Below are 48,116 nucleotides of genomic sequence, written 5' to 3' on the forward strand. Positions count from 1 at the left end.
AGATCCGCGCCAGCGACCTCGAAGACGAACGGATCAAGGCCGATTTGGCGCGCAATACTCCGCATCGCATCCACGACGACAACCAGGAATCGCTGTTTTCCGCCATTTGAAAAGGAGGTGCATAATGAATCGGTCTTCGCTCTCGGCAGAAAGTCCTGGCTGTTCTGCGGTTCCGATCGCGGCGGACAGCGCGCGGCCGTTCTCTACAGCCTGATCGTCAGCGCCAAGATGAACGATGTCGACCCGCAGGCCTGGCTCGCCGACGTCCTCGCCCGACTGCCCGCCTATCCGGCCCATCGGATCGATGATTTGCTGCCGTGGAATTGGAGATCCGCAAAATTGCGGACCCAACCAGCGGCGGCCTGATCATGCAGCGCAATAAGGTGCATCACGTCTACACCGTCGATCGTGTCGCCAGGGACCTCGGCGTCAGCGAAGCGCTCATCCAGGACCTGACCCTCGGTCTCGAGCCCGAGGACGGCGTCATCTGGGTCTACGGCGCCAACGATGACGACGGGATCTTGGCCTTCACCGATGAAGGCATCGAGGAGGTCGAACTCCTCCTCGAAGAATATCATCGCGTCTCCCCATCAAAAACTTGACGCCGGCACCGCGGTGCTCAGGTCCTCATGGCCGCCGGATACACGTCTGCGGTCTTCACCGGATGGGTACGGCCTTAGCTCACTAGGCCCCTTAGCATCCTGACGAGGTTACCATGAATTGGCGGAGCGGTCCGATCGAGCAGCCGGATAGTCAGGAGATGTTCCGGCCGACGGAGATCGGGCGCAACCCCGACTGGTCTCGCGAAGAAACTGCGCTCCTGATGGATTTGTACTCGAGCGCGCCTACCGCGGGAAAGAGCCATCCGGAGGTTGTTGCGCTATCACTGTTATTGCGTACGGCTGCCAAGCGTCAGGGAAGATCCATATGGCCATCTTTCCGCAATCCTGCGGGCATTGCGATGCGTTTGCGCAATTTTGGCAAGTTCGATCCCGCTGCGCCTCCTAATCGAAACGCTGGTCTTCGTCCAGGCGGCGTCACAGACCGCCTCATGTGGAAGGAGTTCGGCACGGATAGGGCAGCATTGGCCTCGGCAGTGGAGAAGATCAGGAGGTCCATGGGGTTTGACGCCTGGACTCCGCCCAATCGTAGTTCGCGCGGCCCAGCACCCTACTACGGATCGCACGCTATTGTCACGGCAGACGGAAGCACCGGGGTATATTTGTTACTGATCGATGGACCACTTGACATCCTTGCGCCTCGGGCGACGGCCCAAGAAGGATATCAAGTTGTGAAGCTGGGTCGAACGGCTGACCTTGAACGTCGTCTCTTGGAATTGACTTGTGGTCTTCCGCCTACAAGTCATATCCGCTACCTGCCGATCGGACTTCGCACCTTCGCGAACGGAAATGATGCGCATCGGTTCGAGCGGCAGTTGCTCAACCTGTGTGACCGTGAGGGTTGGTCATTGGGGGGTGAATTCGCCTACGCACCACTGGCCACGCTAAGGACTGCGCTCTCAATGGCAGTCGAAATCTTCTGAACTTGCAGCCTAGTCTGACCGCAATTGGCGGCGTTGCCAAACCCCACCATGACCAGAAAACTAGGAAAAACCCTACCACTATTATGAATACTGAGCCTGTAGGGCCTGTACCACGTCCGCGATGAAGGCTTCGGAAGCAAATGGCACCTGCGCGTAGATAAGACTCTGTTCACCCTCCGCGCGAATGATCATATGACCCTTGCCAAGCAGCCGCTCGGCACCGCGCTCTCCGAGCGCAATCTCCGAGGTGCCTTCCGAATCCACCCGCAATATAAGCCGATTGCCAAGCTGAGATCGCAACTGCATCGGCATCACGTTAGCATCAGGTCGTTGTGCCGCGAAGATAAGGTGTATGCCGGCCGCTCGTGCCTTCACCCCCAACCTGCCCACTGTCGATGTCACTGCCGCTCGGTAATCTTCGGTCAACATCCATTCCGCGAACTCGTCGTGAATTACCCAATAGGTTGGCAATATGTCGGCCACATCGACCTTAGCATTGTATGAGGCGATATTGGGTGCGCGCGCTTCCTTGAAAAGCCTGTAGCGGTTGTCCATCTCCAGGACCAAACGCTCAAGCCGGTCAACAGCTATCTCCTGCTGGTCGATGATCCCCCCTTCGAGATGCGGCAGCGCATCAAAGGCAAAATAGTCGACGCCCTGCTTCGGATCGATGAGCACGATCTTTGCGTGGCGCGGGTCGTTGGTCGCCGCGATGCCCAGAATGATCGACTGCATCAGGACCGACTTCCCTGATCCGGTGCTGCCGGCGATCAAGGTGTGTGGCGCGTGCCGCTGGCTGGGCGACAAGAAGAAGAGCTCGTTGTTATCTTCGCGCACGCCTATCAGGATGTTCTGAGCGCCAGTGGGCGAAACTGAGGGTTTCCAGCGCTGCCACAGGCTCTGGATGTCCACGATCTGCCTCTCGGCACGCGCGACATAAATGGCGATCGCCCCTGGCTCCGGCCGAACGGAAATGATTTCCAGCTTGTGCGTCGTCAAGAGCTCCGAGCGCCGCTTCAATACCTGTTCGACCGTGATATTGGCACTGCCACTGAAGCGGAGGATAGCGGCGTTCGGAGTCAGCCTCTGATCGATTAGCTTTGCCTGAAAACCCAGCTGCTGCAACGCGCTCCGCATCATAAGGGCTGTGTTCGCCAACCATCTTTCATCCGGGACCGTTTCAGCGGGGCCAGTGTTGGCGTGTCGTTCGATGACGGACGCAAGGGTTCGGTCGACGGTGTCGGTAGGCGGAGCCGGCGCCTCCTTTTCCTCCTCAACCGACGCGACGCGGTCGGGAGCTACAGGCTTTTCCTTTCTGGGAGTAGGCGACTTGGGCGGCGCCGGTCGGATTGAGTTCGGCTTGCGCTCCATCGAACCGGCGCCCCCGTGTGGCGACGGCATCTTCCCGTATATCGGATCGATCGATGTAAGCAGATCTTCGGTGTTCCCGCTGGCCGCGTAGATGCCAAGCAAGGCCTTCAGCTCGGCTCGCCCAAACACCATTTGCCGGCTTGCGGGAACGCCGCCAACTTCGCTGAAGTCTGTCACCGAACCAGTATCAAGTGCGGTTGGAACGAAGACATGACTGAAACCCACGATCTCAATCTTGGCGACACCATCGCGCACGAGCCGGCGCCACTCCGTGAGAGGCACGCTGCTCGACGCCGGCACCTGGATCCCGTCCAGGAGGAGGTCTCCCAAACGCGATAGCCACGAATCTCGATCCAGACGGTTCGGCTCCGCCGTCGCATCAATGATGCGCCGAACTGTGTCCCGAAGCTGCTTCTCAGATTCCTTGCGCTTAGCAGCATAGGAAACGGCATCGACATACTTGGCCTCGGTCACGAGAATTCGAAGCACAAGCTGGCCGGCGTCATCGAGCGCTGGAGAGAGAGCCAGGATATCTGCCTGGGTCTCCTCACGCGCACCCAGCCAGCTGGCATAGTCGTCCAGGAAATACCAGCCGACCAGGCGGTCGGGTTCCAGCGCCTGGCGGGCTAGGAACCGGCTTAAAACGACACCGATGAGCTCGCCCGCGGCCTCACCGCGCTTGGCGGCGCGCAGAACAATGTCACCTGAAATGTCATTGGCATCTGTGATGAACTGCTCGGCCAGCGCATTAAGCTCGTCAGTCGTCAACGCCAACTGAAGCTCTTCAAGCCTGCGGCGGACCATTGCATGGAGAAGGTTGAGCGGCGCACGAGAGGAGATGACGATATTGCGGCCCTGCGTCGATGACTGTTTGTAGCGGATTACCCGGACGCTTTGGTTCTGCAGCTGCCGCCGATCGAGAAGCTCGTCGAAGTTCACTACCCAAGCTCCAAGATCGTGAGTTTCATCAAAAATCCGGGCCGTGCGTTCGTCGCGAAAGTCCAACTGCCGCACCGGCAAGAGCCGCTTGCCATCATGGTTCCCCTCATCACTCTTGAGGAATGACGTCAGCGCCGACAGATACGCCCAACCTTCCCGGCTTTGGACAGGTGAACATAAGTAGACGCACGATTTCAGATCATCCATCGCTCCCGGCCGCCGTCGAGACCACCGCGCGGGCAGCAATGTGGCAATATTGGCCGGATTCGCGGACTCCCGGTACCATTCCACCGAAGCATGCCTTGAGATCACATCCTGGCTGAAAACGATGTCATAAGGGCGCCCATCCCTGGCATCGGGTGGCGGTGCTTGATCAGCAATCACGCTGATGCGCAACCGGGCCATAAAGTCCTGTGTCACCTCGGAGGCCGCCAGCACCTCCGGCGAATTGCTCGCACTCGTGAGGATGGCCCTATAGATGTCCCTCAGACGCCCTCCATCAGTGTGTCGCAGCATAACCTGGCAACGCATATCCTCATCGTCGTTGAGGTCGCCAAGACCCTCGACAATCTGCTGTGGGAGACGCGCCGAGTCACAATTGTAGAGCACGAGCGACATATTAGCGCGTTCGTGCGGGTGCAGATTGAGATAGCGCTGAGTCAGATCCAGGAGGCAATTGCTGCCAGCGGTCGCGTCATCGTTGGTCTCGCCGCCGCCTGCTCCCTCCAGCACCGGCCTCTCGTGAAGGGAGTAGTCCCCCTGGGAGTCAACAAGCGCAAGAAGTTCTGGCTTGCGCCCCGTCCAGGACACGACCACTTCGGGATAGAAAACGTGACGCATGTCTTCCGCAAGATCGCGAAAGAAAAGTTTCGTATCCCCTTCAAGACCCCCGGGCAAATCGATGATGTTGCGCACAACCTGTCGAACGTGGTGTGCCTTCCTCCAGGTGGCCGCCAAGCGCAACGGGTGCCAAGGCGCGACGATGGCCGCAGCAGCGCCGTCGCCGACCGGCGCCTGACCCAATTCCAGAAGCGGGCGAAGCAACAGCTCCTTGTTCCGGTCGCCAGGCGCCAGCTTTCGGACCGCGTCAAGCAAATCGGCGTACCGGCTTGCCTGCTCGCGACATGCCGGGTTCGAGGCGCCCTCCTGCCGAAATCCGAAAATCGCCTCCTCATACCCCTCGCTGAATGCCTCAAAATGCGCCTTCAACTGTTCAGAGCCGTCCTCACTGATGAGATCTTGTTCGCGTGCAGTCTTGAGATTTGCCTTCCAGTTCAGCCGGAGGTCGCGCTCCCGCCGATAGCTGGGCACAAGCGATCCGCGATCACGATCATAACCCGGGACCAACGTCCTTACGTCGGACAGGTCGATAGACCCCGGCCGGCGTCCCGCAGTTCCGGGCTCTCGGCCACATCGAAGGGCTACAAAGGGGTGCTTGATCAAGCGCTCCCAATCATCCGCCAATTGACCGGAGATCACGTCGGGCCGGTATTTCCAGATGAGCTGGGCGGATGCGGTCGAGGTGCCACCATCAAAATCTGTGGTTTCCAGTTCGAGCTGGAACCGCAGCTGAAGCGCGGCCTTTGCGACGGACCTGTTGACCGGGGACTTATCCTTGCTGTCTCGCCACCCCTGCAGCACGGCGGTATAATCGATCAGCGAGCCAAACTCGATCGTCACCCCAGGCGCGAGCAGTTTTTGTAGGCCGGCATACCGAAGCGAAAAAAACAGGCCCGCTTCAGTGTTCAAGCTACGGAGATCTCTCTTGGTTACAGAGTCGCACCGGATTGTCAGATGCCGTTGCACCCCCGACATAGAGCGGGCATTCAGCGTTTCCATCATCAGGGCGAGCCCCGAAAGGAAGTCGTCCGTCTCCAAGGGGCGACCGTAAATGAATTTGTCCCACGAGGATTTGAGCTTGCGGTCGTCCCTGATTTCGTCGCGGTGACGTTCGTAGAAGGCTATGTCTTCCTCTTCGGGCGCGCTCGTCGTTTTTCGCTTAACCAGGAGTTCCAGGTACTCTTCATCTTCAGTCGACAGTAGGTCCGCCGGTCCCTCTGCATAAAATCGCTGAGTATCCTGACCGAGGTTAGCCTTCTCCCTTGCAAGGCCCTCAAACAGGGGTTTGATGTGTTCCCATTGGCAGTTGGCTAATGCCTCTGAGCTGGAGTTCCAGCCTGGCCGGCTTTCAATGAATAGATCGACCACCGGATGCACGAGCGCGGGGATGACATCGCGGGCCTTCTCGTAGGCATCGCGAAGTTCGCTCTCTGAAATGACGATCTGGTTTGGATTTTGCTTGAGAAGATAGGGGTGGCGCTTGCGCCGGAGCCCGACGAACTCCCGCCGCCACGCCGAAGGATGGCGTCGCGAGCGATCCTTGATACCAGCGAATGCGGCAGGGTCACGTGGCAGCTGAAGCGCTGGAAGCGCGTAGCCCAGCGCCTCGACGATCGGATATCCTTCGTCACCGACAGCCTCGCGCGTCGACACCACATAGCGGGCAAACCGCTCAAGCGCAGTGGATCCTACCTGAACAAGACCAGCCAGAGATTTTTCCCAACAGGCCCTTGCATCATCGGTCAGGGCCAGTCCGGCGCTGGCCACTGAAACCCATGCGGACAATCGTTCCATCAACTGCGCCGAGCCCACCGGTGTCACTTCATGAAGCGACATATCTTCGGCTTGTCCCTCGTCTGAAGTCGCATTTGTGATCAGGAAGGCGGACTTGTCGCAGTCAGCGCTGCGATAGAACGTGGCGTTTCGCTCGGTGAGTATGTCTTCCGGAAGGGCATGCTCTTCGAACAGTGCCTTGGGCAGCTTGATTTCAATGCGTTCGGCCAGGAAGAGGTCAGACAGTACCGCCCTGGTGACCGCCACAGTTTGCGCAACACTTAGCCCGTCTAGCAGAAAACGTGCCGTCCCGGCCTCGGGGGCGTGATCACTCAGTTCCTCCTTGAGGATCGAGCATGCAACTTTCCCGATTAGTTCGTGAATATCCATGAACGTCGTCACATTCTAAGGGAAAGAGGATTTTCAACATATGCGCAGGCGTCTGAGAGCCGTCGCAGCATGCCTAGGGTTCGCAGCCGCCGTTCCAGACGAGCCGAATTCAGCTGGAAGGACTTTCGGTCGAACTCATCGTCTGACAGCACCTGCACCGCTTCCCGCTCACCGATCACGAGACCGTACCGCCGATAAAGCAGGTCGAGGAACTCGCTGTAGTCCATGCGGGTCGGGACATTCGCCAGGATCAGGGATTTCAGCAGGGCGTCGGTCGGGGCGTACCGCAACTGGTTTGTCCCACGTCTGGATACCAGGCCACAGCCTGCGCCGTACGACCGGTGTACGGCCGCAACATGCTGACGGTGCCTTGCCTGAGCTGCGCGCTTGAGGTCGACAAGGAGAGCGTTCTCGTCCGGCGGGCCGTTGTAGTCGTCGTCAGCGGGCCAACGCACCGTGTCGACCAGCAGCCTCCTGCAGTCGGCGAAAGGCGTCTCACCTTGCTGGCGACGCTGCCATTCCTCGCCACGGCCGATTGCATTGATATAGGCGTCGACCGCTCGAGATGGGAGCGTATCGTTCATCTGAAAATTAGAGATCGAGAGCTCCCGTATGGGCGTGCGTCGTGGGGCCAGCACCTCACAGATGAAGTGCGGCTTGCTTGCGAAGCAATACTCTGCGGCAACCAGCAATTGATAGCGTAGCAGGTGCAGGCAGGTCAGTGCGGCCAAATGCGGATAAGTGTCGAACCGGGGAAGAGGACCGCGCAGAAGGGCCAACCAGTCGTCCGCTAGATCCTCGAACGCGTCGTGGCGAGCGTATGGAAGATAACTGTTTCCGCGAGTGGACTTGTCTTCCTCATAGTACGGTTCCAGAAGCCGCAATAGTCGATCGCAAGGATCGCCGTCCAGCATCTGGGTGATCTCCGGCGCAAGTTCAGCCGCGCGCCGGGAGCGGCAGAGCATCTGATAGGCCAGTTCACCCGGCAGGCCAAAATTGATGTACTCGCGCGAAGAAGAGTTGTTCTTGACGTTGAGGTCCTCATAGAGAGCGTGACGGCCGAACGGGAACACGAAACGGGACGACCATCGTTTGTTCGACCCGCTCTCGATCGTCGTGCCGCGGAGCATCGACACCATCGCAACGAAGTCGGAGAACGAACTGAAGCGCTTCCGCAGGTATGAAAAATCCCTCTCTGGGACGCCTTGCGCCCGCTCGGCCATCGCAGCCAGCCACTTCTCCCAGGCCGCACCATCTGCCAGGCCCTCGTCGGCAATGCGCAGAAGCGGTTCATTGTTGTAAAGAATGTTGCGCATATACATGCGCTGGGCGGGCTTGAAGGTAAGTGGATATGGTTTGCCGCGGTCGTCGAACAATGACTGATCGCGCTCCTTGGCCTCAGCGACCCCCAACAGCTCGAGGAAGATCAACCATGGATTGGTCGTGTCCCAAAGCCGATGGCCCCAGATCTGCTCGTCGATCCACATGTCATTGTTGGGATGGTCGTTTCGCGGGGGTGGGGGCAGGGTCTCAAGCACAGCTCACCTCTATCACGTCGTCGACCGGCTCACCTGCGCTGTTGAGGCTGAGGAGTCTAAAACTGAGATCGGTCGCTTCCACCGTGGGACGCGACCGCGCGAGTGCGGACAATATTGTGCTTTTGAAGGCAAGAATGTCTTCATGGCACTCCTTCGAGAAGCTGCCCGGCAAAGCGCCTCCGGCAACCCGCATAAGGAACTCATACCGCACGAGGTTGAGGTCGAGTCGCACCTCAACGCCACTGTCGATCTCCACGATCAGCGTCGGCAGGGCGCCAGCACGCAGTTCAACCCTCTCGTGACGACGGGGCGTCACGCTAATGCGCTCGACGAGAATCTGACTCAGCCCTGCCGCCGAGCCCGACAGACCGGCGGCAATAAGCAATTCCCGGTTAGTGGTCACCAGCATTCCCGTGAAGATGCGATTGAGACCATTGACGAGGCGGCCAAGGATGGCGCCGGCAACCCGGCCATTGTTTCGCAGAGGAGTGACGACTTCCCGCAGGAATTCGCCGGCGTGGCGGAACACCGTCAGATCCCAGAGTCGCAACTCCTCCGCCTGATCGTCTTGGATCTGGAAGAAGATTGCCCGCCGTTGTGCCTGCAGGCTGGCGAGGAAGGGATGCTCCCCCTCCTGGGTCGCGTCGGGCCGCTCAAGGTAGTCATTTCGCAGCGCGTACAACTCATCGAGTGCCTGCGGCGAAAACGCACTTTCGACGAGATTGACGTAGTAGGGTCTTAGCGTTTCGTCAGAAGGTCCAAAGACGAGAATGTTGTCGATCCTATTGGTCGTTTCGTCTCCTATGCCAAAGCGATTGAGAAACTCGAAAATCTCCAGACTCTCGCGACGGGCGTGAGACAGATTCGCACCAAACAGATTTTGGAAGATGTCGCCCGCATGAGCCTTTCCGGAGCGCAGCAACGGCCTGACATCGGCAGGTGACATCAATCTGTCTTTGGTCAGGGGGTGTCCCAACAGCATGTTCGAGATCAGTAGCAGCACGCGTCGGATTGGCGTGTGCAGCTCGTTGAGATCCATCAACTCGAACAGCTGTCGCAGCCGTGCTCTGAACTGCGAGGACGAAAGGATTTCGAAGTTGCGGCGTATGGGACAGGCTTCCGAGAAAAAGCCGTCAGCTTCAGCCTCTGCATAGGCGGCCTGCCAGCCAGGATGCGCGACGATCGCATCAAGCGTCAGGTCGAGGATAGTTGCGCATGAAACTGTGCTGAGGTTGAAAAATGCCACCTCTCCCTGACTCGCCGGTTTGGCCTCAACCAGACGGGTTTCCAACAAGGCGTAGCCTTCATTCGAGAGCGGTACATCAACCGCGCGGCGCCACGTATCCAGCAGCTGTCCATCATTGGCGGCTATGACGAAAATGTAGTTCGGGTCGGGTTCAAAGAAGCTACGGTTGATTGCCTCAAGAAGCGCCGACTTGCCCACCCAGATGCCGTAGGTCCCGTTCGTCGGCAATGCGGTCAGGTCACGGATAATGCCGACGGTGCGGGAGCGGCCTCCGACAACTGCCGAGATTTCCTGGTAGATTTCGTTCGCGGTCCACTCGCCGGCATCCCCGCCGAGCTCGGTCCAAAGACGCCCGCAGAGCCGGCTCTTTCCATCGCCCGCCGTCCCGGTGAGGATTATCGAGCGAGCCAAGGAAACGTCTCTCGACACTGCGGCGAAGAGATCGGCCTCGAGGGGATGGACAAAGTCCAAGGGCTCAACCTCGTAGCGCCGAGCAGAACGCCGGATCTGCTCGTCATACATATTGTCGTTTCTGGAGATCGGTCCATATTGCTTAATGAACCTGACCCAGCGGCTCCCCAGTCCATCCATGCGCTTCGCCCCCTGGAATATGCACGTAACTATCGCTTTGACGCCGCGGACCTTCGTTTCCGGTCTATATCGAGCATACGAGGCAGCCGTCGCGCAGGTGACTGTCGTCCTCGACCTCAAGGCCCCCCAGAGTTTCGACGAGAGACAGGGACTTGCGACTGGCTTTCTTGCGCGCCTGGGCTTTTTCCCAATCCGCCTTTATTCTCGCTACGCGTTCCGGTTTCGCCAGCTCGCGCAACGGCTCGTTCTGGCACCAGAAGAACTGCTCGCCGAACTGGACGGCCTTCTCCTCGTAAGCCTGGGCTAGCTCGAAGTAGAGGGGATGGGTTTCGAGGAGCCGTACCCACTCGATCTTTTGCTGATAGAAGCAGAAATAGCAGCCCGATCGGGAGCGGCCCCAATCCATGTAGGGCGGCAGACCCAAACCCGAATCTTCCAGGATGCGCATGATGTCGGACCGCACTAGCCCGTCGTCCTGGAATGGATACACCGCCAAGATGTTCGGCTTCGTGCTGATGTAGCCAGCCCGATTTTCATCTGCCCGAAGCCCCACATAATTGATGACCGGCCCGTCCCCGACGTAAGCCTCAAAGGGTTTTAGCTTCAGCATCTTGGTGCACCACCGCCGGTGGTTGGACGGCAGCATTCCCCTGTAGACCGTCAGCCAATGATCGAAGCTATCGACGGGCGTCGTCCGGACGATGGGTTTGCCCAAAATGGCCTCGAGCCGTCCGATGTAATCGTAGGTCTCGGGCAGCTCCTTGTCGGTGTCGTGGAAGATGTACTCGATATCGGGAACGCGGTCGCGCAGATAGATGGCAAGCGCCGCGCTGTCTTTGCCTCCCGAAAGGCTCAGAATGTGGCGCGGTGACTCCGCTCCAAAGGCGGTCGATATCTGATGTGCGTAGTCAGTGGTCATGAGGTAGCCTTATCTCGGTCGCGTTGGCAATGTTGTTTTCCTCGGGCGAAACTTGCCGAACGCGGTCCAATTCCTCCCACAGCAAGTTCGCAAGAATCTGGATTCGCTGTGTTTCGCCTTGCGGCAGTCGCTTCGCCAGAGCTTGCAGAGAGTCCTGATCACCCTCGTCGAGCGAGACCGGGTGAAGGACCCGCACCAAATCCCTGCCATCCCCTCTGGTCAGGTTCAGCCGGATTGCATCCACGGCGGGGCGATCCTCCGATGAAGAGAATATCGTGCTCTCGACCCTGGCGAATATCTCTGCCAAAGCGCCAATCTCTTCGGTGAACCGGACCTCGTCGCCGGGAAGCCAACGACTGGGCGGCTTGGCCACCACGAAACTTGCCAGGGACTCTGCCCATGCCTCGTCATGAAGAGCAGGGTCCCGCAGCCGAAGAGCGAAGGCCCGCAAGCGGGGTTCGCGCGCCGCCAGTGAAACCCGTGCCGCACGGGACGACAAGGTTACGCGATCAAAATGCTCCGGATCCTGACCAATCGCCTCGCTGGTCGCACTGACGATGCGCTTGATGAGTTGGTCATAGGTATTCTGCAACTCCGCTATGGCATCAGTGAAGCGCGCTATGAAATCATCGATCGAACCGCCATCCGCCTGATCGATCTGAAAATCAGCGAGTCCGCATGCGTGGGGAAGGTCGGCAAAGAGCAAACTTGCCGGTTCGCGGGCCGAAAGCAGTGCCTCGCGCACAGCGAGCGTAGTTGGAGAAAGAGCTTTGGCCCTACGGGTGTATTCGGGGAGCTTGGCCGCGAACTGACAAAGCTGCGTCACGACATCGAGCAAGACCGGCCGGCGCCCTTCAACGCCGGTAGCATAGAGACTGGCGAGCCGGACGAAGACGTCCGATCTCACGCCCTCAACGCTGCAATGCTGGATCTCAAATGTCTGCGGGGCCTTTGTGAGGCGGAGAAATTCCATTGCCCCGAACTTCGGGAGGAATGTTCCGTTCTCATACTGCGCGAGCTCGTGCCCGTGCTCTTTGATGACCAAGGCCAACAAGACCGGCGCTAGACCGCTACGCACGCCATAGGGCCGACCTGCCAGCCTGGCAAGGATGTCGGCGATTGGAACGCGGCAGCCCCGTCCCTTGCGCACCAATCTGAGGATTTCGGTCAGGCTGGGGCGCAGATGAAGCGGGTCCTGGGACGCCGGAGGGGTCTGGAGCACGAAGCCGCCGGCCTGCGCGACATGCAACCCTCCCCTTTGCAGGACTGACAAGTACATCGACTTTTCCGGCGGTGCCTTGCGCTCGTCAATTCCGAGAAGAGCCTTTCCCGACGAGTTGAACATGCCCTCGATCAGCCGCATGCGAGCTGACGCCGCCGCGCTGCTCAACACGTTGCGATTGACCAGCTCATTGGTCACGCGTGGCGCCAGGGGGTAGAGAGCCGAGCACAGTTGCGAAACGATCTTTGGAAGATTCCCCACCGTCTCGAGGGCCCGGCCCTTGTAAATCCACTCGACTCTTTCGCCCGGGCCAACCTTTGTCAGCTCCTCGAATTGGGCTCGCAGTGCCTGGCGAGAACGAGTGATCTGGCGTTGCACCTCGGCCGAAGCAAAATCATCATTGGCAAGGTCCGGAGTATTGCTCTCGACCCACTGCCATATGACGACGTCGCGCAAGTAGGCGGCAAGATGCCAAACAGGAGGAAGCAGACCGATCAGGATTGATGGCTCGCCGGCAACCTGCGGCGCAACGGCAGCTTCCCTGGCCTTCTTTTGTTGTTCCTTCTGATCGGCTAGGGACAAGATGATGAGGCCATCGGCTTCTGTCGGCCTGCTTGCGGCCGCAGCAACGTCCTCGGCAGCTGCGTAGCGAAGCTCGAAATAGCGCATCGTCCCGGTCTCGAGGTAGTGGCGTCGCGCTAACACCATTTCGCCGTCAAGAAGGCGGCCCAGTGCAGGGCCGACAGCCTCGATTGTCCCGACCGTTCGCTTGGCAGCTTCAACTGCCCCCTGGAGATTGATGCTCGATGTCGGCCAGAGCCGATAGGCTCCGGTGCCACCGCGCTCAAACAGCAGTCTCGAGCGACCGAGGCTCTCGATTGCCTCTTTGACCTTTCTGGAGCCGAACATCGACAAGCAGGAAACGACGCTCCTGCTCGTCGGGAGAAGGTCGTCAGCATCCAAGAGGTTCAAAATGCCGACCGTCTTCAGCACCTTCAGTTCGAGCGAACTCGCGTCGACGCAGCCGTCGATGGTGCCGACGATGCGGAGCCACTGATTTTGGTAGTTTGACGCCGACAGGCGATGTCCAAATGAACTGCGGACATAGTCGTAAAATTGGGAAACATCAAACCAGCCGGATCCTAGGGGCGTGGTTTCGGCGAAGGCCTGCAAAGCCATGGGTTCGCTGGACAGCAGGAAGCCGAAAAGTGAGCGCTCGCTTTGACCAAACTGGGAAAAGAATCGAACCATCACTGGCAGGAGAGACGGGTGCAGAGGGTAGAAGCTCGCTGGAGCGAGGGGCAGGCCATGCCCTCCCAGCCATCCGATCCGAACTGCACTCTCTAGTGCGTCCTTTGACCGCGCCCTCACATCATCAGAAAGCTTTTGCTGGTCGACCCCGAGCGCGCCGGCGATCAACGCGGCGGTATGAACCAGGGGCTGGTCGAAAACCACTTCCTCGAACCTGCCGGCCACCTTGTCCCATTCGTGACGGAGCGCCAAGGGCAGGCGCTCGGCGTACGCCTGAAAGCCCTGGTGCAAAATGCCAACGAGCAAGAAGGGCCGATCGCCGCTTCGGGATGCCATTTCGCCCAGGCGTTGGAGCGCGAAGACGTCTTCATGGTCCGGGTTCATCGCCGCGTACTCGAGCAACTTGCCAAGTTCGTCGATGACGAGAAGTACGCCATGACCACGGTCGGTCGTGTGCTTGACCAGTTGAGTGGTCAATTGCTCCAGCGCGCGCACCGAGCCCTCAGTTTCGCAGGCAACGATGCTTGCCTCCAAACGGGCGCTCATGACGTCGGGGCTACCCTGCTGCACTAGGCTTTCACGAACGCCGCGTGCGACTGCGCTAGGGATGCTTTCGCGACTGCCTGTCACCAGAATCGGAAGAAAGCGCTTGTGATCGTCTTCTCGATCCCAGCCGATGGCTTTCATTACCCGTTGAGCGTCTTTCGCGGCTGGGTCGCTGAGTATGCGTGCCAACACAAGCGCCAAGCTGGATTTTCCGACACCATAGTCGCCGGTGATACGCCAAGCACGCCGCTTGGATCCATCCTGGACGCTCTCCAAGATCCGGTGCAATGCGTCTGCCATCGGAGGAGTGACGATGTAGCCCTCCAAAGCCGCAACATCCAAGAAGTCCTTTTCCAACTGAACGGACCGCAGGAACCGGCCCGGCGCCGAGAAAACCTCGGCAATTCTCGTTTCGGGCTGGTCAACCATGGCGGATCGCCTCATGTTCATAGACTGCTTTCGCGTCCGCCTTGACCATCAACTCGCGTGTCAACAATCCCTGGATGGCGGAAGGGCGATAGCTGAAACCGTATCTCCGTTCGCGAGAGAGTGTTTCCAGGCGCGAGCGAATGTCGTCTTCGGGTAGTTTGAAGGACTGTCCTGGCGCGCCTGGCGCCGAAACAACAGTCCTAACCAGCATCGTCTTTTCTGCCGGAGCAACCCGATCCCAATAGTCCAGGAGTGCATAGGCGAAGAGATCGTCCGATATTTCCGGTTTGGGTTCTCTACGAAACGCATAGACCGGCTCCCAGCGTCCGGCATCGCTGCGACGCTCCCCTGTCTGCTGGAGAAGGCGCAGCTCCACGAAAGGGCCGTCAAGGGAGTCTTCAATACCGACGCGCGCGCTTCGCGCAGACTGGTAGGTATGAAGAAAGACATCCAGATGCTGGCTCAGCGTCACACTTGAATGGGTATAGCCGAGACGCTGGGACTGTCTGATGAACGCTGCTAGCGCCTCTGACCGGGAGAATTCGGGATATGGCCACGAGGCAAGCAGATAGTTCCAGGCAAACAAGGCAGGCGCGGCGGCCGAGGAAAGGGTCCAGTGCAACAGCCAAAGCGTCTTGGTTTCTTCAAGGAACGGGTCGGAGCCGTCCGCCCCGAAAATCGCATTTCCCAAATCTGTGAGGGCGTGTGTCCGGTCAGCAGATGGCCGTGCCACGCCCATGGCGTCTACCCAAAATCGCAGCGCACGGACCATGTTCTTGCCGATGCCCAGCTCGACCATTGCGGCGTCTTCATTGAAGAAAATATGGGGATTGGCCTGGATCGCGCGATAGGCCTTAGGAAGCCATGCATAGCGGCAGGCAAACGTCTCATGTCCAGAGAATCGGTAGCTCGTGTGTCCCTCGGACAGGGTTAGGTCAAACATGGTCTGCTCCAGAGAAACTCGCACGCACGACGTGCACCGCATCTGCGATCAATGTCGCCGCGACCTCGACGTCATCTAGGTCGGTTGATCGGCCAAGACCGATCCGCAGGCAGCTTTCCAGCAGCGCATCCGGCAGTCCCATCGCCTGCAAAACGTGGGACGGCTCTTGCGCGCCGGTGTTGCACGCTGAGCCCGTCGAGATCGAGAGTTTGCCCCGCAGCCTTGCGAGGATGACGTCATTGGGGACACCCGGGACGGAAAGGTGCAGATTGTGAGGAAGGCGATTGACTACATCGCCGTTGATCACCACGCCCGGCAGCAGGGCAACCAGGCGCTGCTGCAAGTGATTGCGCAGATGTTCGAGCCGAGCGCTCTCCTGGACACCCTCTAGGTCCATGATCTCGCAAGCTCGCCCCATCGCCACGATTCCAGCGACGTTGGGGGTCGGGCTGTGCGAACCCTGCAACCCGTAAGTCGTTGACCGATCAAAGTTGGGGGCGACGAGAGCACCAATCCCTTTCGGTCCGTAGACCTTGTGCCCGCTTAGGGCGATATAGTCGACAACCTCACTTCCAACATCGAACGCCATACGTCCGACCGCCTGTGTGGCGTCTACGAGAATGGCCGCTCCATGATCGTGGCACGCCCTAGTAATCCGCTGCACCGGGTAGATCGTCCCGACCTCGTTGTTGGCAGCCATGACGCAGACTAAGTCCACCCCTTGCGAGAGCGCCCCTTCCAGGCTTGACCAGTCCAGGCAAGCCTTGTCGTCGACGGATATCCAGGATTTCTGGACCAGGCCCATCCGTTCAGCCTGCAGGATGGTGTCGATCACAGCTTTATGCTCAACCCGCGACATCGCAACGCGCAGGGGCCGACTCTGCAGCGCAATCGCATGTGCGATGGCAAGCTGGATAGCCTCTGTGGAACCGGACGTGAAATGAACGTCATCGGATTCGGCGGATACAATCTTTGCGACGAAGGCTTTGGCTTGCGACACCGCATGGGCAGCCTGTTCCCCATGGGTGTTCTCTACGCCGTTTGCATTCCCGAACTCTTCAACCATCATCCGGACTGCTACGTCCAGTACCCGAGAGTCTACGGGGGTCGTCGCGTGGTGATCCATGTAGATCGGCCAGCGCTTCGTCGTTCGGGCAAATGCTTGTTGCGTGAGATGTTCATTCATGAAGGGTCGCCTTGATCGCGCCTGTCGTCAGAGCGTTCGGACACTGCACGGAGATCTCCACCTTGCAACCCAGCTGCACGAGCCACCGCAGAAGTTGATCGGTGCTCACGCTGTCACTTCGACCCGACAAGACCTTTGAGAGCGTTGGCTGATCGGTGAAGCAAACCTTTGCCGCTCGGGTTTGGCTAAGCCCTGCGTCGGCGACGACATGTCCGAAGATCACACGCAGATCCGAGCGTACCACTTGGGTGACGTCCGGAACATCGTTGGCGATCGCCGCGCGCAAGCCTGAATGTCCCACGATTGCCCCCAGTAGCGGTGATTCGGCGCGCCCACTATGGAAAATTTTCCATAGGCCCGACAAGGGGGACGTTTCCGTTGGCGCACAATAACCACAGAATATCGTGGCATGGCACTGTAGTATTTTTCGGAGCGATCTTAGAAGGACCTTGCCGATTTACATAATTCGCCGGCGTCGGTAAAACGGTCAGACCACGTTGACGCCGATGCGGCCAGCTAAGATCAGCAAGTCGGTAAAGAGCTCGCCACCGTCGAGTATGTTTCGCGTAGCAGCGGCGAGCGTGACGTCGCCCGCAGAAATGCGATCGCCGAACAGGACGACTGCCCGCGCTCGATCATCCTGGCGCGAAACCCAGCACAGGCCTTCAATCGTGGGGCACTGCTTGTGGATAGCCTCCGCCCACTTCCGCGTGCCAGGATACCGGTCCTTTTCGGTGTCGATAAGGTCGACCCGGCGCAGTCCAAGCGATCGCAGTGCCGTCGAGCTAAGATCGGCCAACACCAAGTCCCGTTGAGGCGTCACCGTCGAATAAACTTGCTCGGCAAGCTTGACCTGATCGAAGGTCTTCAGCCCGGGAGCGATCGGCACGTCGTGGAAGACCGTCTCCATTGCGGCGCAGTCGAAGCTCGTTCCGCCGTATAGCGTCGGAATACTATCGCCGGCCGCGTCCCGAATTGGACTGAACCTTGCATTTCCCTTTGTTCCAGGATTGAAAGCACAGCCGCCATAGAGCCTGAGGTGAATGCGGTGAATGACCCGGCCCGACGGCCAGGTCATTGTCTGGATCAGTGTGTTGAGGTCCTGTCGAGGCTCTGGCACACCTGTGCCCGCGATCGGCGGACGCTTCGTGCGCGATTTCCTGTCAGCCATGGAGGACGCCAGCCACCTCGTCTTCGGCAGCGGCAACGACGCGATCCGGCTCGCTCATGAGGAGATCCTGCGGCCTTTGTCCTCCCAGGAAGCTGTTGACCGAGGCAAACCAGTAGGCAAGACCCCAGTCGTCCTTCTTTCCCCTGAATGTGCTGAGTACCTTCGCCAAAGCCTTCATCGGCCGAAAGTCCGTCGATGGATCCAGGGCGTAACCCGGAAAGTAGTCGACGCCCCGATGCCGCACGGCAAAGACCTGCCGCTCCTTTTTCCATTTATTTGGCTGGGCGCTTGGATTGCTGGCGCTGAAGCCGGCTACTTTGGCCACTTCGGCGGCCGTCAGCCAGTCACCACTTTCTAGCACCGCCTTGCGCGCCTCTGCCACCATGCGCGCCTCCAGGAGCTTATGATGTGGAGGAGGGACGTCCGGCACCAAGGCTTCGATAATGGAATTGAAGGCCTCATCCTGGCGGCGCTTGAGAATGGCACTGACGAAGGGAGCGAGACCAGCGACCGTCTCGGCGAAAGCCTTGGCGGCGGACGCGCTGCCGCGTTCAATCGTCAACGCAACAACCTGCTCAGCCTTCAGGTGGCTAAGCCCGCTTCGGACTTGCTCCGGCGTTCCCGTGAGCGTCCCGACGCGGGAGAATTCGTCGGTCTTATAGGCAGCGACCATGTAGCCCGCCTCCGTTCGGTTATCATGGTTATCAATATAGCATTGTAATCGAAATCATCAAGGGTTGGCGATCCATTGGGGCCTTCAGGCTCGGGCCGCGAAACCCAAACGCGAGGTGCGAGGTAATGACGCGCCATAAAAAATCAAATAGCAGACGGAGCGAAAACGCGGCAGTGACTGCAACGAGACCGCAAGGAGGACGACTTGGCCATCAACAAACGCGGGTATCTTCGAGGAGCCAAGCCCCGTGTGGTTGGTACGTGCGATCTTGCTGCTTCGCCTGGCCAGTCGTTTCAATGAGGAAAGAGAGGGCATGAGGTTCAAACGCTCGGAAGGTTTGACGCCGTCCGAGAAGATCCTTGCCGACCTTTGCGACAGTTCATTTCTGAAGCTTTGGACCTATCCCAATCTTTATCATAAGCCGGCCAAGGAATTCGCAGATCTGGTCGTCGTGTTCGGCGATGATGTGCTAATCTTTTCAGACAAGTCGTGTGCGTTCCCAGACAGCGGGGATTTGGCCGTCGACTGGCAACGTTGGTATCGCAAATCAATCGCGGCGTCCGCCAAGCAGATCGGCGGTGCAGAGCGCTGGCTCCGTGAGAATCCGGATAGGGTCTTTCTCGACATTGCGTGTACCACGCCAATCCCGATCACAATCAACGACGCAGGAACTCTCCGCATTCATCGCATTTGTGTAGCGCTCGGCTCAGCCGAACGCGCTGAGGCCGAGATTGGGCGACGCAGCCTCACCATTTCAGCCACAGCGCAATGCGGCGCCAAATCCTTTACCGTTGGGCGCATCGCGGAAGCGAAAGGCTGGGTGCATGTTTTCGATGACGAAAGCCTGAAGGTAGTGCTTCGCGAGCTGTCAACTGTGGCGGACTTCGTCAACTACCTAAATGCAAAGGTTGCCCTTTTCGACGAGGGTAGTTTTCAGTTTGCCGATTCCGAACTCGACATCATGGCCTACTACCTTTGGAACAATCGAACCTTCCCGTCTATGAACAAACTCTATCGGCTAGATCCGAACCTATGGCCTCAGGTTGAAGCGAACGAAGCCTTTCTACGGAGCCGCGCTGAAAACGAGATCAGCGTTTTCTGGGATCGACTGATCGAACACCTTACTGGGCACTATCTGGCCGAAACATTGGAGTTCGGAAACGATCTGGCAATGTCGGACTACGAGCGCATTGTACGTATCATGGCAGGTGAGACTCGATTCGTCCGTCGAATTCTTTCCAACCATATATTGGACAGGGCGAAGCGTGCTCGTCAGCACGCGATTGGCAGCCTGCTGGAGTCAGGTCAGCCCGAAGTGAACTACGCACTCTATATTGGGAAGGGAGCGCCAAAAGCGGAATACAAGGCCTATCGCGAGGATCGGGGTCTTATCTTGCGCAGCCGCTGCATTGCAGCCAAGGCTGTAAAGCCCGACAAACGCTACATCGTCGGCATTGCGCTGGATGCCCAAGGAGTGGAGGGGTCGTCAGAAGATTTCCTTCTGATAGACACACTCGGCTGGTCCGCCGAGGCGATCACCAAAGCTGATAAGCTGCGACACGAGCTCGGCTATTTCATCCCTGGTCGAGTGATCGAAAACCCCGAGCATGTTGATGAGTATCCTGGCAAGTGAGGGCTTCTGGCTTCCTCGCCCAGTGCGTTCATCATCGCGGGTCGCGCATGTGATGCGCAAGCTCGCCACGGACGGCTTCAGCAAAGCGGATTCTAAGGCCTCTGTTGGCTACGAGCCGGTCTCGCAACGTCTTCGGAATTTCCAGCTGAACGCCTTCCTTGCGACAGCCTCGATTGCAAATGTTATTCGGATCCTCTCCCCGAAGACCCCTTGCTGATATCGCAGCTTCGAAGCCAGCCGCCCCCAGGGCGGCGGCTATTGCGTCGCGGAGGGCTACGTCGCCGCGGCCTCCCGCATTTGACCGCTTCGCGCAATAATATTCTCCTGTGCGGCGACTTTCCGAATTGGCTTGACTTCCAAATCTCTGGCTTCGGCTGCATTGCAGACTGCGGAAGTTCCGACAATCGCCCCGCGGTTTACCATGGCCTTTCGCCCCTTTGTTCCGATCCTTGCCGGTGCGACGCTGCGCGAGCGGTTGTTCGTGCAGCGTTGCGTGGCCTTGGCCTCTCGGTCGAGGAATACAGGTAGCCTTCTGTCGCTCTCTAGCGACGCGGACCGAGAGAGCGCAGATGTGAACTCAATCGCATTTGCCAAGCTCGAGGACAGCGACCGGAAGATCGAGGAACTCTCGGGTCTGCGGAAGATGCTGTGGAGATATTCGACGGCCTCGCCGGGCCTGGCTACGGCGTCACGACGATGGCCACCGAAAAGCCCGTCGCGCTGACGATGGGCGAACCAGCAGGGATCGGAACGGAGATAACGCTGAAGGCCTGGCTCAGGCTGCGCCAGACCGGCTGCGCGTTCTTTGTTCTGCACGATCCGGATCACGTGGCCGAGGCGGCTAGTGTCCTTTCCCTGGACGTTCCCGTCAGGCCGATCCTCACGGCCGACGAGGCGGTGCGGAGTTTCAGGGACGCGATCCCAGTGATGCCCGTGAGGCTGGCTGCCCCGGTGCGAATGGGCTTTCCCGACACCCGGAACGCGTCCGCGGTCGTCGAGGCCATCCGCATTGCCGGCCGTCTGGCGGAGTCCGGCGAGGTGGCCAAATAGAGCAGGGATTCGTGTTGAACTGCCGGCTGGTATTGGTCTTCGGCACGGAATGCCCTGATATCTGCCGAAGGCGCGCCTATGCAAAGTAAGCCAGTGCGCGGACGTCGCGCGCGTTTCGCCGCCGTTTTTGATCAGTGGCTAACCGTCGCTTGCGATAACGGGTGCTGCTCTCAGACCACGGCCTCTGGCGTTTCGTGCCTGAATGGCGCGATGCGCATCAGTGCATCCTTGAGCCGGTCTAGAGTCGGCGGTGCACCCAAGCACAGACGGACGCCGGCGCGATCTCCGGGTCCCACTACGGTTGCCGTTGGCGGCGTAATGCGGATCCCCTTGTCAAGACAGCGGCGCGCCATCCGCTCGGCGCTAACGAGAGGCATCGGGATCCAAACGTGGAACGATAGCTCATCGCTCGCGGGTAGATCGAGAAGGTCTTGCGCCAGCGCGAGCCGTTCCGCAGTTCGGTGCCGCAGACGTTCCGCGAACACCACGTCGGCGCGCTCATCGAAGATCCTGGCCATAATCGCGGAAGTTAAAGGCGCCACCGACCATACGGTTGCAACAAGGATTCCAAGTGTCGATTGGAAGCGTTGCCGAGGGGGAATCGTGACGCCGCTGGTAAAAAGGGGCGAGAAAGATTTTGCGGTGCTCGTCACATAGAAAACGTTGTCTGGCATCAGACTCTTAAGCGACGTAATCCCCGCCTTGCGCAGTGGTACGCACGCGTCGTCCTCGACAACCAATATGCCGTGCTTCATGCATATCTCTGCGATCTGCTCGCGGCGCGGCAACGGCATATGCACTCCTAATGGACTGTGCGCGGTGGGCATCGAATAATAGGCCCCAGCCCTATGAACCGTGATGGCACGAAGAAGTTCGTCTGGTCGGGTGCCGTCTTCATCAGTCGCCATAGGCACTAACTGAAAACCTCGCAGACGCGCTGCGGCTGACGCGCCCGGATACGTTGCGGAATCGACCGCGAGCACTTTGGTCTGCGAGGCGATATCCGAAAAGGCCATATCAACCGCGTGCTGAGCGTTGACGGTCAGCATTAGCGCCGACGGATCGACGACTGTGCCCATCCGACCGATCCAGTCTGCGTAGGCTGCACGGTGATGGAGCATTCCGGACGGCTCGCCATAGCCTCCGTTTCCTTCCGACGCCAGTTGCCTCACGGCTTCGCTCACTCGATTGTCCAACTCGTCGACCTCGAAAATCGGAGGGGGAACGTTCCGGCTTAGGTCGTCGGACCAAGCGGAAGGTGATGAAGCGGCAATCCGCCGCCAAATGAACGTGCCCCGTCCCACCTCTGCTCGAACGAGCCCCCGAGAGGTCAAGCTTTCTATGGCCTTAGTAATTGTCCCGATTGCTACTCCGAGGTCTGTGGCAAGCGTTCGCTGGGATGGGAGCCGATCGCCGTGGTTCAGCCGCCCTTCTGAGATAGCGGTCTCAAATGCCAGCGCTATCTGCTCATGGAGCGGCTGGCTTGAGTCAGAACCAAGATGTCTAGCCAGATTGTGGGCGAACGATTCAGCCATTGTCCTAATACACCGTTGTGCTGCCTATCTGTAGAGCACTGAATACCATTTCTAGCAAGCGGGCGCCTCTGCACCCCTTCTTCTGGCTCATCCCCCGCTAAAAGACGTTCGCTCAACCGAAGCGCCCGCATAAAATAGCGACATTTCCGATATTGACATACCCATCATCCTAGTACATTTTCGAATTGTATCTAGTACGCCGTTTGCTGAGGCCTCGTCTGGAGGAGAGCATGAATATTCGCTTGGCTGCCATCGGTGCAGGGCGCCTTTCATCGCGCCGCATCTATCCGAATTTGCATCTCTTGCCATTGGAGCTATTGGCCGTCTGCGACTTAGATCGAGGTCTGGCTTCAAGCATGGCCTCGCGGTTTGGCGCCAAGGCCGTCTACACCGATCACAAGCGCATGCTCGAGGAGATGAGACCCGACGCGGTGATCATCTGCACGGGGCCGGAGGGGCACGAAAAGCTCGCCATAGATGCTATGGAAGCGGGCGCCCACGCCTACACCGAAAAGCCACCTGCTGTGACCTATGCCGGTGCCAAAGCGGTCCAGGAGACTGCGCGTCGGACAGGCCTGATCTGCATGACCGGGTTCAAGAAGCGGTTCGCGCCGGCCTACGTGAAAAGCAAGGCTGCGATCGACTCAGCGGAGTTCGGCAAGTTGAACCTGTTGAGCATCGATTATGCGGCCGGCCCCACTTATGACAACGACCCAACCAATCCCACCAAGCAGTTCCTGCTCGACTTCTGCGTCCACATTCTCGATCTGTCACGCTATCTGGCCGGCGAAGTGGCCTCGGTGTACGCCATTACGACCGATCATCTGAACTACGCAGTAAATCTTCGGTTCGAGGGCGGCGCTATAGGAACGGTCGCCCTGTCGTCCAATCGTGACTGGGCCGTATCGACTGAGAAGGTCGAGATTACCGGGGGGCCTGGCCAGTTCATCAGCGTCGAGAACTCGATCAGCATGGTGCGTCATTCCGGCGCGATAATTGCGGACTGGCACAGCCCAAACCACTCCATTTCAGCAGGCGACTCCATGGTCGAAACCGGGTTCGCGGGAGAGTTGGAAGAATTCTGCAATGCGATCAATGAGAAGCGGACGCCCCGGTCGTCCATCTCGGAGTCGATGGGCACCCTCAAGCTCTACGAAATGATCATGGCCTCGACCAAGTCTGGCCAAGTGATCGATGCGAAGTCCTTCGCGTAGCCGGAGTTTTCGATCCAAATGAAACTAGCTTTCTCCACCATAACTTGCCCTGCCTACGGTCCAGTCGAGGTTGCAGAAACCGCACGGCGATACGGATACGAAGGGGTGGAACTCTACGCCCTGAATGGCGACAAACTCCTTCCCTATATGCTCAGCGAGCGTATGGACGAGGTGAAAGGCGCGTTCCAGGGCGTGCCCATCGTTGGGATCAATAGCTGGGGCGTTATTGTAAACCCGGACAAAGACGCCCGCCGCGCCCAGGTCGCCCAGGTGACGCTCGGATTTGAACTGGCGCATGAGCTCAACTGCCCTGTCGTCAAGACCTTTGGCGGCGAGTTCCCGCCTGACCGCCCGGTTGAACAGTCCCTCGAGGAGGCCGCCGAGAGCCTCCGCATCCTATCCGAGCGAGCCAAAGCCAATGGTGTCACGCTCGTAGTGGAAACCCATGACGGCTTCTGCAGGGGTGAGGTGCTGGGGCGTCTGCTCGACATGGTCGACAGCCCGCATGTCGGCGCGCTGTGGGATGTATTCCACCCGCACCGCAAGGGCGAGGCGGCGGTCGATACCGACAAGCACATCGGCAAGCGCGTGCGCCACGTTCACGTAAAGGACGCTGTGCGCGAAGGCGACTGCTGGCGGTTCGTGCTCTGCGGTGAGGGTGAGCTTCCGATTGCTGAGGCGATCGAATTGCTCAACGGGCGCGGTTACGACGGTGCGGTTGCGCTCGATTGGGAGTTCATGTGGGACCCTAACATCGCGGGTCCCGACCTCGCGCTGCCGAGCTTCGCATCTGGCGTGCGCAGTATCTTCGACAAGCTCAGCAAATCGCGCTGAGGACGAGGGGAGCGATATGAACAAGACCACCGCAGTCATCGCCGCCCAGGATACCAAGGGCGTCGAAGCCCGGTTCGCCGCCAGTCGCATTGCCACCCGCGGTCACGGGCGCTGACCATCGACATCGGTACGCTCGGCGAAGAGGGACGGAAAGTCGCCGTCGCCGCTCGCGATATCGTCGCTTCAGCCGGTGGTGATTTCGCCGATCTTCGCCGTGCTGGCGACAAAGGCATGGCTGCTATGGCCAAGGGCGCCGCCGCGACTGCCCAGTAACTTTTCGCCGAAGGACGCTTCGATGCGACCATCGGCTGGGCGGTTCCGCTGGCACGGCCATAGCCACCAGTGACATGCGCCACGGGAGCATGAGGAATCGTGGGGCGCTCACTACGCTTGCTCCATTGCATCTGCTGCTTCTTGGCGAAACGCTTGCTGATGACGGCATTGACCGTCGCCTCGACGAAGGCTGAGGATATCCGCTCACCGGAACGATAGCGCTCCCCATAGTTGATCATGCTGACGCTGTTGGCCGCGATGTAGGCCTGGAATTCTCGGATCGCTGTCAGGAACTTGCGCATGTTCTGGTAATTCGTCTGCACGACCTTGGCGTCGAGATGCAGGTCGTCGATTTTCGTCACGAGCCCGATAGGCGTTGCCGTGCCAGAGATACCATTTGATCCGGTCGAGGGCATCGACCATATCGATGCCCGCCTTGCGTATAGTGCTGAAGACCCTGGGCGAACTGGCGCAGGACGGTCAAGCGCATGGTGATGTGGAACCAGTCCAGCATATGCTTGCTGCCCGGCCCGATCATTTCGGCAAGGGAGCGGACTTCTCGCCGCCATCTGTGATGAAGGTGATATCCTGATCGGCTTGCACGCCCTGCTTCTTGAGATGATCCAGAACCCGGCGCTGCGGTTTCCGATCGTAGCCATGGACGAAACCGATGTAGCCGGGATCGCGGTCCTCGGGCATTGAGCGGCCGACAATCAGCTCGAAATTCTTCTTACGGTTGCCCCAGTCGCGAACGTAACCGGCGTCCAGCCCGATGACGATGCGGCCCTCCGGGACAGGCAGATCGGCCCAGTCGCGCGGGCAGGAATCCTGCATGAAAGAAACGCGCTCTTCCGTCAGTTCCTTCTCATTCCGGTCAGCGGCATGAAGCGCATGCTGCCGAATAGTGGTGGCGTTGGTTCCGCTCCCGATCGGCAGCACATCGGCCATCAGTTCTGCGGCTGCTGCGTAGGGCGCGAGCGAGGCCCATTTCGTCTCAAGGTAGAGGCGCTCCGGCGCAATATGATCAGGAAATAGCTGTGTCAACGGCGAGATCGTCGCCGGGCCGTTTCCACGCATGTCCGCAGGAAGACAATAACGCGGGCTTTTCAATCGCACATCACCGAACAGGGTGCGGAACGTGACTGGATAGCTGCCGTTGGAGCGCAGCCGTCGGCCGTCAGCCTTTCTCCGCTGATCAAGCCAAAGGGCGACCTGCGCTTCGACAAGATGTTGCTGGGTCGCCGATAGCAGCGCCTTGCCTTCCGCGAGAGACAGGCCGATTATCGGCGCCGTTCGTGATCTTTCTTAGGTCGGCGACGGCCTCGGTCGCGATCTTTGTTCCGTCCTCGCCGATGATTTCCAACACTATTCGTGCGCGCATGCCTTGCCCTGTTTCATGAGTTTTCCGAAATGGTCGGAGTGGAAAACCTGATTGCGGGTTCCGATGCCGATCGCCGGCCCACTCTTGCCGGACGCGACGATATGGTCGATGAGTTAGCAACAATCCAACGGGACAAGGGCGATGCCGCGGCCCTTCTTTGCAGTTGAACTGCTCACGGCGACACAGCGCAAGCATGTGTTCACATCTGCTGATGCATGAGGACAAGGTGTTCGCGCTCCCGCAAGCGATTGTTCACGTCACCGCGTTGAGGCGCGTGCCTCAATCCTTTGCAGCGCCTCGCGCACCTTATCCGGGCGATCCGGATCATCAAGGCGTGAGAACAATTTCGTCCGACAAGCCTCGACCGCCAGAGCGACGTCCTCGTAGGCCTCGTGGTCAAATACATAATCCGTCTGCATCATGAAGGTTTCAGGGCCAGCGCAATTCTCCGATGGGCAATCGCCATCACCACCAGTGCAGCATGGATAGGTTATTCCCGGTCGTGCCCCGAAGCGATCTTCCAGCCGCACTTCATGCTCCCAAGAGATGTTGAGGTCGTATTCGTAGAGGAGCCGGCTTCCTTTGCGCAGTCGCAGATCGCCAAGCGGGACATCCGGAGACCGCGCTGCCGTCTCCCATGAGCCATAGCGCACAGCATATTGAACGAACTGATAGAGATGAATGCTCTCCCAGCCCATGGTGACCTGGAAAACGCCATGGAGCTGGTGCAAGGTCGATGTTGCCGGCACCTGCAGGCGTGCCACACCATCGGGCTCACGCCCTTCAGCCAGGTCCGGAATTGCAGGATGTCGGGTGCATCGCCCGAACTGGAAGGGGGCCCCTGCGATTTCGCCGCGCGCTTCCGGGAACTCTTATTGCGAGCAGGCTTCAAATGCGGCGGAGCCTCGGAAATTCATCGGCCGGACAAGAGCCCAGTCATGCCGGCTTCGTCACCCGCCCCACAATTCCTATGCTCCTGCGTAATGCGCAGCAGCGTGCTCAAGCCCCGGCCCCCAGCCGGCCGCTTCCACATGCGTGAACGAATTCAGAGGCTTCGTCGCGCTGCCAATAGCATCTGCTCACGGGTGTGTTCCAGACTGAATTTTGCGCCTTCTGAGGCAAGCGACGACTCACCATCAAAGGCGGCCGACATGCTAATCCTGGCCACCATCTGCAGCAGGCCCTAGCGGCTGATTGTGCCAAACGCTTCAACTTGCTGCCGAATGGCTTTCTCCGTGGGCAGGCGTTCCATCGAGCTGGCGCCGTAAAAGCCGTGGCAGGTGCGTGTCCGGGACAGGACGTAAGCGGCATCCTTCGGCATGGAGATCGGACCGCCGTGGCACAGCACGATGATGTCGTCACGCACCGCCAGAGCAGCGGCGGACCACTCGTCGATATGGGCGATGCAATCGTCCAGAGTCAACGTGGTTTCGGCACCAATCGAGCCGCCGGTGGTCAGGCCCAGATGGCAGACGATGATGTTGGCGCCGGCCTTGGCCATCGCCGCGGCATCCTGGCTGGAGAACACGTAGGGCGTCGTCAGCATGTCCTTTTTCGCGGCGCGGGCGATCATCTCGATCTCCAGCGCATAACTCATGCCGGTCTCTTCGAGGTTGGCGCGGAAGGTGCCGTCGATGAGCCCGACGGTTGGGAAGTTCTGTACACCGGCGAACCCCATCGCCTTCAACTGGTCTAGGAACAGGTCGGGCAGCATGAAAGGGTCGGTGCCGTTGACGCCGGCCAGCACCGGCGTGTGCTTGACCACCGGCAGCACCTCGCGCGCCATCTCAACAACGATGTCGTTCGCATTGCCATAGGCCATGAGCCCGGCCAGCGAACCACGGCCGGCCATGCGGTAGCGGCCGGAATTGTAAATGACAATTAGGTCGATGCCGCCGGCCTCCTCGGCCTTGGCCGATATGCCGGTGCCGGCGCCCCCGCCGATAATGGGCGTGCCGGCAGCAATTTTGGCCCTAAGCCTGGCCAGGATGTCGGCGCGGGAAAGTGAAATCATGGTCGGGTCCTAAAGCTGGGCGATATCGCGGAAATTGCGGACGAGCTGCTCGGCGAATGCAGGCTCGTTGAGGTGGAGGTCGAGTTCGATGAGCTCGCGGTTGGGTGCCGCCTGCCAGCCGGATCGCATCGTATCGAACAGCGCGGCATCGGCCTCGGCATCGTGGAAGGGCTGGCCGGGGGCATCAATGGCCGACACGCCGCGCAACGGCAGCAGGAAGCGGACCGGGCCCTGCATGCGATTGAGCCGAGAGACGATGAATTCGCCGATCCGGCGGTTCTCCTCGGGAGTCGTGCGCATCAGCGTCACCTGGGCATTGTGCACATGTAGGCGCCGGTTGCAGAATTGCCGTGGCACGCTGTCCATCGCGCCGAAATTCACCATGTCCACGGCGCCGACAGAGCCGACATAGGGCAGCTTCGTGCGAATGACTGCCCCAAAGCGATCCTCGGTCGCTGGAAAGACGCCGCCAATCAGCAGGTCGGGCACTTCGGTGGTGGTGACATCGATGAGGCCTGCGACCAAGCCTGAATCGGCGAGCTTTTCCATCGATTGTCCGCCCATGCCAGTGGCGTGGAAGATATAGACCTCATGGGTCTTTTCCATCTGTTGGCGCACCATGGTCACGCAGGAGGTGGTGACGCCAAACATGCTCATGCCGAGGCCAGGTTTATCAGCCTGCGAGACCGGCACGGCATTAAGCGCCATGCCGGCAGCGGCGTGGGCGGCATTGCCGATGACCTTGCGCGATATAGCGTTGAGGCCGGCTATATCGACCACCGAATACATCATGGTGAGGTCGGTGGGCCCGACATAGGGCGCGGTATTGCCGGAGGCGACGGTCGAAACCATCACCTTGGGCACACCGACCGGCAGGGTGCGCATGGCCTCGGTGACGAGGGCCGTATTGCCGGTGCCGCCTAGCCCCAGTACAGCGCCGATATCCGTTCGGCTGGCGAGAAAACGCGTCAGGGCCTTGGCCATGGCGGAAACTGCCACGCCTCGATCAACGAGCCCCTCCAGCGCTTCCTTGCCATCGGGATGATGGGCAGCAACGACCGAGGCGGCGACATCCGCGTCTTCTCCAACCCCCTGCGTACCGACATCGACCAGCACTGGTTCTCCTCCAGCGTTTCGTACCTGTTCGGCGGCATAGCGCATTTCTAGGGCCTTTGTGTCCATCGTCCCCACCACATAGACCTTCGCCATATCTCCCTCTCTCACTCGACACGCGCCATTATCTCGTTGTCATGGATAAACCGCTTGTTACATATTGCATATTCCTGTGTGGATTGTATATAGTGAAGGAAATTAGGAATTGCAAATGAACGCACCACGCCATCTCACCCTGCGCGAGCGCATCTACGAGGAGATCGTCCGGATGATCGTGTCGGGGGAATTGCCTTCGGGCACCCCGCTGGATGAAAAGGCGCTGACCGAGAAGCTGCAGGTTAGTCGCACGCCGTTCCGGGAGGCGCTGGGGACCCTCAGCAAGGAGGGGCTGATCGAGATTAGGCCGTATCGCGGTTTCTTCGTGCGCAGTTTCTCGCGCAAGGAAATCGACGGGCTCTATGAATTGCGCAAGGTCCTCGAATGTTTCGCGGTGGAACTAGCCGTGCCGCATATGAGCAACCACCACATCGCTGCCTTCCAGGACATCCTAGGCAGCGCCGTCGATGCATTGCGACGTGGGGACATGCAGGATTATGGCAAATACGACCGAGAGTTCCACGAGATGATTGCCGAGCTTTCCGACAACGCTGCGTTGATTGAAACACTTGGCCGCCTGGCTTTGCAGATCCAGATCGGGCGTGTCATCGCCAACGAGAATCCGGACTTTGCCGAACAAGCTGCGCGCGAACGCGACCACATTCTGGCGGCCTTCCGGCTGCGCGACACGCGCGGCGCGGTGGCGCTGATGCACACGCATATTTCGGACGTTCAACGGGCCGTGCTGGCGCGTTTCGGCGAGGAGAGCGTGAGCAAGGAAGGCGGCTGAACTGTCTCCGTCGGACTTGCGGCCGGGCAGGCTCAAGTCCAGTGCCCATCTCGACCGCTCTCGTGACTGCGCCGCGAGTTCGGTTTCCACTGTGGCGCGGGTAGATTGACGGCCCACACGGGGCCCGAGGGAGAAGGTGAAGAATGGACGCCGAGAGTTTTGTGGCGCGAGCCAGTGAAGGCGAGCGGATGGAGACAGGCTGGGGGGAGCTGAACTGGAAGGTCGCCGACAACGTCATGGCAGGAGCCGAGATGACCTTGGGTACCTGCTATATTAAGCCGGGAGAGCGCAATCAGCTGCACTCCCACCCCAATTGCGAGGAATTCCTGCATGTCCTGTCCGGCGTCTGCGAGCATCGGCTGGATAACGTGACGGTAACCCTGAAGGCCGGGGACACCATTCGCATACCGCGCAACATCAAGCATTGGGCCCGGGCGATTGGTGCCGAGCCGCTCCTTGCGCTGATCATGTTTTCCTCCGGCAAGCGGCAGGCCGTCAACCATGAAGGCGACGGCGGCGGTGTAGCCTGATTTCTGAAGGCGGCTGCGCCGCTTCCACCCACGACAGGCGTGATTCGTTGTTAAGACGGATGCTAAAGCTGACCGCTAGTGAATATTGTATACTCTTGAAGCAACAAGAATGCAGAAGGCGGGGATGAGCCCTGAACCTGTTTAGACATTGCGCGATTACGTTCATTGCGATCTGGCAGAGTGTGTCTGGGGAGTTGGCACGGGCTGGAGGGGCGCGTCTCGATCGATCGGCCGAACGTCACATCGGCGCAGCGTGCCGCCAGGATGCTGGAAAAGAATGGCATTTCCTTTGCCTCTACCGCGGCTAGGCGATTTCGCGACAACATGGTGCGCTGGAGTGGAGGCGATGCCATTCTGATGCACGAACGAGAGCGCACGCTCCGCAGTATGGAGTGGCTTGAAAGCCGTCAGGAGCCGGCGCGTTTGAAGGAAATTCAGAAACAGCGGAAGAGCCGAATGGGTCGGCAGGGCTGTCTAAAGGTGAGGAGATCATCATGCAGGTAAAGATGTCACGGCGGCGGTTTCTGGTTGGAACCGCGCAACTCGGGGCGGGGGCGGCGTTTCTCAGCCTCGATATCGCCCAGGCCTTGGGCCAGGACGAGGGGATTGGGCGCAGCCTGATCGGCGAACTCGAAGGCCCCGAGATCATTACCGACGAGGCGGCCTGGCCAACGTCATTTTCCGAGGCGCCGGACTTGGCGGCTCGCGTGAGTGCCGGCGAATTGCCCCCGGTGATCGAGCGCATCGGCAAGCATCCGCTGGTCATCAAACCCGTCCACGAGATCGGCCGTTATGGCGGAACTTGGCGACGCGCCTTTACCGGTCCAGGCGACTGGGTCAACGGCGTGCGCAATGCTAGTGGCCCGGACAATGTGCTGTTCTTCGACTATACCGCCCAGAACGTCGTGCCCAATATCGCCCGTGGCTGGGAAACCAGCGTCGACGGCAAGGAAACCCTCCTATTCCTGCGCGAGGGCATGCACTGGAGCGATGGCGAGCCATTTACGGCCGACGACTTCGTGTTCTGGTTCGAGGATATCTACCAGAACCGCGAGATCGTGCCGAGCGAGTCCGGCGTTTTTTCGCCCAACGGCAAGCCCGGTCGAGTGGAGAAGGTAGACGACTCCACCGTCAAAATCAGCTTCGACGAGCCCTATTCGTACATCGTCGCGGTTTTGGCCGGATTCACCGCCCTCGGTGGGCACGCCGCTTACGGCCGGGACGGCCTCGGCTTGTTCGCACCCGCCCATTATCTTAAGGCCTTCCTGCCCAAATACGGCGGCGCCGACAAGATCGCAGCCGACGCGGCGGCCGCGGGCTACGACAATTGGGTATTGTATTTCAGCGCCAAATCCGACTGGGCGCTCAATCCCGACCTTCCCGTCGTCACCCCCTGGAAGGTCACCCGGCCGATCAATGGGGCTGTGTGGGAATTCGAGCGCAATCCTTACAGCGTCTGGGTCGATACCGCGGGCAACCAGTTGCCTTATATCGATAAGATCTCATTCGGGCTGGCGGAGAACCTGGAACTGGTGAACCTGAGGGTGATCGCCGGAGAATATGACTGGCAGGAACGCCATGTCGATATCCGAAAGCTGCCGGTGCTGCTGCAAAACCAACAGGCCCAGAACTACAAGGTCTACCTCGATCCCGCTGACCACGGTTCGGACCTGATGCTCACCCTCAACCAGAGCTACGAAGCCGATCCCGAAATCGCCAAGTGGCTCAAGAACGTCAACGTGCGCCGCGCCTTGTCGCTGGGCATCGACCGTGACGACCTCAACGAAATCTTCTTTCTGGGCATCGGGCAACCGCGCAGCATCGTTCCCGCCGACTCGAATAAATACAATCCTGGCGCCAAATACGGCAAACTATGGGCGACACATGACGTCGAGAAGGCAAATACGCTGCTCGACGAAGCGGGGCTTACCAAAAAGGATAGCGCCGGATATCGCCTGCGCACGGACGGCAAGGGCCGCCTGACCTTCGAGATCGCCTCATTTGCCGGAGCCGCGCTGCCTTACGGAGAGATGTCGGAAGCCATCCGCACCCAATGGCGGGCCATCGGCATCAATGCCACGGTCACCGAAGGCGAACGCAAGATGGTGGGAACCAGGCGCAGCAACAATGACCTGCAGATCTTCGCCTTCGTAGGTGACGGTTCCGACCATCTGTTCACTTATCCCGATCAAATCCTTCCCGTCTGGTCAGGATCCGCCATTGGTCCCCTCTGGGGCGCCTGGCATGTCAGCAAGGGCCAACAGGGTGTCGAACCCGATGCGGTGATGAAGGAAATCCTGGCAAAGTACACCGCGGGCCTAGTCGCCTCGGAAGAGGACCGCATTCGTCTTGGCAAGGAAATCTGGGCGGCTCTCGCCGATAATGTCTACTGTATCGGCGTGGTCGGGCTATCGCCGGCTTATGGCGGGATACGTGTCGTAAAGAACACTATGGGTAACGTGCCGGCCCGCCAGTACAACGGCCCGAATGCCAAGACGTGTGCACAGTCCCGGCTGATGTCGGTGTTTTTCAAGTAGCGCCACACAAACAGGGATCGCATTCCATGAAGCGCCTCACCGCCGCTGTCATCGGGCTCGGCCTCGGCCGGCTCCATGCCAACTATTACCTGCAAAATCCGGCCGTCGAGCGGGTCGTGGTATGCGACCCGGATCCCGCGCGGCTCGATGAAGTGCGCCATGAACTGCCGAAGCTGGCCGCCTTCCACACCGATATCGCGACGATGCTGAACGAAGAGCGTCCCGATATCGTCAGCATCGTCACCCCAGATCACATGCATCGCGCCCATGTCGAACAGGTGATGGCCTCGGGCCACCACGTGCTGCTGACCAAGCCGATCGCCAATTCTCGGGCGGACGCCGAGGCGATCGTCACCAGCGGGCAGGCGAGCGGCAAGCAGTTGATGGTCGCTCACGAAGCGCGTTTCCGGGCTCGTTTCCAGATGCTGCGCCAACTGGTCGCCGAAGGCTATTTCGGTGATATCATCAGTGTGCGGCTGGACTCTATTGCGGATAAGCGCGACCATTTCGCCCACTCTCCCTGGTATGCTAGCCGGGAAGCGGACCGCTCGGTGCTGACCGGCACCGGCATCCACGAAGTGGACCTTGTGCGCTTCATCGTCGGCCAGCAGGCCTCTCGCGTCTATGCCAGCGGCAACCATATGGGCGATCTCGATTTTCCTCGGCAGAAAACGGTCATCGCCACCATTGACTTTATCGGCGGCTGCGTCGCCCAGGTGGGAGCCACCTATGTGGCGCGCTGGCCCAAGGCCGGAGGAGTCCCTGACCAGATCAGGATCATCGGCACCAAGGGCATGGTGATCGGCGACCGCTATTCCCACGATGGCGAAGACGAATGGCGCTATCTGCCGACTCTCGGCAATAGTTTGGAGGACGGCACTAAGGGCTGCGTCGATGCCTTCGTGGATGCCATCGTCAATAATCGGCCCGTGGTGGTTTCCGGCGAAGATGCACTGGCGTCCCTGACACTGTGCTTCGCCGCTGACGAATCCGCTGCCTCCGGCCAGCCTGTGCTGATTCCCGACACCGAACCGATGAGGACGCGAGCATGAGCCGCATACGCCTAACTATGCTCAATTCAATGGCCGGCAGCGATCTGGCTGCCGCGCCCGACCGCTACGTCGCCTGAGCGGGAAAAGCACGATGGTCAAATATCTCATCCGGCGCTTTCTGTTGGCGATACTGACCTGCATCGTTATCTCGCTGCTGAGCTTCATCATCATCCAGCTGCCACCGGGGGATTACGTCACCAGCTATGTGCTGGACCTGACCTCCGCTGGCCAACACATTACGCCCGAGCAGGAAGCGGCCCTGCGTGCCCTTTACGGGTTGGACGACCCGGTCTGGACGCAGTATCTGCTCTGGATCAGCCGCGTAGCTGTCGGCGATTTCGGTATGTCGATGGAATGGCGCAAGCCGATTTCCGAATTGATTGGGGAGCGGCTGCTTCTCACAGCCGTGCTCTCCATCGCCGCTCTGCTGTTGAGCTGGGTGCTGGCGCTGCCGATCGGCATCTATTCAGCGGTCCGAAAATATTCCATCGGCGATTATGCCGCCACGGTTATCGGCTTCATCGGGCTGGCAGTGCCGAGTTTCCTCAGTGCTCTGGTCATCAGCTACATCGGCTTTGCCTATTTCGGCCTCAACGTTGGCGGCCTGTTCTCGCCCGAATATGCCAATGCACCCTGGAGCTGGGCGCGGCTGTGGGACCTGTTGTGCCATCTGCCGCTGCCGGCCGGCATCCTGGCTCTGGCAAGCTGCGGCCCGATCATCCGCATCATGCGGGCCAACCTCCTCGATGAATTGCAGAAGCCCTATCTGGTGACGGCGCTCTCCAAGGGCATGAGCCCGTGGCGCGCCATCATGAAATATCCGGTCAGGGTAGCTCTCAATCCCTTCATCAGCACGATCGGCCATACACTGCCCTATGTGGTTTCCGGCACCATCATCGTCTCGCTAGTTTTGGGCCTGCCAACGGTGGGGCCAGTGCTGTACCGGGCACTGATCAGTCAGGACATGTTCGTTGCAGGCGCCGTGGTGCTGCTGCTCGGCGTGCTCACGGTGATCGGCACGCTGCTTTCCGACCTGCTGCTCGCCATTACCGATCCCCGGATAAGGATGACATAGGAGCCCGACATGACAGATATTGTGTCTTCCCGAGCCAATAGTCACGCCGAATCCGTTTATTGTGCCGGCCAATGGACTCTGATGTGGCGGCGCTTCCTCAGGCATCGCCTGGCGGTGGTTGGCGGCGTTGTTGTGTTGCTGCTCTACGTGATCTCGGTCGGAGCAGGATTCTTCGCCTATGCCGATCCTGAGGCCGGCTCCGCGACCCGTTCTTTGATCCCGCCGCAGCCTATCGCCCTGTTCAACGAAGGCCGATTCGAACCGCATGTGCTGGGCCTGAAGCGCGTGCGCGATCCGCAAACCTTCCAGCTTGTCTATACTCCCGATCCCGAGAACCGTATTCCAGTGCGAATTTTCGGGAAAGGCTTTCAGTACCACCTCTTCGGCCTTTCCCAACCAATATTCATCTGGTCACGGCCACCGATGAGGCCGGCAACAATGCCCTCAACCTCGCAGGCACCGACGTGCAGGGACGCGATTTCTTCTCTCGCATGGTGTTCGCCACCCGCGTCTCAATGACCATCGGCCTGGTCGGAGTCACCATCAGCCTGCTTCTGGGCGTGACGCTGGGGGCCACATCCGGACTCTATGGCGGCCTCGTGGATGAGACCATCCAGCGCATCATCGATATCCTGAACTCAATTCCGACCATTCCCCTGTGGATGGGCATCGCCGCCTCGGTGCCGCCGGACTGGGAGCCGACGCAGGTCTATTTCGCCGTCACCATCATCATTTCGCTGATCGGCTGGACTGACCTCGCCCGCGTCACGCGCGGACGGTTTCTGTCCATGCGCACCGAGGATTTCGTGACGGCAGCTCGTCTCGACGGGGCATCTGAGCCGCGCGTCATCTTCAAGCACATGGTGCCGTCCTTTCTCAGCCACATTATCGCGGCCACGACACTGGCAGTGCCGGCAATGATCCTCAGCGAGACCGCACTGAGCTTTCTAGGCCTCGGCCTCAGGCCACCGGCAATCAGCTGGGGCGTCCTGCTGCAGCAATCGCAGAACGTGCAGGCGATCGCAATGACACCCTGGCTGCTGTTGGCGGCAATTCCCGTGATCGTCGCAGTCCTTGCTTTCAATTTCCTCGGAGACGGTATTCGCGATGCTGCAGATCCATACTCAAGGTAGCCTGGGCGCCCAGCCGGTGGCGGCCACGGCGGACCACGACTATATCCTCGACGTTCGCGATCTGGCCGTCGACCTCAAGACGGAGGACGGCATCGTCAGCGCCGTGGACGGTTTCAGCCTGAAGCTCAGGCGCGGATCGACCGTCTGCGTCGTTGGCGAAAGCGGTTGCGGCAAGAGCATCACCGCCCGCGCCCTCTTACGCTTGCTTCCGGACAATGGCCGGATCACCGCCGGCGAGGCACGGTTCCGGGCCGGCGACGGCAGCATTGTCGATCTGACCCGAGAAGAGGCCAATGGCCTCAGGATGCGCAGCCTGCGTGGTCAGGACATGGCGCTCATCTTTCAGGAACCAATGACATCGCTGTCGCCGATTCACACGATTGGCGACCAGATTACCGAGATGATCCATCTACACGGCCAGGTCAGCCATCAGGAGGCCCGTCGCCGCGCTGCCAACATGCTGGCGCGCGTAGGCATTCCGCGTCCCGAAATACGCCTTGACGCCTATACGTTTCAGCTCTCAGGCGGCATGCGCCAGAGGGCGATGATCGCCATGGCCCTGATTAACCGTCCGCAATTCCTCATTGCCGACGAGCCGACAACGGCCCTCGACGTTACCACCCAGGCACAGATTCTCGACCTGCTGCGTGAATTGCGAACCGATTACGGCATGAGCGTGATGTTCATTACCCATGATTTGGGCGTGGTGGCGGAAATGGCCGACGAGGTAGTGGTGATGTATCTGGGCGCGGTGGTCGAACGCGCGAACGTGCGGGATTTCTTCCATTCCCCGCAACATCCCTATTCTCAGGCCTTGCTGCGCTCCACGCCACGGCCGGATGGCGGGCTTGGGCGGCTGGAGTCCATTCAGGGCACGGTTCCCGATCCGCTCAACCGCCCACTCGGATGCGGCTTCAACCCTCGTTGCCAATTGTGCATCCGAGGCCTGTGCGACGTCGAGGAGCCACCGACCGTATCGCTTGCCAATGGCACCGATGTCAAATGCTGGCTCTACGCTCCCGAACGAGCCGGAGTGCCGCTGACTGGGCAGCCGGCCAAAATAGATAAGCTGCGGCAGATAGCGGATAAAGCGCCTGATCTGGTTCAGGTTGGCGGGACGATCATCGAGGTCAAAGATCTCAAGATGCATTTCGGCATTGGCAAGGGGTGGCTGCGCCGTCCCGTCGGCGCCGTCCGGGCGGTGGATGGTATCGATCTCGACATCCGCGAGGGCGAAACGCTCGGCATTGTCGGCGAAAGCGGCTCGGGCAAGACGACGCTGGGCAAGAGTATCATCCGCATTTACGAGCCGACTGGCGGCGCGGTGAATTTCCACCGGCGCGACGGTTCCGTGGTCGATCTGGCTCACCTCAAGTCCCGGGACCTAAAGGCCCCACGCCGCGATATTCGGATGATTTTTCAGGACCCTTATTCTTCACTCAATCCGCGCGCCACCGTGGGCAATATCATCGCTGAGCCGCTGCTGGTCAACAAGATCCTGTCTGGAGCGGCGCTCGAGGCACGGGTCTGCGAACTGCTGGAGCGGGTCGGGCTGCGGGCTGAATACCGGCATCGCTATCCTCATGCCCTTTCCGGCGGCCAGCGCCAGCGCATCGGCATTGCCCGCGCCCTGGCCCTGGAGCCGCGCATCATCATCTGCGACGAGGCGGTATCGGCGCTCGATGTATCCGTACAGGCGCAGATTCTCAACCTGCTCGACGACCTGCAGAAGGAATTCGGCTTTACCTATTTGTTCATCGCTCATGACCTTAGCGTTGTCCGGCAGATCTGCAATCGCACCGCCGTCATGTATCTGGGGCGGGTAATCGAGATCGGCGAGACAGACTGCCTTTTCGAGCGGCCGATGCATCCCTACACCGAAGCGCTGCTCAGCGCCGTGCCTGTGCCGGACCCCGATGCCAATGTGAAGGAACACCGGATCGTACTGATGGGCGAAATTCCCGATCCGTCGAACTCGCCCAGCGGCTGCCCGTTCCATACCCGCTGCCGGTATTCCGACGGCACAAGATGCGTTACCGAAGTGCCTGTGCTGGCGCTCCAGAAGGATGGTCGCAGAGCGGCCTGTCATTATGCGTATAGTCTCAAACTGTTGGGCCGGCCGTGATGAAGCGCCAAAGGATATCTATGCGCGAGCTTTAGATTGCGTAGCTGTGTTTATGTCTTCTGGGGTGGGAGCCCGGGCAATTGGAGGATCAACGTATGAGCATGCACCGAGACGGCCCAGCTTCACCGCTCTTCCGGACTGTCAATCTTGACCGCTCGACATCACGAAGGGCGCAGGCGAGCGATGGCGAAATTGATCCAGCCAATGGGAGGGTCGATTTCTCGTGTCCGGCACCTTTCTGTCGGCGCTGCGCAGCCCGAAGATTTGGAGGCGTCCACCTACTCTCTGCGTCTATGGTTGGTTCACCGCCCTGGCCTACCGGTGGGCGCGAGCGGCCGAAATCGGCCCTGCCGAAGCTACAGACTGCCGCCGCTGTCCGGTCGTCACGCGACCGAGACCTATGCGCGGCGCGCCCTGCCGGTGTCCTCCCCACTGGCAGGGCGCCATTTCCAAGCGCTGGATGGGGGCCTTTACAGCGCGTCGGCGATTGTGGGTTTGAGAGGAGGTGATCCGCATATCCGGATGGCACATCCCGGCTCAGTTTCGGCGGAAAATCAACAGCAGCAAAAACGGAGAAGGTCGATTAAGGAGGTTCGAGTGTTGAGAACCTGGTTCCAGACGCTGTCCAATATCTCGTCACTGGCAAAAACAGAGGCGATGTTGAAGGAAGCGCTCACCGATGCCGTCCGTGAGCTCGGCTTCGACTGCTATGCCTATCTCAATGTCCAGTCAGTGCGGACCTACGCAGTATCGAACTACCCGGTTGAGTGGCAACAACGCTATTTGGAACGCGGCTACAAGAATATCGATCCAGTCGTCACGACCGCGCGGGCGAGAATGGAGGCCTTTTCGTGGGCGGCTGCAAGCCCGAGGAAGGTATCGACAGTCCGCGCTCGCGCCTTCTACGCTGAGGCAGGCGATTTTGGCATCCGGTCGGGCATTACGATCCCGATCAGGACGGCGTTTGGCCACATATCACAGGGTTCACTGTCGTTTACGGCGACGACAAAGGCGATCAGTTCCACTTTGACTTCGTCGGCCTGACGGCGGCTCTGTCTTTCCTGGTTCCTGTTGCCTGATCGTCCATGTTCGCGAAAGTGGTAGCAAGCTCGGGGGCGCCTTAATCGATTTAATGTAAGCGCGCCTGAGCACACGTCAACACCGCACGGTTGCACGGCCATTTTTAGCTCTTCGCACTTGCACAAAAATGTGCCAAACGCGACACCTGCGGTGGGTAACGCAAGGGAAGGAGGCGTGGGTTGAGCGCAACTGGTGATACAAAGGCGATTACACCGCCGGATATGCGCTTGCGGAAAGGCCAGACTCCACTCGTCTGCCTGACGGCATATACCGCGCCGATCGCGAAGCTGGTTGATCGACACTGCGACATCGTTCTCGTCGGCGACAGCGTCGGCATGGTGCGTCACGGTCTGCCGTCAACCCTCAGTGTCACGCTCGACATGATGATCATGCACGGCAAGGCGGTGCGCCGCGGCCTTGAACGGGCTCTGATGGTCGTCGACATGCCGTTCGGCTCCTATGAGAAAAGCCCCGAGCAGGCTTTCCGCAATGCCGCGCGCGTCATGGCCGAAACCGGCTGTGCGGCCGTCAAGCTCGAGGGCGGCGAGACCATGGCTGAGACGATCCGCTTCCTGGCCAATCGCGGCATCCCGGTGATGGCTCATGTCGGGCTGACGCCACAATCCGTCAATGTGTTTGGCGGCTACAAGGTCCAGGGCGGGGGCGGAGACGCAGAAAGGATTTTTCGTGACGCGATTGCTATTGCCGAAGCCGGTGCGTTCGCCGTTGTGCTGGAAAAAGTACTAGAGCCGCTGGCCCGGAAAATAACCGCGGAAGTTACAATTCCTACCATCGGGATTGGCGCCTCGGCCGCATGTGACGGGCAGATCCTCGTGGTGGGCGATATCCTGGGCATGTTTACCGAGTTTCGGCCGAAATTCGTCAAGCGTTATGCCGAACTTGGTTCGGAGGCCGATGCCGCCATAGGGGCCTATGCGGCCGACGTGCGGGAAGGGCGCTTTCCGGCGGCCGAACATCTCTACGCCGATGCGTCGAAGGCGGGAGACGCCGCATGAGCGTGCCGATCGTCCGCACTGTTGCCGAGCTTCGCACCGTTGTTGCGGGATGGCGCCGTTCTGGCGCCAGCATCGCCGTGGTGCCAACCATGGGCGCCTTGCACAAAGGGCATTTAAGTCTCGCGCGTACTGCGCTTCAGAAGGCCGATCGTGTGATCGTGACACTGTTCGTCAACCCGAAGCAATTCAACAGTGCCGCCGACCTCGCCGCATATCCGCGCACGGAAAGCGAGGATGCGGCAAAGCTTGCTCCGGTAGGCGCACACCTGCTCTATGTTCCGGATGCGGCGGACATGTATCCGGCAGGCTTTGCCACGACCGTGTCAGTGTCCGGCTTCAGCGAAGGCCTGTGCGGCGCCTTCCGGCCTGGGCATTTCGATGGCGTGGCGACCGTCGTCGCCAAGCTCTTCCTGCAGACGGGCGCTGATTTCGCTTTTTTCGGTGAGAAAGATTTCCAGCAGCTTCAGCTTGTCAGGCGCATGGTCCAGGACCTCGATATTCCGATCACCGTTGTCCCCTGTCCGGCAGTCCGCGAAGCCGATGGTCTGGCTCTGTCATCGCGCAATGTCCGGCTCTCGCCAGCAGAGCGCTCCGTTGCCCCAAAGCTCGCCTCGGTCCTGCTCGAGACGGCGGAGCAACTTGCGCGCGGCTCTCCCGTCCTGCCAATGCTTGCCAAAGCGCGCGCAGCAATCCTGTCCGCAGGCTATCGCGAGGTCGAATACCTGGAACTCCGCGGCGAGGCAGACCTGCAACCGATAGCAAGTATCGATCGACCGGCCCGCCTTCTCGCAGCCGCCTGGCTTGGTGAAACACGGCTCATCGACAACGTTAAAGTATCGCTGACTTTTCCAGTTGCTGCCAAGGTGCACGGTTGAGCTGCGTCACGCAAAGAGTATCAGCTGACAGGAAGCAAGCAGAGCCGGAGATGCTGGCTCCAAAACGGTACTCGTCTTTGACGCCAAGGTCTTTGTGAGGAAGCAAGCGCAGGGTTACGCAAAGCACACATGCATCGCGTATTTGAAACCTTCATCGAGCAACTCTCTGCAAGCGTGGATGCGGCCGATCTCTGTAAGGCAATGGCGTCTGCCGCAGCCGGCTTCGACTTTCCACTCTTCGCCTATTTCACTTACCTATCGGCTTCCGGCGACGCACCCCGATTGATCTCAAACTACCCTTCGTCCTGGACATCAGTTTATCTGCAACAGCGCTACCACAGTCTTGATCCGGTGATCCTGCGCGGCTGCAAGGCTGGGATACTTTTGATTGGGGCGTGGATCGCGGGTGGCAGTGTCTGCCGACGTCGCAGCAACAGATTCTGGAAAAAGCAGCTCAGTTTGGCATCCGTGGCGGATTAACGATGTCCATGCATGATCGTCGTGGGCGGTTTGCCGCACTGACCTTTGCTTCCGACGAGTCCCGTCCGCCTTTTTTGCCGTCACTGACGCGGTATGAAAAAGCGCTGCAGCTTATGGCGATCGACTTTCATAGTCATGTGCGGCGCAAGCTCGAGGACGGCCGTGTGGTGGACGGCATAGTGCTGACACCACGAGAGTTCGAATGCCTGAAATGGGCGGCGCGCGGCAAGTCGGCTCGGGACGTCGGCCAGATCCTCGGCGTCTCAAAGCGCACCGTGACCTTCCATCTGGAGAATGCAAAGGAAAAGCTTGGCGTGCGAACGATCAACCAGGCCATTGCACGGCTGAGCGCTTCCGGTCGGGCGATATCCTGATTCTTCCGTTCTGATAGCTGTAAACCTCTACAGGCTGCATCACTTGCGACTTTGCCCTTCGATGGCGGGAACATATCCCACACGGAGGCTACCATGATGCAACTGATAACGCCGGACCTTTACGGTGAGTTCGCAAGCGAGCTCAAGGAGATGCACGGCCTCAGGTATCGGGTTTTCAAGGAAAGGCTCAATTGGAAGGTGCAAACCGAAGGTGAAATGGAAACGGACGCATTCGATGAATTAAAGCCTGTCTATCTGTTGCTCAAGGGATCCGACTGGCGAATTCGCGGCTGCGTTCGCCTTTTGCCCGCCACCGGACCAACAATGCTGCGCGATATTTTCCCGGTGTTGCTGGGCGCAAGTCCTGCTCCAGCAAGTTCCGATATATGGGAGAGCAGCCGTTTCGCGCTCGATCTGCCTCCATCAGCGCCCAAGGCAGCGGGCGGGCTGGCCCGGGAAACCTACGAGCTCTTCGCGGGCATGATCGAATTTGGCCTGGCAAACGACCTTAGCCGGATCGTGACCGTGACGGATATCCGCATGGAGCGGATCCTTCGCCTCGCATCATGGCCATTGTCGCGGATCGGACAGCCGCAGGCCGTCGGCATTACCAATGCGGTGGCGGGTTATCTTGAGGTTTCCCACGCGAGCCTCATGCGCGTCCGCTGGAGAGGGCACCTGAGCGGGCCGGTACTGTGGCAACCGGTCCTCAGCCTGCCGGCATAGCGCAACGACGGACATCCTAGCCATGAAAACAACTCGTTCGCCCATGGGCGCGACGGATGGCCGTGACTGGCGCCGTCACGGAGCATATGACTATGCCAACCGACTACCGCGCGCAGCCTGAGCTTGGGAATTTCTTCGGCGCAATCCGCAATTCCAGCGCGACCACGCCAAAATGGCGCCGCCCGCGTTCATTGTCCGAAGACGCGCCGATACGAAAATCATCGAACTGACGACACGAGCCTCGGCTCTCTTGCAATGGAGCCTTCTCTTTCGCGGACGCGCCGCAGCTGGACGCCACGTCAGCAAGGGTCTTTTGGGATCCGCGCGGCTGCGCCCATGTCCTGCAAGCGGCCGCGGAGCCGGTTGGGCTCGAGCGCGATTGTGAATCGCTTGACCTATCTTCGCTCTCATGCGGCAAGGACATCTTGCTGACACCGGCCGGCGTGCAGCACGTGCTGCTGAGGGAGGATTGCCGGAGCCTGCAGCTCGCCGTTTCCGGTCCCTGCGTGCTCCGCCCGTTGCGGCTATTTGTGGACGCGATCGCGCCTCCGCGGCGCCTGAAGTTCCATCTCGCGGCCCTTCAGTGCCTGAATGATCTCCACGGCAGCGGCGGTTTCACGGCCGCTCATTTTCCACCGGAGCCCCGCGCTCGGCGTCTGCGTGTCGTGCTGCAGGCGTTGGATGGTTCGCTTGCCGGGGCATCTCATCAGGAGATCGCCGTCGCGCTGTCCGGGCAATGGCGTGTCGAAGAGATTGGTCTCATCCAGGCGGCCATCTTCGCGATCAGGTACGTAGGGCCGTCCGACGCGGCCGCTATCTGATGGGTGGCGGCTATCGACAGTTCCTCAAATAACTAAGGTTCAAGCTTCGGACGCTAGTGAGTTGCAAGCAGATCCCGATAGCCTGTCTCGGTCATCCACCGCGCCCGTCCGAGATGGCTTCGCACCGCATTTCGCGCGCGCTCGGGTTCCTTCTCCGGGTCAATACCGAGGACGACGCGCGACATCTCCTCTTCGGTGGCCCCGTCTGCGCTGGCATCAAGCAGCCGCAGATAGATGATGAAATGAGTTTCGTCGTAAGGCGTGACGCGTTCGGACCAGGGCACTTCGTCGGAGATCGGTGGAGCCATATTCTTTGCTCGTCAATGTCTGATCCGGGCTCAGTGTGCCCGCCGCGCGGTTACGAAAAATGACGCTAGGCCTTTGGCGGATAGCCGCTGCCTCGCGCCCAAGTAACCAGATTTTCTGGTTATCTGGATTTCGATTTAGTTGGTCTGGCGGTTTCGTCAAGGGCCGGCAGGCATGCAAAAGACACTTCGATCGCCCAGGCATGTGCGCCTGGTCCAGTTGATAGTCGACCAACGGAAGGCGTCTGGTCTCAGCCAAGCTTCCGGGATCAGTTGAAGAGCGGCCCGATCATCTACGGCACTCTATTGGCCGGCTTCGGAATAGGGGCTTTATCGCGGGCATGAGCAACGGCTTCCTGAGGCGGATCACGTCCCAAAACAGGCTGGTGGCGTTCGCCTCTGTCGCCTGTGCAGCATGTTGCCTTGGCCTCGCACTGACATCGTCGGTCGCTGTGGCGGCAGTCGCGCTTGCCTTGGGCGGCGCGGGTTGGCTGATCACCTGGACCGGCATTGACGTGTCGGTGCAACTGGCAAGCCCACGGTGGGTTGTCGGCCGCACGCTCTCGATCTACTACGCCTTGAGCGCTGGCGGTATGGCCGCCGGCAGCTGGATCTGGGGTTCCGTCGCGCAGAACTACTCCTTGACCTGGGCTTTGGAGGGGGCCGCGGGGGCTCTGGTGCTGGTTGCGGCAGCGGGGATACTGTTGCCGATACGTCCATGGGAAGAAACCGATCAGGAAAGTTCGGATTTTCCCGCACCGGAGCTGGCACTCGATCTGAAGCCCAGGAGTGGCCCGATCGTTGCCAAGGTCGACTATTCCATATCCGAGAAGAATATCGACGCCTTTCTCGGCTGCATGCGCGCAAAGCGCCACGCTCTTAGCCGTGCCGGCGCACGAAACTGGACGCTCCAGCGCAACCTCCAAACGCCTTCACTCTGGACAGAGACATTCCGCACGCCAACCTGGATGGACTCTTCTTCGTCTGAATCATCGGCTCACGGCAGCGGACAAAGAAGCAGACGAACATCTTCTCGCGCTGCATGATGGCGAACTTCCTCCACGCACGGAGCTTTCGATCGAACGTACGACCGAGGCAGCTCGTTCCCGTGCCTCGACATTCGTATCTCGTCCTCCGAGGTGATTTTATGATGAACCTGTCAACCGAGGAACAGGCGCGATAACGCTGGGCTTACCAAAGAAGGGGTCGCGTTACGCCCTCTGCAATTGTTTTGGTTCTGCAAAGCAGGATTGTCGCCCTGCTCATCTGAGAGCGAGCGGCCGCACTGAACGTTGACCCCTGCGACTTGATCAGGCCGCCGCAGAGAAGCAGTGTTCGCGGGTCCGGTCGCCCGAAACTGATCGTTTGGCGAACTCGAGCTGCAGCTGAATGGCGCCCGCGCGCCTGACAGCGCACGCCGGGTGCTCGTGAACCGAGCCCGCTTTCCTTCGCCAGGCTCAGGCGGTTTCGGCCATCGGCGAAGTTGAAGTCTCGATGTCCTTGGCCAGTGGCAGCTTGGCGACGGCGAGCTGGTATTTGATGGAGCGAGCCTGCTTCTCCGATATCTCTGCCTGGAGCAGATCGCCGACGATCCTCGGCGGCTCGTGCTGCCGCTTGATGGCAACGCCCATGATCTCGTCATAGGCCGCGCGCATCCCGTAGAGCTTCAGCGCTCCCATCAGTTCCAGAACCTCGGTGCGTTCCATGGCTGCTTGTCCTCCTGAGACTGTCATAACGGGCGCAGTCGGCGATGGGCTCGTGAGCCAGCTTCAGTGCCTGTGGGATGGAAAGGATTGCGCCCGGCGCTGGATCGCGGCTGCGGGCCAGGATGTTGAGGATCACCGCCGCCGACGAGACGGCATCATGCGCGATAGAGCGTGGCTGGTGTTTGGCTCAGTAGTTCCGCACAACGCTCTGTCACTAGGACGTGAGCGCCAGCCCGAATAAGTAGCCGTTTTCGCTGCACAATATATTTGGCATGTGCAAGGTCATGCCGGACTTCAGGATATCCTCCGCGCCCGGCTCCAAGCTCAGGTCACCGCGTTCAGTCCAACGGCTGGCTGGCCGACAAATGCGTTGACTATTGCCAAAGCGCCTAAGCAAGTCGAATCAGGGCGAAGGATTGATTGAATGGGTGGCCGCCGTGCGGTCTCCGGGAATGTTCTTCGAGCATGCCATGAAGGATCTTGTTACAAGACATCGCGTAACTCACGTTTTCTTGGGGCTGAGCCTTCTGGCCTCCTGGCTGAAAACTATTTCGCCCACGCCGGAGCCCGGATCCGAGCTTGTTCAGGCAACCTGAGTTTTCCTGAGCATCGCGCAAACCGTAGAGGGGACCTCGGCGGATACCGTCCCGGGCGGTCCCGCTCGGTCAGCTGCAGAGCAGCTGCGTGAGATGATTATTAGTTGAGAACGAGGCGCGCTCGCAAAATCGCGCTGATAGCGGCTTCTCATCTGTGGACGCCCCATAAGACGCAAGTGGCATCTCGAGGATTGACGTAGTCGGATGCTGCCATCTGTCCGGCCTCTGATGCAGCTCCAGAGGCTGCGGGCCCGTATCCGCGGTTCGACCCCACCTTTTGCTTACCCCCTGTCGAGAGCTGCCGTAGCGCCGAGCCGGGCCCTGCGGCGAAGTCTCGTCCTTTCGTAAACGTCTCGGCCGGCGGGGCGAGCGCGGCCATCGCTGTGGCCGTAATCGGGCCCACGCCCGGTATAGTCGTGAGCCGTCTGGCGATCGCATCCTCTCGGGCGCGCCGTGCGATCTCCTTGTCGAGGTCGCCGATCCAGGAGCTCGAGCAAGGTGCGGAACATGGGGCTGGCTGCCTCTGGGAGAGACGAGCTCAACTCGCCCCGAGCAGGTGGCCAAGCAACTAAACATGCGTCGGACCTTCGGTGTCCACCCAGCCATACTCGGTCAGATGACCCCGGATTGCATTGATTAACTGGCTACGCAGCCGCACCAGCAGATCGCGGGTCCGGCACATCATGGGAGCTGTCGCATCGGCCGACCTCCGCCCTGAACGCCACCAAAAGAACGAGGCCAGATTCACATGACCTCATCTCAGTTGTCGGGACCATCTCGCTTCTAGATGACGCTATATCTAAACTGCATTTGACGAAAACTCTCGTGCCAACGATCATCGCTTACAACGTGCTTCAGGCCGTAAAATACACAATATTCGGGAACGTACACGTGGTCAACGTTGAGCACTAAAAAAGGGGAACTAAAATGAGCTTTTGGACAAATCGCAGACGTTTTATGCAAGCGACGTCGTCGGCTATCGCAGTCGGGGCACTGTCCTCCGTCGTTCGCCCGGCTTCGGCGCAATCATCGGGTGAGTTAAGGGTGACTGTGGGGGGCGGTGATGGGGGTAAAGCCGCCATCGAGGCCTTTGTCAAACCATTCGAAGCTGAGACAGGTATCAAGGTGACTCCGATCACCGAGGATGCAAACGCTGGCGCGATTGAGTTGATGGTGAAATC

General features: G+C 59.7%; 35 protein-coding genes and 9 pseudogenes. 23 read left to right on the forward strand and 21 right to left on the reverse strand.

Features of this window, described 5'->3' with window-relative positions:
* Positions 1-138 precede the first annotated feature (138 nt).
* From NKH13_RS32035 to NKH13_RS32045, 3 genes and pseudogenes are all read left to right on the forward strand, one after another.
* A pseudogene (locus NKH13_RS32035) lies at positions 139-366 on the forward strand (transposase domain-containing protein); the annotation flags it as partial.
* 2 nt (positions 367-368) lie between these two features.
* Positions 369-602 (forward strand): hypothetical protein, encoded by a 234-nt coding sequence (locus tag NKH13_RS32040; protein ID WP_352916810.1) that lies wholly within the window; start codon positions 369-371, stop codon positions 600-602.
* Between the two features lie 113 nt (positions 603-715).
* Positions 716-1,543: a hypothetical protein gene (locus NKH13_RS32045; RefSeq protein ID WP_352916812.1), complete on the forward strand. Its 828-nt coding sequence runs from the start codon at positions 716-718 to the stop codon at positions 1,541-1,543.
* Positions 1,544-1,624: 81 nt separating this feature from the next.
* On the opposite strand, the gene NKH13_RS32050 is transcribed toward NKH13_RS32045, so the two are convergent.
* The 10 genes from NKH13_RS32050 to NKH13_RS32095 all read right to left on the reverse strand — a co-directional run bounded on the left by NKH13_RS32050 (position 1,625) and on the right by NKH13_RS32095 (position 18,571).
* Positions 1,625-6,856 carry an FtsK/SpoIIIE domain-containing protein gene (locus tag NKH13_RS32050; RefSeq protein ID WP_352916814.1) on the reverse strand — a complete coding sequence of 1,744 codons (5,232 nt, stop codon included), beginning with the start codon at positions 6,854-6,856 and terminating at the stop codon, positions 1,625-1,627.
* Between the two features lie 8 nt (positions 6,857-6,864).
* Positions 6,865-8,343 (reverse strand): methylation-associated defense system protein MAD7 family protein, encoded by a 1,479-nt coding sequence (locus NKH13_RS32055; RefSeq protein ID WP_352916816.1) that lies wholly within the window; start codon positions 8,341-8,343, stop codon positions 6,865-6,867.
* A 43-nt stretch (positions 8,344-8,386) separates the two neighbouring features.
* Positions 8,387-10,231, reverse strand: coding sequence for a hypothetical protein (locus tag NKH13_RS32060; protein WP_352916818.1), 1,845 nt, complete (start codon positions 10,229-10,231; stop codon positions 8,387-8,389).
* A 64-nt stretch (positions 10,232-10,295) separates the two neighbouring features.
* The gene (locus NKH13_RS32065; protein WP_352916820.1) at positions 10,296-11,150 is read right to left on the reverse strand and encodes a phosphoadenosine phosphosulfate reductase family protein; all 855 of its coding nucleotides are present in this window, start codon (positions 11,148-11,150) and stop codon (positions 10,296-10,298) included.
* Positions 11,140-14,598 carry an ATP-binding protein gene (locus NKH13_RS32070; protein ID WP_352916822.1) on the reverse strand — a complete coding sequence of 1,153 codons (3,459 nt, stop codon included), beginning with the start codon at positions 14,596-14,598 and terminating at the stop codon, positions 11,140-11,142. The genes NKH13_RS32065 and NKH13_RS32070 overlap by 11 nt, the downstream gene beginning before the upstream one ends.
* Positions 14,591-15,541 carry a DUF4007 family protein gene (locus tag NKH13_RS32075; protein ID WP_352916823.1) on the reverse strand — a complete coding sequence of 317 codons (951 nt, stop codon included), beginning with the start codon at positions 15,539-15,541 and terminating at the stop codon, positions 14,591-14,593. Before NKH13_RS32075 ends, NKH13_RS32070 begins: the two co-directional genes overlap by 8 nt.
* Entirely contained in the window at positions 15,534-16,727 is a 1,194-nt protein-coding gene (locus NKH13_RS32080; RefSeq protein ID WP_352916825.1) for a cysteine desulfurase family protein, read from the reverse strand. Before NKH13_RS32080 ends, NKH13_RS32075 begins: the two co-directional genes overlap by 8 nt.
* The gene (locus NKH13_RS32085) at positions 16,720-17,013 is read right to left on the reverse strand and encodes an XRE family transcriptional regulator (protein ID WP_352916827.1); all 294 of its coding nucleotides are present in this window, start codon (positions 17,011-17,013) and stop codon (positions 16,720-16,722) included. Before NKH13_RS32085 ends, NKH13_RS32080 begins: the two co-directional genes overlap by 8 nt.
* 201 nt (positions 17,014-17,214) lie before the next feature.
* Complete coding sequence (locus NKH13_RS32090) at positions 17,215-17,898, reverse strand: RES family NAD+ phosphorylase (RefSeq protein WP_352916829.1); 684 nt, start codon at positions 17,896-17,898, stop codon at positions 17,215-17,217.
* Positions 17,891-18,571: a hypothetical protein gene (locus tag NKH13_RS32095; RefSeq protein WP_352916831.1), complete on the reverse strand. Its 681-nt coding sequence runs from the start codon at positions 18,569-18,571 to the stop codon at positions 17,891-17,893. Before NKH13_RS32095 ends, NKH13_RS32090 begins: the two co-directional genes overlap by 8 nt.
* Positions 18,572-18,884: 313 nt before the next feature.
* On the opposite strand from NKH13_RS32095, the gene NKH13_RS32100 reads away from it, so the two are divergent.
* Positions 18,885-20,204 carry a hypothetical protein gene (locus NKH13_RS32100; RefSeq protein ID WP_352916832.1) on the forward strand — a complete coding sequence of 440 codons (1,320 nt, stop codon included), beginning with the start codon at positions 18,885-18,887 and terminating at the stop codon, positions 20,202-20,204.
* A gap of 31 nt (positions 20,205-20,235) precedes the next feature.
* Here NKH13_RS32100 and NKH13_RS32105 read toward each other — a convergent pair whose 3' ends face one another.
* The gene (locus NKH13_RS32105; RefSeq protein WP_352916868.1) at positions 20,236-20,775 is read right to left on the reverse strand and encodes a poly-gamma-glutamate hydrolase family protein; all 540 of its coding nucleotides are present in this window, start codon (positions 20,773-20,775) and stop codon (positions 20,236-20,238) included.
* A 77-nt stretch (positions 20,776-20,852) separates the two neighbouring features.
* Here NKH13_RS32105 and NKH13_RS32110 point away from each other — a divergent pair, with 77 nt between their 5' ends.
* Entirely contained in the window at positions 20,853-21,254 is a 402-nt protein-coding gene (locus NKH13_RS32110) for a hypothetical protein (protein WP_352916834.1), read from the forward strand.
* A 170-nt stretch (positions 21,255-21,424) separates the two neighbouring features.
* On the opposite strand, the gene NKH13_RS32115 is transcribed toward NKH13_RS32110, so the two are convergent.
* Both NKH13_RS32115 and NKH13_RS32120 read right to left on the reverse strand, forming a co-directional pair.
* On the reverse strand, positions 21,425-22,438 hold the full coding sequence (locus NKH13_RS32115) for an aminotransferase class I/II-fold pyridoxal phosphate-dependent enzyme (protein ID WP_352916869.1): 1,014 nt from the start codon (positions 22,436-22,438) through the stop codon (positions 21,425-21,427).
* Between the two features lie 111 nt (positions 22,439-22,549).
* Positions 22,550-22,789 (reverse strand): annotated as a pseudogene (locus NKH13_RS32120) (GntR family transcriptional regulator); the annotation flags it as partial.
* 230 nt (positions 22,790-23,019) lie between these two features.
* On the opposite strand from NKH13_RS32120, the gene NKH13_RS32125 reads away from it, so the two are divergent.
* Entirely contained in the window at positions 23,020-24,003 is a 984-nt protein-coding gene (locus NKH13_RS32125; RefSeq protein WP_352916835.1) for a Gfo/Idh/MocA family protein, read from the forward strand.
* A gap of 18 nt (positions 24,004-24,021) precedes the next feature.
* The gene (locus tag NKH13_RS32130; protein ID WP_352916837.1) at positions 24,022-24,837 is read left to right on the forward strand and encodes a sugar phosphate isomerase/epimerase family protein; all 816 of its coding nucleotides are present in this window, start codon (positions 24,022-24,024) and stop codon (positions 24,835-24,837) included.
* A 389-nt stretch (positions 24,838-25,226) separates the two neighbouring features.
* Here NKH13_RS32130 and NKH13_RS32135 read toward each other — a convergent pair.
* The 4 genes and pseudogenes from NKH13_RS32135 to NKH13_RS32150 all read right to left on the reverse strand — a co-directional run.
* Positions 25,227-26,491 (reverse strand): annotated as a pseudogene (locus NKH13_RS32135) (ISKra4 family transposase); the annotation flags it as partial.
* Positions 26,492-26,748: 257 nt separating this feature from the next.
* On the reverse strand, positions 26,749-27,189 hold the full coding sequence (locus NKH13_RS32140; protein ID WP_352916839.1) for a plasmid pRiA4b ORF-3 family protein: 441 nt from the start codon (positions 27,187-27,189) through the stop codon (positions 26,749-26,751).
* Positions 27,190-27,674: 485 nt separating this feature from the next.
* Entirely contained in the window at positions 27,675-28,505 is an 831-nt protein-coding gene (locus NKH13_RS32145; protein WP_352916841.1) for a phosphoenolpyruvate hydrolase family protein, read from the reverse strand.
* Between the two features lie 9 nt (positions 28,506-28,514).
* Positions 28,515-29,714, reverse strand: coding sequence for a Tm-1-like ATP-binding domain-containing protein (locus NKH13_RS32150; protein ID WP_352916842.1), 1,200 nt, complete (start codon positions 29,712-29,714; stop codon positions 28,515-28,517).
* Between the two features lie 115 nt (positions 29,715-29,829).
* On the opposite strand from NKH13_RS32150, the gene NKH13_RS32155 reads away from it, so the two are divergent.
* From NKH13_RS32155 to NKH13_RS32225, 14 genes and pseudogenes are all read left to right on the forward strand, one after another.
* The gene (locus NKH13_RS32155) at positions 29,830-30,504 is read left to right on the forward strand and encodes a GntR family transcriptional regulator (protein ID WP_352916843.1); all 675 of its coding nucleotides are present in this window, start codon (positions 29,830-29,832) and stop codon (positions 30,502-30,504) included.
* 143 nt (positions 30,505-30,647) lie between these two features.
* On the forward strand, positions 30,648-31,034 hold the full coding sequence (locus NKH13_RS32160) for a cupin domain-containing protein (protein WP_352916844.1): 387 nt from the start codon (positions 30,648-30,650) through the stop codon (positions 31,032-31,034).
* A gap of 494 nt (positions 31,035-31,528) precedes the next feature.
* A complete protein-coding gene (locus NKH13_RS32165; protein WP_352916846.1) occupies positions 31,529-33,571 on the forward strand; it encodes an ABC transporter substrate-binding protein in 2,043 nt (680 codons plus the stop codon).
* 26 nt (positions 33,572-33,597) lie between these two features.
* Positions 33,598-34,623: a Gfo/Idh/MocA family protein gene (locus tag NKH13_RS32170; protein ID WP_352916848.1), complete on the forward strand. Its 1,026-nt coding sequence runs from the start codon at positions 33,598-33,600 to the stop codon at positions 34,621-34,623.
* 91 nt (positions 34,624-34,714) lie between these two features.
* A complete protein-coding gene (locus NKH13_RS32175) occupies positions 34,715-35,698 on the forward strand; it encodes an ABC transporter permease (protein WP_352916850.1) in 984 nt (327 codons plus the stop codon).
* A 9-nt stretch (positions 35,699-35,707) separates the two neighbouring features.
* Positions 35,708-36,831 (forward strand): annotated as a pseudogene (locus NKH13_RS32180) (ABC transporter permease).
* Positions 36,806-38,956, forward strand: coding sequence for an ABC transporter ATP-binding protein (locus NKH13_RS32185; protein WP_352916851.1), 2,151 nt, complete (start codon positions 36,806-36,808; stop codon positions 38,954-38,956). Before NKH13_RS32180 ends, NKH13_RS32185 begins: the two are co-directional and overlap by 26 nt.
* A 183-nt stretch (positions 38,957-39,139) precedes the next feature.
* Positions 39,140-40,000, forward strand: coding sequence for an autoinducer binding domain-containing protein (locus tag NKH13_RS32190; RefSeq protein WP_352916853.1), 861 nt, complete (start codon positions 39,140-39,142; stop codon positions 39,998-40,000).
* Between the two features lie 215 nt (positions 40,001-40,215).
* Positions 40,216-41,052 (forward strand): 3-methyl-2-oxobutanoate hydroxymethyltransferase, encoded by an 837-nt coding sequence (gene panB / locus NKH13_RS32195; protein WP_352916855.1) that lies wholly within the window; start codon positions 40,216-40,218, stop codon positions 41,050-41,052.
* Positions 41,049-41,927 (forward strand): pantoate--beta-alanine ligase, encoded by an 879-nt coding sequence (gene panC, locus NKH13_RS32200; protein ID WP_352916857.1) that lies wholly within the window; start codon positions 41,049-41,051, stop codon positions 41,925-41,927. The genes panB and panC overlap by 4 nt, the downstream gene beginning before the upstream one ends.
* Positions 41,928-42,056: 129 nt before the next feature.
* Positions 42,057-42,781 (forward strand): annotated as a pseudogene (locus tag NKH13_RS35810) (LuxR family transcriptional regulator).
* A 93-nt stretch (positions 42,782-42,874) separates the two neighbouring features.
* Positions 42,875-43,507, forward strand: coding sequence for an acyl-homoserine-lactone synthase (locus NKH13_RS32215; protein WP_352916863.1), 633 nt, complete (start codon positions 42,875-42,877; stop codon positions 43,505-43,507).
* Positions 43,508-43,679: 172 nt separating this feature from the next.
* Positions 43,680-43,892, forward strand: coding sequence for a hypothetical protein (locus NKH13_RS32220; protein ID WP_502914604.1), 213 nt, complete (start codon positions 43,680-43,682; stop codon positions 43,890-43,892).
* Positions 43,893-44,037: 145 nt separating this feature from the next.
* Positions 44,038-44,360: pseudogene (locus NKH13_RS32225) on the forward strand (DUF2285 domain-containing protein).
* A gap of 21 nt (positions 44,361-44,381) precedes the next feature.
* Here NKH13_RS32225 and NKH13_RS32230 read toward each other — a convergent pair.
* The gene (locus tag NKH13_RS32230; RefSeq protein WP_352916865.1) at positions 44,382-44,636 is read right to left on the reverse strand and encodes a DNA -binding domain-containing protein; all 255 of its coding nucleotides are present in this window, start codon (positions 44,634-44,636) and stop codon (positions 44,382-44,384) included.
* 261 nt (positions 44,637-44,897) lie between these two features.
* Here NKH13_RS32230 and NKH13_RS32235 point away from each other — a divergent pair.
* Positions 44,898-45,776 (forward strand): annotated as a pseudogene (locus NKH13_RS32235) (MFS transporter); the annotation flags it as partial.
* Between the two features lie 350 nt (positions 45,777-46,126).
* On the opposite strand, the pseudogene NKH13_RS32240 reads toward NKH13_RS32235, so the two are convergent.
* From NKH13_RS32240 to NKH13_RS32250, 3 genes and pseudogenes are all read right to left on the reverse strand, one after another.
* A pseudogene (locus tag NKH13_RS32240) lies at positions 46,127-46,339 on the reverse strand (IS21-like element helper ATPase IstB); the annotation flags it as partial.
* Positions 46,272-46,496: pseudogene (locus tag NKH13_RS32245) on the reverse strand (IS21 family transposase); the annotation flags it as partial. The pseudogenes NKH13_RS32245 and NKH13_RS32240, both read right to left, overlap by 68 nt.
* Before the next feature lie 587 nt (positions 46,497-47,083).
* A complete protein-coding gene (locus tag NKH13_RS32250; RefSeq protein ID WP_352916871.1) occupies positions 47,084-47,416 on the reverse strand; it encodes a transposase in 333 nt (110 codons plus the stop codon).
* A 446-nt stretch (positions 47,417-47,862) separates the two neighbouring features.
* On the opposite strand from NKH13_RS32250, the gene NKH13_RS32255 reads away from it, so the two are divergent.
* The coding region (locus tag NKH13_RS32255; protein WP_352916867.1) for a twin-arginine translocation signal domain-containing protein at positions 47,863-48,116 on the forward strand (254 nt) is incomplete at its 3' end.

It is taken from the genome of Mesorhizobium sp. M1348, assembly GCF_040317925.1.
In the GTDB taxonomy this organism is placed as follows: Bacteria; Pseudomonadota; Alphaproteobacteria; order Rhizobiales; family Rhizobiaceae; genus Mesorhizobium.

Excerpts from the sequence above, each read along its gene's own strand:
- NKH13_RS32100 (WP_352916832.1), top strand. The coding sequence starts at position 18,885 with ATGAGGTTCAAACGCTCGGAAGGTTTGACGCCGTCCGAGAAGATCCTT.
- NKH13_RS32095 (WP_352916831.1), bottom strand. The coding sequence starts at position 18,571 with ATGGTCGCTGCCTATAAGACCGACGAATTCTCCCGCGTCGGGACGCTC.
- NKH13_RS32170 (WP_352916848.1), top strand. The coding sequence starts at position 33,598 with ATGAAGCGCCTCACCGCCGCTGTCATCGGGCTCGGCCTCGGCCGGCTC.
- NKH13_RS32045 (WP_352916812.1), top strand. The coding sequence starts at position 716 with ATGAATTGGCGGAGCGGTCCGATCGAGCAGCCGGATAGTCAGGAGATG.
- NKH13_RS32070 (WP_352916822.1), bottom strand. The coding sequence starts at position 14,598 with ATGGTTGACCAGCCCGAAACGAGAATTGCCGAGGTTTTCTCGGCGCCG.
- NKH13_RS32190 (WP_352916853.1), top strand. The coding sequence starts at position 39,140 with ATGGCGAAATTGATCCAGCCAATGGGAGGGTCGATTTCTCGTGTCCGG.
- NKH13_RS32090 (WP_352916829.1), bottom strand. The coding sequence starts at position 17,898 with ATGGCTGACAGGAAATCGCGCACGAAGCGTCCGCCGATCGCGGGCACA.
- NKH13_RS32065 (WP_352916820.1), bottom strand. The coding sequence starts at position 11,150 with ATGACCACTGACTACGCACATCAGATATCGACCGCCTTTGGAGCGGAG.
- NKH13_RS32080 (WP_352916825.1), bottom strand. The coding sequence starts at position 16,727 with ATGAATGAACATCTCACGCAACAAGCATTTGCCCGAACGACGAAGCGC.
- NKH13_RS32165 (WP_352916846.1), top strand. The coding sequence starts at position 31,529 with ATGCAGGTAAAGATGTCACGGCGGCGGTTTCTGGTTGGAACCGCGCAA.
- NKH13_RS32125 (WP_352916835.1), top strand. The coding sequence starts at position 23,020 with ATGAATATTCGCTTGGCTGCCATCGGTGCAGGGCGCCTTTCATCGCGC.
- NKH13_RS32140 (WP_352916839.1), bottom strand. The coding sequence starts at position 27,189 with ATGGGCTGGGAGAGCATTCATCTCTATCAGTTCGTTCAATATGCTGTG.
- NKH13_RS32155 (WP_352916843.1), top strand. The coding sequence starts at position 29,830 with ATGAACGCACCACGCCATCTCACCCTGCGCGAGCGCATCTACGAGGAG.
- NKH13_RS32075 (WP_352916823.1), bottom strand. The coding sequence starts at position 15,541 with ATGTTTGACCTAACCCTGTCCGAGGGACACACGAGCTACCGATTCTCT.
- NKH13_RS32050 (WP_352916814.1), bottom strand. The coding sequence starts at position 6,856 with ATGGATATTCACGAACTAATCGGGAAAGTTGCATGCTCGATCCTCAAG.
- NKH13_RS32175 (WP_352916850.1), top strand. The coding sequence starts at position 34,715 with ATGGTCAAATATCTCATCCGGCGCTTTCTGTTGGCGATACTGACCTGC.
- NKH13_RS32160 (WP_352916844.1), top strand. The coding sequence starts at position 30,648 with ATGGACGCCGAGAGTTTTGTGGCGCGAGCCAGTGAAGGCGAGCGGATG.
- NKH13_RS32055 (WP_352916816.1), bottom strand. The coding sequence starts at position 8,343 with ATGTGGATCGACGAGCAGATCTGGGGCCATCGGCTTTGGGACACGACC.
- NKH13_RS32145 (WP_352916841.1), bottom strand. The coding sequence starts at position 28,505 with ATGATTTCACTTTCCCGCGCCGACATCCTGGCCAGGCTTAGGGCCAAA.
- NKH13_RS32040 (WP_352916810.1), top strand. The coding sequence starts at position 369 with ATGCAGCGCAATAAGGTGCATCACGTCTACACCGTCGATCGTGTCGCC.
- NKH13_RS32060 (WP_352916818.1), bottom strand. The coding sequence starts at position 10,231 with ATGGATGGACTGGGGAGCCGCTGGGTCAGGTTCATTAAGCAATATGGA.
- NKH13_RS32230 (WP_352916865.1), bottom strand. The coding sequence starts at position 44,636 with ATGGCTCCACCGATCTCCGACGAAGTGCCCTGGTCCGAACGCGTCACG.
- NKH13_RS32130 (WP_352916837.1), top strand. The coding sequence starts at position 24,022 with ATGAAACTAGCTTTCTCCACCATAACTTGCCCTGCCTACGGTCCAGTC.
- NKH13_RS32215 (WP_352916863.1), top strand. The coding sequence starts at position 42,875 with ATGATGCAACTGATAACGCCGGACCTTTACGGTGAGTTCGCAAGCGAG.
- panC (WP_352916857.1), top strand. The coding sequence starts at position 41,049 with ATGAGCGTGCCGATCGTCCGCACTGTTGCCGAGCTTCGCACCGTTGTT.
- NKH13_RS32150 (WP_352916842.1), bottom strand. The coding sequence starts at position 29,714 with ATGGCGAAGGTCTATGTGGTGGGGACGATGGACACAAAGGCCCTAGAA.
- NKH13_RS32220 (WP_502914604.1), top strand. The coding sequence starts at position 43,680 with ATGGCGCCGCCCGCGTTCATTGTCCGAAGACGCGCCGATACGAAAATC.
- NKH13_RS32185 (WP_352916851.1), top strand. The coding sequence starts at position 36,806 with ATGCTGCAGATCCATACTCAAGGTAGCCTGGGCGCCCAGCCGGTGGCG.